Raw genomic sequence first — 55,491 nt, 5'->3', positions numbered from 1 at the left:
ATGCCCGTCCTGCCCGGCTCGCCGCCAGTCGACATCACGCTGCGCCGCTCGGCGCAGGCCCGCCGCTTTTCCCTGCGGGTGTCGCGGCTTGACGGGCGGGTGACGCTGACGGTGCCCCTCAGAGCCCGCGAGGCCGAGGCCCTCGCCTTCGTCCGCGACCAGGAGGGATGGATCCGACGGGCCCTGTCCGATGTGCCGGTCACGGCGAGCGTGGGGCTGGGGACGCTGCTGCCGGTCGAGGGCCGGTTGCTGCTGGTGCGCGAAGGCAAGGGGCGTTCCGTCCGGATCGAGGGCGATTCGATCCTCGTCCCCGGCGAGGCAGCGTCCGTTCCGGTGCGGCTCGCCACCTTCCTGAAGGCGCTCGCGCGCGAGCGGCTCGCGGCCGCGTCCGACCGGCATGCGCACATGCTCGGCCGACCTTACGCGCGCCTGACCCTGCGCGACACTCGGTCGCGCTGGGGATCCTGCACCCACGACGGCTGCCTCATGTTCTCGTGGCGGCTCGTCCTCGCCCCGCCGCCCGTGCTCGACTACGTCGCCGCGCACGAGGTGGCGCATCTTGCGCAGATGAACCATTCTCCCGCCTTCTGGGCAGAGGTGGCCCGGCTCATGCCCGACTATGCCCCGCACCGGACCTGGCTGCGCCGACATGGGCAAGCCCTGCACGGTTTCCGCTTCGGGGATTGACCGGCGCGCGGCGACGGTGCTTGCTCGCGCTCATGCCGAGCCAGACGCGTCCCTCCGACCTGACCGCCGCCGCACATGAGCGGCTCTATCGCAGCCTGCGGACGCAGGTCATGCATGGCGAGGTCGCGCCGGGGCAGGCGCTGACGCTGCGCGGCCTTGCCCGGAGTTTCGAGGTCTCGATGACCCCCGCGCGCGAGGCGGTGCGGCGCCTCGTGGCGGAGGGGGCGCTGTCTCTTTCCTCCTCGGGCAGGGTGGCGACGCCGGAACTGAGCCCAGAGCGGATCGAGGAACTGGCGGCGATCCGCGCGCTTCTCGAACCGGAGCTCGCCGCACGCGCGCTGCCGAGGGCCCACTTCGCGCTTCTGGACCGCCTGACGGCGATCAACGCCGCCAATGCCGAGGCGGTCGTGAAGGGGGATGCCGTGGCCTACATCCGCACGAACCTCGAATTTCATCGGACGCTCTACCTGCGGGCTCAGGCGCCGGCAATGCTGGCCATGGCCGAAACCGTGTGGCTCCAGCTCGGGCCGACCATGCGTGCGCTTTACGGCAGGCTCAGGCGAAACGAGCCGCCGCAGCACCATCGGAGCATCCTCGCCGCGCTGAGGGCCGGGGACGAACCGGGTCTGCGGCTTGCCGTCCGGACGGACGTGACGCAGGGGCTGCGACATCTGATCGGGTGAAGTGGTCAGATTACTTGACCGGGATCATGTTTCTCGATTCGAGAAAAGGATACCAACGGGTGGATGAAAAGGATCTGACCTAAGGGGAATAGCCATGCTGAACCGAGTTCGCGCCCTCTTCGACCGTTGGCACCGGCTACAGGAAGTGCACGCGCTGACTGATCGTGATCTGGAGGATCTCGGCATCACGCGTTGGCAGATGGAACAGTTCGCACGCATGCCCGAGAATGTGGGCGAGCGCCTCTTGCAAATGGCGCAGGTGTTCGGCCTCGATCCGATCGACGTCCAGCACGCCTATGCCGATTATCTGGAACTCCTGGACGTGTGCCAGCACTGCGGCAGCACCCGGGTGTGCCAATGCGCCCTTGCCGATGCGGCGAGGCTGGAGCCGGCCGACTGCGGCTTCTGCCCGAACGCGCCGACCTATGAACTGATGGCACGCCACACGCTGCACTAGCGCCCGCTGCTGACCCGAAGCGCTGCCTGACGCCTCCGCCTCCTCCCGGCGGAGGCGTCATCGTTTCATTGCCTGCTCTGCCGGCCTCGCGGAATGGCGCAGGATGCTCCGGCCGGATTGCGCCGTGCATGGGGTCTCGGGAGCCGGAAGCCGGCTCACCGCTCGCCAGCTGCGTCCGCGCATGGAGGGTGCATCCGACCCGCAGCGACGCAACCTCAGTCGAGGCGCGTCCGGATGTGTGGCAGACCGAGGACACGCTCTCACCCCGGACCGTTGCCCGGGGCGCCCCGACGCCTGCGTCAGATGACGCGCTCGACCATCATCTTCTTGATCTCGGCAATGGCCTTCGCCGGGTTCAGACCCTTGGGGCAGGTCTTCGCGCAGTTCATGATCGTGTGGCAGCGGTAGAGCTTGAACGGGTCTTCCAGCATGTCGAGCCGCTCCGGCGTCGCCTCGTCGCGGCTGTCCACGATCCAGCGGTAGGCATGCAGCAGCGCCGCCGGCCCGAGGTAGCGGTCGCCGTTCCACCAGTAGCTCGGGCAGGAGGTCGAGCAGCAGGCGCACATGACGCATTCATAGAGGCCGTCGAGTTTCGCCCGGTCCTCGACCGACTGACGCCATTCCTTGGCAGGCTGGACGGTCTTCGTCTCGAGCCACGGCATGATCGAGGCGTGCTGGGCGTAGAAGAGCGACAGGTCCGGGATCAGGTCCTTGATCACCGGCATGTGCGGCAGCGGGTAGATCTTCACGTCGCCCTTGATCTCGTCGAGGCCATAGATGCAGGCCAGCGTGTTGATCCCGTCGATGTTCATCGCGCAGGACCCGCAGATCCCCTCACGGCAGGACCGGCGGAAGGTCAGCGTCGGATCGACCTCGTTCTTGATCTTGATGAGCGCGTCGAGAACCATGGGACCGCAGCGGTCCATGTCGAGGAAGTAGGTGTCGACGCGCGGATTCTCGCCCGTGTCGGGATCCCAGCGGTAGATCTGGAACTTGCGGACGTTCTTGCCCTCGGGCTTCGGCCAGGTCTTGCCGGTCCGGACCTTGGAGTTCTTGGGGAGCGTGAGCTGGACCATGGTTCATCCCTTCCGGTCTTAGCGGGAGTAGAGCGGCCGCGTCGGGGGCTGGCCGGATTTCTGGTAGACGCAGGCATCGTAGAGGGCCGAGGGGTCCCGGCCCATGAGATAGTCCGACGTCACCGTCAGTTCGACGTCGCTGATCATTCCGCCACTGCCGGCGCCCACTCCGATGGTGCCGCGTGGCGCTTCGGCCAGGCGCGCACGGTCGAGGCAAACCTCCTCGGCCCGCTGCACCGACATCGGGCCGCATCCGGCGAGGAAGAACAGGAGCAGGAGCCGGGCGCGCATCGGATCAGAACGCCGGCAGAAGCGGCAGGCCGCTCGTCCGCAGGCACTGGATCGTGGCGGGACGGGTGGCGATGGCCAGCACGTTCTGGACCGTCGTCGTGCCCGCACGCACGCCCACATCCCGCGCGAGCGCGTTGATCTCCTGCGCCGAAGCGTTGTCGATGATGCAGGTGGTGACGCCCTGCGCCGCGGGGCCGGGCATGTACTGCTCGACCACCGGCAGCACGACGGTGCGCGCGGTCCGCCGGGCAACGCTGTCGGCCACCGACTGCGGGCTGCAGGCGCCGAGCACGAGCGCGCCGGAGAGGAGGACCGCGCCGCGCATCAGTAGACCCGCGCCTTCGGCGCGATCTTCTTCAGGTCGATGCCGCCCTCGGTCTGCTTCGTCAGCGGATCGAGATGGACGGGCCGCGACGAGAGGGTGACCTCGTTGCCCTTCACGACCGCAAGGCTGTGCACGCGCCAGTTCTCGTCGTCGCGGTTCGGCCAGTCCTCGTGGGCATGCGCCCCGCGGCTTTCCTTGCGCGCCTCGGCCGCCACGATCGTGGCAAGCGCATTCGGCATCAGGTTCGTGAGTTCCAGCGTCTCCATGAGGTCGGAGTTCCAGATCAGCGAGCGATCGGTGACCTTGAGGTCCCCGAGCTTGGCGGCGATGCCCTTCATCTTCTCGACGCCCTCGGCGAGCGTCTTGTCGGTGCGGAACACCGCGGCGTCGGCCTGCATCGTGCGCTGCATCTCGAGCCGGAGTTCCGCGGTCGGAACCGCGCCGTTGGCATGGCGCAGGTCGTCGAAGCGGCCGAGGATCTGATCGATCTGGGCCGCCGGCACGTCGGGATGGAACTCGTGCGGCTTGACGGTCTGTCCCGCGCGGATGGCCGCAGCGCGTCCGAAGACCACGAGGTCGATCAGCGAGTTCGAGCCGAGGCGGTTCGCCCCATGGACCGAGGCGCAGCCGGCCTCGCCCACCGCCATCAGGCCCGGGAACACGCGGTCCGGATCGTCGGCGGTCGGAGCCAGAACCTCGCCCCAGTAGTTGGTGGGGATGCCGCCCATGTTGTAGTGCACGGTCGGCAGCACCGGGATCGGCTCCTTGTGGACATCGACGCCGGCAAAGATCTTCGCCGATTCCGAGATGCCGGGCAGACGCAGCGCCAGCGTCTCGGGGGGCAGGTGGTTCAGGTGCAGGTGGATGTGGTCGCCCTGCTCGCCCACGCCGCGGCCCTCGCGGATCTCCAGCGTCATGCAGCGCGAGACCACGTCACGCGAGGCCAGGTCCTTGTAGGTCGGAGCGTAGCGCTCCATGAACCGTTCGCCGTTCGAGTTGGTCAGATAGCCGCCCTCGCCGCGGGCGCCCTCGGTGATGAGGCAGCCCGAGCCGTAGATGCCGGTCGGGTGGAACTGCACGAATTCCATGTCCTGAAGCGGCAGTCCGGCACGCGCCACCATCCCGCCGCCGTCGCCGGTGCAGGTATGGGCCGAGGTGGCCGAGAAATAGGCGCGGCCGTAGCCGCCGGTCGCCAGCACGGTAAGCTTGGCGTTGAAGACATGGATCGTGCCGTCTTCCAGACGCCAGGCCACGACGCCGGTGCAGCGCCCGTCCTGGATGATCAGGTCGAGCGCGAAGTATTCGATGAAGAACTCGGCGTTGTTCTTGACCGACTGGCCGTAGAGCGTGTGCAGGATCGCGTGGCCGGTGCGGTCGGCCGCGGCGCAGGTGCGCTGCACCGGCGGGCCTTCGCCGAACTGGGTGGTGTGGCCGCCGAACGGGCGCTGGTAGATCTTGCCTTCCTCGGTGCGCGAGAAGGGCACGCCGTAATGCTCGAGCTCGTAGACCGCCTTGGGGGCCTCACGGGCGAGGTATTCCATCGCGTCGGTATCGCCCAGCCAGTCCGACCCCTTCACGGTGTCGTACATGTGCCACTGCCAGTTGTCCGGCCCCATGTTCGCCAGCGAGGCGGCGATGCCGCCCTGAGCGGCCACGGTGTGGCTGCGGGTGGGGAAAACCTTGGTGACGCAGGCGGTGCGCAGGCCCTGCTCGGCCATGCCCAGCGTGGCGCGCAGGCCGGCGCCGCCGGCGCCCACAACCACCACGTCGTAGTCATGCGTCTCGTAAGTGTAAGCAGCCATCGGTCAGGTCCTCAGAGGGCGATCTTGGCGAGGGCGAACAGCCCGATCGCCGAAACGCCATAGGCGAAGGATTGCGCGCAGATCACCAGCAGGCGCCGCGGCACGCCCTGCCAGTAGTCCTCGATCATCATGGTCGAGCCTTCGGCGAAGTGGCGCATGCCGAAGAACAGCACGAGGCCCGAAAGGATCGCGTTGAACGGGTGCGAGAAGATCTCGAGCACACGCTCCCGGCCTTCGCCGATGGCGTTGCCGACGATGTAGACGAAGATCGGGATCAGCACGGCGAGGCCCACCGCGCTGACGATCATGTACCAGTGCCGGTCGGTGCCGTGATGGGCGGCGCCCATGCCCTCGGCGCGCTTGCGGGCGGTGATGAAACGCATGGGGCGCCCTTTCAGATGATGATGACAGTCAGGATGGTCAGGATCAGCGAACCGGCGATGCAGGCCATGCCGAGCTTCTCGGCGGTCTTGATCTCGAGCCCCTTGCCGGTGTCCCAGTAGAGGTGCCGGAGCCCGGCGAGGTAGTGATACCAGAGCGCCCAGACCGACAGCAGCAGCACGATGTCCCCGAACCAGGAGGTAAGGACCGCATCGGCGGTCTCGAACTGTTCGGGGCTCAGTGCCGCGGCGAGCAGCCACCAGGTCACCAGCATCGTGCCGACGATCAGACCGTTCCCCGTGATGCGGGTGAAGATCGAACTCGTGGAGGTCAGCTGCACCCGGTAGATCTGGAGATGGGGGGAAAGGGGCCGCTCGACCCGCTTTGTCTCAGCCATGTCGTTGCCTTTCGCTGGCCGGCCCCGGCGGGCGGGGCGGCTGTCTCGCTGGTGTCACTCAATAGCGGTTTTTTTGCCCGAGTCACGGGGGTCCGCGCCGGACCGCCGCTTCAAAACCGGGCGCGACCGCAAAAAAATCGTGCTTGTGATCACAACGTGAGAGGGCGTGATCACATGTTTGCGCAATCATCCGGCCGAGCTTCCGACCTTCCACGCCTCAGCGCGGCACGACGGCCCAGTAGTCCAGATCGAGAAGCACGCCGGGGAGGTACTTGCCGTCCTCACCCTTCAGCCTGAAGGGCTCGGTCCCGTGCTTCACCGCGACGAGCCGGAGCCTGAGCGCACCGACGCCCGGAGCGGAAGTCTCTGCCTTGTCGAGGACTTCGGACCACGCCCGCACCGTGTCGCCAGCGAAGCACGGATTGGCATGGGCCCCTGCATTCAGCGCCACGATCATCTGCGCGTTCGCGAGACCGTTGAAGCTGAGCGCACGCGCCATCGAGATCACATGGCCGCCGTAGATCAGGCGCTTGCCGTCGGGGCGGTTGGTCGCGTCGAAATGCACCTTGGCGGTGTTCTGCCAGAGCCGGGTTGCGAGCATGTGCTCGCTCTCCTCGATGGTCACGCCGTCGACGTGGTCGATCTGTTCTCCGACCGCGTAGTCGTCCCAGCGATGCGGTTCTCCGGCAAGGGTGAAGTCGTAGCCGGTGAAGTCGAGCCCTGCCGGTATCGCAAGGTCGGAGGCTGCCACCGATTTCGCGAAGGGCGGCACCACCGCCTCGGGCGCGGGCGCCGCCTCGTCGCGCTTCCGGACCATCACCCAGCGGACATACTCCAGCACCGCCTCGTCCCGCTGGTTCAGGCCGCGGGTGCGGACATAGACCACGCCCGACTTGCCGTTGGAGTTCTCCTTCAAGCCGATCACGGTGCTCTCCGACCGCAGCGTGTCGCCCGGAAAGACCGGCTTCAGCCAGCGCCCCTCGGCATAGCCGAGGTTGGCGACGGCATTCAGGCTGATGTCCGGCACGGTCTTGCCGAACACCAGATGGAAGGCCACTAGGTCATCGACCGGAGCGGCGGGGAGACCGCAGGCGCGGGCGAATTCATCCGAGGAGTAGAGCGCATGACGCGCCGGGTAGAGCGTGTGGTAGAGCGCCCGCTCGCCGCCCGAAACGGTGCGCGGCACGGCATGGGCGATGGTCTCGCCCAGCCGGTAATCCTCGAAGAAACGGCCCGCGTTGGTCTTCATTCAGTGGTCTCCCAGCTTGGTCTCGGGCGTGTAGGTGCCCGGCACGTCCTTCACCACCGCCTGACCGCAGCGCATGACTCCCTTCGCCGCGTCGAAGGCATAGGAAGGATCGCCGTGCAGGTGCCAGCCCTTGTTCAGGGCAGCGGTCACCTTGTGGCAGAAGGCCTGCGTGTCGTCTTCGGTCAGGTAGCGGTAGAGTTTCATGCGTAGGTCCCGAGGAAGGGGTTGTGACCTGTCCACACATGGACAAGGGCGATCAGCGCATACATCACGAGAACCACGCCGACGAGCGCCAGATCGCGCTTCGGCCCGCCCGAGACCGGCGGCGTCCAGCTGTCCTGACGGTTGATCAGCACGATCTCCGCCACGGCCCAGAGGCCGAGGCCGCCGAACAGGATGATCGAGGCCAGGTCACCGTTCACCAGCAGGTGCGCCGCGGCCCAGAGCGTGAAGCCGTAAAGCTGCGGGTGGCGGATCTTCGTCCAGAGCCAGCCCTTGGCCATCCCTGCGCCGAAGACGATCAGCGCGATCAGCATGAGAAGGTTGTTCAGGTGCCCGATGCCCGCGAACGGCGAATAGACGGGGATGACCTCGGCCGACCGGTAGCCGATCACCATGAGCACCACCGAGGCGATCAGAAGCAGCGCCGCGATCCCCTTGCCCGCATTCCCCAGCGGTCGGCGCAGGTCAGGCGCAACACGTTTGAACAGATGGGCCCCGCACCAGATGGCGACCCCGAGAATGAGAAGAAGCATATCGTGTCCTCAACCAGCCCTGAACGCGGCAATCGCCTCGGCCTTGGCCAGAGTCTGCCGCGCGGTCACGATATGCAGGTTCTCGACGATCTTGCCATCCACTACGGCCACGCCGAGCCCGTGGCGTTCTGCCTCCTCGAAGGCTTCGATCTGACGATTGGCCAGGGTGATCTCGGCCTCGGACGGCGAGAACACCTCGTTCGCGATGTCGAGCTGCGCCGGGTGGATCAGCGTCTTGCCGTCAAAGCCCATGTCGCGGCCCTGGGTGCATTCGTCGCGCAGGCCGTCCTCGTCCTTGAAGGCGTTGTAGACGCCGTCGACGATGGTCAGCCCATGGGCACGGGCGGCGAGCAGGCAGAGGCCGAGGCCCGCCTGCATCGGCAGCCGGTCAGGCCGATAGCGGCTGCCGAGTTCCTTGGCGAGGTCATTGGTGCCCATCACCATGCCGGTCAGCCGCGGATGCGCCGAGATCTCGCTGGCGTTAAGCATGCCGAGCGCGGTTTCCATCATGGCCCAGAGCGGCACGCCGGGGATCAGGTCGGCCACCGCCTGCACATCCGCCGCCTTCGAAACCTTGGGGATCAGGATGACGTCGGCCTTCGAACCGACGAAGGCCGCCACGTCGTCGCGTCCCCATTCGGTGTCCATCCCGTTCACCCGCACGATGCGGATGCGCCGGCCGTAATCGGCGGTCTCGAGCGTCCGTTTCAGCAGGTCGCGGGCGTGCAGCTTCTCGTCATGCGCCACGGCATCCTCGAGGTCAAAGATGATCGCATCGGCGGCGAGGCCCTGCGCCTTCTCCAGCGCCCGTTCCTTGGAGCCCGGGATGTAGAGGACCGACCGGAAGGGGTGAGCCTGATGCGCCATGACGATTCTCCTTCGCGTAACAATCTTGCGCTTGGGAACATACATTCGGCACTTTCGGCAAGGGCAGATTTGCCGCGATGCAGAAAAACGGCGTCGAACTGCCGTTCCGGGATGACAGGCAGACCCTATGTCAGGCCAGCGCCTGCCAGATCAGGCGCAGCGAGACGGCAAGCAGCGCCCAGGTGACCGCCTTGAAGAACAGGGCCTGCGACACGACCCTGACCAGCCAGTAGCCTCCGAACACCGCCAGAGCTGCGGGAAGCGCCAGCCAGGCTGCCACCTCGAGGTTCTGCAGCGACAATTGGCCGAGCGCGGCGTAGGGGATCAGCTTCATCGCGTTGACCGCGGCGAAGAGGATGGTGGAGGTGCCGGCAAAGACTGTCTTCGGCATCTTCAGCGGCAGGACGTAGACCTGATAGGGCGGCGCGCCTGCATGGCTGACGAAGCTGGTGAAACCGGTCGCTAATCCCCAGAACACCCCCGGCGTGACCTTCGCGACCTTGGCGGGCGGGTCCGTGCGGCGCAGGAGCAGGTTGGCGGCGAAGCTCGCGCCGATCAGACCCACCAGTCCCTCGACCACCCATTCGGGCACCACGCTCGCGGTCAGCCACCCAAGGAACACGCCCGCCGCGGCGCCGGGGATCAGGATCTTCAGCACCCGACCGTCATAATCCCTGCGATAGGCGTAGAGCCCGAACATGTCCGAGAGGACGTAGATCGGCAGGAGAAGCCCCGCCGCCGTGACCGGCGAGATCACCAGCGACAAGAGCGGCACGCTCATCATGCCGACGACCGGCAGGCCGCCCTTGCTCATGCCGACGAGGACCGAGGCGGTCACCGCCAGCGCCCAGAAGCCGAAGCCGTCCATCCTTCCCCCGAATCAGTCGACGTGCGCGGTATGCGATTGGATACCATGCGGCCGCAGGCGGGCCGTCGCGACCCGGCCTTTAGCGCAAACATCTGCCGGGAAACAGTCGAAGGCCGATCTGTTGCCCCGGACGAGGCTTGCGCGCAAGAAAACGAAGGTCTACCCATCGCCGCGACAATTCCTCACGGGAGATCCACTCATGGCCAGACCCAAGATTGCGCTGATCGGTGCGGGGCAGATCGGCGGCACGCTCGCCCATCTCGCCGCCATCAAGGAACTCGGCGATGTCGTCCTGTTCGACATCGCGGAAGGCACCCCTCAGGGCAAGGCTCTGGACATCGCGCAGTCCGGCCCGTCGGAAGGCTTCGACGCCGTGATGAAGGGCGCCAACAGCTACGAGGACATCGCGGGCGCCGACGTCTGCATCGTGACCGCGGGCGTTCCGCGCAAGCCGGGCATGAGCCGCGACGACCTGATCGGCATCAACCTGAAGGTGATGAAGTCGGTCGGCGAGGGCATCAAGGCGCACGCGCCGAACGCCTTCGTGATCTGCATCACCAACCCGCTCGACGCGATGGTCTGGGCGCTGCAGCAATTCTCGGGCCTGCCGGCCGAGAAGGTCGTGGGAATGGCCGGCGTGCTGGACTCGGCGCGCTTCCGGCATTTCCTGTCGGTGGAGTTCAACGTCTCGATGCGCGACGTGACCGCCTTCGTGCTCGGCGGCCACGGCGACACGATGGTGCCGCTCGCCCGCTACTCGACGGTTGCCGGCATCCCGCTGCCCGACCTCGTGCAGATGGGCTGGACCACGCAGGAGAAGCTCGACCAGATCATCCAGCGCACCCGTGACGGCGGCGCCGAGATCGTGGGCCTGCTGAAGACCGGCTCGGCTTTCTACGCGCCGGCCACCTCGGCGATCGAGATGGCCGAGGCCTACCTCAAGGACCAGAAGCGCCTGCTGCCCTGCGCGGCCTATGTGGACGGCGCCTTCGGCCTGAACGGCATGTATGTGGGCGTGCCGACGATCATCGGCGCCGGCGGTATCGAGCGGATCGTCGACATCAAGCTGAACGCCGACGAGCAGGCGATGTTCGACAAGTCGGTCGCCGCGGTGAAGGGCCTCGTGGAAGCCTGCAAGAGCATCGAGCCGTCGCTCGCCTGAGTCGTTCCGACGCATTGACAGGGGCGCGCCGGGCAACCGGCGCGCCCCTTTCCTTAACGGCCGGGCTTGCTGCGGAGCGGCGTCGATCATGCATGTGATCACGCCTTTCCGAAGTGTGATCACAAAACTTTCTTTTTGCGCGGAAAAGCACTTGGTAGCGCAAAACCCGTTTTGATCGCGCCCGTTTCTGTGGCATCACGCCGCAAATCATCAGCGATGGGACAGTTCAATGAACATCCACGAATACCAGGCCAAGGCGCTCCTGCGCAGCTACGGTGCGCCGGTGTCCGACGGCCGGGTCGTCCTGAAAGCCGACGAGGCCAAGTCCGCCGCGGGCGAGCTCGGCGGGCCGCTCTGGGTGGTGAAGGCCCAGATCCATGCCGGCGGCCGCGGCAAGGGCAAGTTCAAGGAGCCGGAGGCGGGCGAGAAGGGTGGCGTGCGCCTGGCGAAGTCGGTGGGCGAGGCGGCCGAGCTGGCCCGGCAGATGCTGGGCCGCACGCTGGTCACTCACCAGACCGGCCCCGCGGGCAAGCAGGTGAACCGCATCTACATCGAGGAAGGCTCGGACATCGCGCGCGAGCTCTATCTCGCGCTGCTCGTTGACCGCGGCACCTCGCGCATCTCCTTCGTCGTCTCGACCGAAGGCGGGATGGACATCGAGGAAGTGGCGGCCTCGACGCCCGAGAAGATCGTTTCCTTCTCGGTCGATCCGGCCTCGGGCCTGTCGGACTTCCACGGCCGCCGCGTGGCCTTCGCCCTCGGGCTGGAAGGCGCGCAGGTCAAGCAATGCGTGCAGCTGGTCAAGAACCTCTATCGTGCCTTCGTCGAGAAGGACATGGAGATGCTCGAGATCAACCCGCTGATCGTCATGACCGACGGCAACCTCAAGGTGCTCGACGCCAAGGTGGGCTTCGACAACAACGCGCTCTACCGCCAGTCCGACGTGATGGCGCTGCGCGACGAGACCGAAGAGGATCCGAAGGAACTCGCGGCCTCGAAGTTCGACCTGAACTACATCGCGCTCGACGGCGAGATCGGCTGCATGGTGAACGGCGCGGGCCTCGCCATGGCCACGATGGACATCATCAAGCTCTACGGCGCGGAACCTGCCAACTTCCTGGACGTGGGCGGCGGCGCCACCAAGGAGAAGGTGACCGAGGCGTTCAAGATCATCACCTCGGACCCGAACGTGAAGGGCATCCTCGTCAACATCTTCGGCGGCATCATGCGCTGCGACATCATTGCGGAGGGCATCATCGCCGCGGTGAAGGAGGTGGGGCTTCAGGTTCCGCTGGTCGTGCGCCTCGAGGGCACGAACGTCGAGAAGGGCAAGGAGATCATCGCGAACTCCGGCCTGAATGTCATCGCGGGCGACAATCTGTCGGACGCAGCGCAGAAGATCGTCAAAGCGGTGAAGGGGTAATCCGATGGCCGTTCTCGTCAACGAAAATACCAAGGTCATCTGTCAGGGCATCACCGGCTCGCAGGGGACTTTCCACACCGAACAGGCGATCGCCTACGGCACGCAGATGGTCGGCGGCGTGACCCCGGGCAAGGGCGGCACCGAGCATCTCGGCCTGCCGGTCTTCAACTCGGTCTACGAGGCCCGCGAAGTCACCGGCGCCAATGCCTCCGTGATCTACGTGCCGCCGCCCTTCGCGGCCGACTCGATCCTCGAGGCCATCGACGCCGAGATGGAACTGATCGTCTGCATCACCGAGGGCATCCCGGTGCTCGACATGATGAAGGTGAAGCGCGCGCTGCAGGGCTCGTCCTCGCGGCTGATCGGGCCGAACTGCCCGGGCGTCATCACCCCCGGCGCCTGCAAGATCGGCATCATGCCGGGCCACATCCACAAGCGCGGCTCCTGCGGCGTTGTCTCGCGCTCGGGCACGCTTACCTATGAGGCCGTGAAACAGACCTCTGACCTCGGGCTCGGCCAGTCTTCGGCCGTCGGCATCGGCGGTGACCCGATCAAGGGCACCGAGCACATCGACGTGCTCGAGATGTTCCTCGCCGACCCGGAAACCCAGTCGATCATCATGATCGGCGAGATCGGCGGCTCGGCAGAAGAGGAAGCGGCGCAGTTCCTCGCCGACGAGAAGAAGCGCGGCCGCTGGAAGCCCACCGCGGGCTTCATCGCCGGCCGCACCGCGCCTCCGGGCCGCCGGATGGGCCACGCGGGCGCCATCGTCTCGGGCGGCAAGGGCGATGCGGAATCCAAGATCGAAGCGATGAAGAGCGCGGGCATCGTCGTGGCCGACAGCCCGGCCCATCTGGGCGAAGCGGTGATGCAGGCGCTCGGCAAATAAACCTTCGGGTCCGCGCCGACCTGGCGCGGACCCAATCAGATGTCAGGTGCAGCCATGACGGAACAGTCTCCGAACGCGCAGTTCCATGCCTCCTCGTTCCTCCAGGGGCAGAACGCCGAGTACATTGACCAGTTGCAGGCACGTTATGCCGAAGATCCCGCCTCCGTCGATGCGGGCTGGGCGGAGTTGTTCCGTTCGATGGGCGACAGCGAACTTGACGCGAAGCGTCAGGCACATGGACCGTCCTGGGCGCGCGCCGACTGGCCGCCGATGCCCTCCGACGATCTGACGGCCGCGCTGACCGGCCAGTGGCCCGCGGCACCCGCGCCAAAGGAGGCCAAGGGCGTCGCCGAGAAGATCCAGGCCAAGGCCGCCGAGAAGGGCGTGAGCCTCACCGACGCCCAGGTGCAGCGGGCGGTGCTCGACTCCATCCGGGCGCTGATGATCATCCGGGCCTACCGGATCCGCGGCCATCTGGCCGCCGACCTCGATCCGCTCGGCATGCGCAACACCTCGAACCACCCCGAACTCGACCCCAGGTCCTACGGCTTCACCGAAGCGGACATGGACCGGCCGATTTTCATCGACAACGTGCTCGGTCTTCAGGTCGCCTCGATGCGACAGATCGTGGACATGGTCAAGCGCACCTACTGCGGCACTTTCGCACTGCAGTACATGCACATCTCGGATCCCGAGCAAGCGGCCTGGCTCAAGGAGCGGATCGAGGGTTACGGCAAGGAGATCCACTTCACCCGCGAGGGCCGGCGCGCGATCCTGAACAAGCTGGTCGAGGCCGAGGGCTTCGAGAAGTTCCTCCACGTCAAATACATGGGCACGAAGCGCTTCGGTCTCGACGGGGGCGAGGCGCTGATCCCGGCGATGGAACAGATCATCAAGCGGGGCGGCGCCCTTGGCGTGCAGGAAGTCGTCGTGGGTATGCCGCACCGCGGCCGCCTCTCGGTGCTCGCCAATGTGATGGCCAAGCCCTATCGCGCGATCTTCAACGAGTTCCAGGGCGGCAGCTTCAAGCCCGAGGAAGTCGATGGATCGGGCGACGTGAAATATCACCTCGGCGCCTCGTCCGACCGCGAGTTCGACGGCAATATCGTCCACCTGTCCCTGACGGCCAACCCCTCGCACCTCGAGGCGGTGAACCCCGTCGTTCTGGGCAAGGTCCGCGCCAAGCAGGAGCAGGCGGGCGACAAGACCCGCCATACGGTGCTGCCGATCCTGCTGCACGGCGATGCGGCCTTCGCGGGGCAGGGCGTCGTTGCGGAGTGCTTTGGCCTGTCAGGTCTTGTCGGCCACCGCACCGGCGGCACGATCCACATCGTCGTGAACAACCAGATCGGCTTCACCACCGCGCCATCCTTCTCGCGCTCGTCCCCCTATCCGACCGATATCGCGCTGATGGTGGAGGCGCCGATCTTCCACGTGAATGGCGACGATCCCGAGGCGGTGGTCCACGCGGCCAAGGTGGCGACCGAGTTCCGGCAGAAGTTCCACAAGGACGTCGTGATCGACATCTTCTGCTACCGCCGCTTCGGCCACAACGAGGGGGATGAACCGATGTTCACCAACCCCTCGATGTATACCTCGATCAAGAAGCACAAGACGACGCTCCAGCTCTACACCGAGCGTCTGGTGCAGGACGGCCTGATCCCCGAGGGCGAGATCGAGGACATGAAGGCTGCCTTCCAGGCGAGGCTCAACGAGGAGTTCGAGGCCGGGAAGGACTTCAAGCCGAACAAGGCCGACTGGCTGGACGGCCGCTGGAAGCACATCGACCGCCATGGCGAGGAATACCAGCCCGGCCGCACCTCGATCTCGCACGAGACGCTCGCGGAGATCGGACAGGCGCTGACGCGTGTGCCCGATGGGTTTGACCTGCACAAGACGGTCGGCCGCCAGCTCGAGGCCAAGAAGCAGATGTTCGAGTCCGGGCAGGGCTTCGACTGGGCGACGGGCGAGGCGCTGGCCTTCGGCTCGTTCGTGGTCGAGGGATATCCCGTGCGGCTCTCGGGGCAGGACTGCACCCGCGGCACCTTCAGCCAGCGGCACTCGGCCTTCATCGACCAGTCGACCGAGGAACGCTACTATCCGCTGAACAACATCCGCAGCGGACAGGCGCGTTACGAGGTCATCGACTCGATGCTGTCGGAATACGCCGTGCTCGGCTTCGAGTATGGCTATTCGCTGGCCGAACCCAACGCGCTGGTGATGTGGGAGGCGCAGTTCGGCGACTTCGCCAACGGCGCGCAGATCATGTTCGACCAGTTCATCAATTCGGGCGAGTCGAAGTGGCTGCGCATGTCGGGCCTCGTCGTCCTGCTGCCGCACGGCTTCGAGGGGCAGGGACCCGAGCACTCCTCGGCGCGCCTCGAACGGTTCCTCCAGATGTCGGCAAACGACAACTGGATCGTGGCCAATTGCTCGACGCCGGCGAACTACTTCCACATCCTGCGGCGGCAGATCCACCGGAACTTCCGCAAGCCGCTGATCCTGATGACGCCGAAGTCGCTGCTGCGCCACCCGCTCTGCGTCTCGAACGCCGATGACTTCACCACCGGCTCGGGCTTCCACCGGGTGCTGTGGGACGACGCGCAGAAGGGTCACTCGGAAACCGTGCTGAAACCCGACGAGCAGATCCGCCGCGTCGTGATGTGCTCGGGCAAGGTCTACTACGACCTGCTGGCCGAGCGCGACAAGCGGGGCATCGACGACGTCTACCTGATGCGCCTCGAGCAGTTCTATCCCTTCCCGGCCTTGAGCCTCGTGAAGGAGCTGGGCCGCTTCAAGGACGCCGAGATCGTCTGGTGCCAGGAAGAGCCCAAGAACCAGGGCGGCTGGACCTTCGTCGAGCCGAACCTCGAATGGGTGCTGACGCGGATCGGCGCCAGACACACCCGCGCGGTCTATGCCGGCCGCTCTGCCTCGGCCTCGCCTGCCACGGGCCTTGCCAGCCGCCACAAGGCGGAACAGGAGGCGCTGGTGAACGACGCGCTGACGATCGGGAGCTGATGATGGGAACGGAAGTTAGGGTTCCGACGCTGGGAGAGAGCGTCTCCGAGGCGACGGTCGCCACCTGGTTCAAGAAGCCGGGAGACCGGGTCGCCGCCGACGAGATGCTCTGCGAGCTTGAGACCGACAAGGTGACGGTCGAGGTCCATGCGCCGGTCGCGGGCCGGCTGACCGAGATCGTGGCGCCTGAGGGCACGACCGTTGCGGTTGCGGCCCTGCTGGCACAGATCGGTGCGGCGGAGGCCGGCGACCCGCCGGCCGCGGACAGGAAAGATGGGGGCGCCGAGGCGAAGGCCGGCGCGGGAGAGAGCAAGATGATCGACGTGATGGTGCCGGCCCTTGGCGAATCGGTGTCCGAAGCCACGGTCTCGACCTGGTTCAAGAAGCCGGGCGATACGGTGGCGCAGGACGAGATGCTCTGCGAACTCGAGACCGACAAGGTCTCGGTCGAAGTCCCGGCGCCCGCTGCGGGCGTGCTGGCCGAGATCCTCGTGACCGAAGGGACCACGGTCGCCGCAGGCGCGAAACTCGCGCTGATCTCTTCGGATGGGAAAGGCGTCGCCGCCGCTCCGAAGGCCGAGGCTCCGAAGGCGCAGGCACCGAAAGCCGAGGCTGCTCCGGCACCGGCGCAGAAGAAGGACGTCGAGGATGCGCCCTCCGCGAAGAAGGCGATGGCCGAGGCCGGTCTCTCGTCCGACGCGGTGCAGGGCACCGGTCGCGACGGCCGGGTGATGAAGGAGGACGTGGCCCGGGCGGTCGCCGCCGCCGGCGCCTCCGCCTCTTCGGCCCCTGCCGCGCCTGCCGCACAGCCCGCACTGCCGCGCCAACCTGTCCCGGCGGACGACGCCGCCCGCGAGGAGCGGGTCAAGATGACCCGCCTGCGCCAGACCATCGCGCGTCGGCTGAAGGAGGCGCAGAACACGGCCGCGATGCTGACCACCTACAACGAGGTGGACATGTCGGGCGTGATGGCGCTGCGCAACGAATACAAGGACGCGTTCGAGAAGAAGCACGGCGTCAAGATGGGCTTCATGTCCTTCTTCGTGAAGGCCTGCTGTCACGCGCTGAAGGAAGTGCCCGAGGTCAATGCCGAGATCGACGGCACGGACATCGTCTACAAGAACTACGTCCACATGGGCGTGGCGGTGGGCACGCCCTCGGGCCTCGTGGTGCCGGTCGTCCGTGACGCCGACCTGATGGGTTTTGCCCAGATCGAGAAGAAGATCGCCGAACTCGGGCTGCGCGCCCGCGACGGCAAGCTGTCGATGGCCGAGATGCAGGGCGGCAGCTTCACCATCTCGAACGGTGGCGTCTACGGCTCGCTGATGTCCTCGCCGATCCTCAACCCGCCGCAGTCGGGCATCCTCGGCATGCACAAGATCCAGGACCGGCCTGTGGTCGAGAAGGGCCAGATCGTGATCCGTCCGATGATGTATCTCGCGCTCAGCTACGACCACCGCATCGTCGACGGCAAGGGCGCGGTGACCTTCCTCGTCCGGGTGAAGGAGGCGCTGGAAGACCCGCGCCGCCTGCTGCTCGACCTCTGATCCAAGCCCGGGCCCCGGCATCTCCGGGGCCCTCCGCGTCCGGGGAGCACGATGACCGCCGAACTCACCGCCCTCTGCCTTGCAGGTCTCCTGCAGGTGCTGACCTTCCTGCCCTTCGCGCTCCTGGCCAACATGGAGCTCGGCTACAAGTGGACGACCGGCCCGCGCGACGAGCCGCCGAACCAGCCGCTCTCGACGATCCCGGGCCGGCTGCAACGCGCGCTGGCGAATCACTTCGAGGGACTGATCCTCTTCACGATTGCCGTCCTGGTGGTGACCCTGGGCAGCCAGTCCACCGGCTTCACCGCAACCATGGCCTGGATCTACCTCCTCGCCCGCATCCTCTACATTCCGGCCTATGTCCTCGGCTGGCGACCCTGGCGCTCGGTGATCTGGGCCGCCGGCTTCTTTGCAACCGCGGCGATGCTCGTCGCCGCGCTCTTCTGACCGTTTCCCGCGCGCCTTCACTCTGTCCAAGTATCCTCGGGGGGCGCGGGGGGCAGACAGCCCCCCGCCTCTCCGCCCGCGGACCCGCAGGGCGCCTCGCAACCCGGAGGCCATCATGGCAAGTTTCGACGTCATCATCATCGGTGCGGGGCCGGGCGGCTATGTCTCCGCCATCCGCTGCGCGCAGCTCGGGCTGAAGACCGCCGTGGTCGAGGGCCGCGACAGGCTGGGCGGCACCTGCCTCAACGTGGGCTGCATCCCGTCGAAGGCGCTGCTGCACGCGACACACAACCTGCATGAAGTCCACGAGAACTTCGAGAAGATGGGCCTGATGGGCGCCCATCCGACCGTCGACTGGTCGAAGATGCAGGGCTACAAGCAGGAGGTCGTCGACGGCAACACCAAGGGCATCGAGTTCCTCTTCAAGAAGAACAAGATCACCTGGCTCAAGGGCTGGGGCTCGATCCCCGAGCCGGGCAAGGTGAAGGTGGGCGAGGAGGTGCACGAGGCGAAGTCCATCGTGATCGCCACCGGCTCCGAGCCCGCGAGCCTGCCCGGCGTCGAGACCGACGAGACGGTGATCGTGACCTCGACCGGCGCCCTCAGCCTCGGGAAGATCCCCGAGACCATGGTGGTGATCGGCGCGGGCGTCATCGGGCTCGAGCTCGGCTCGGTCTATGCCCGGCTCGGGACCAAGGTGACGGTCGTCGAATATATGGAGGCGATCCTGCCCGGCATGGATGCCGAGGTGGTCAAGACCACCCAGCGCATCCTCGCCAAGCAGGGGCTGAGCTTCGTCCTGGGCGCAGCCGTGAAAGGCGCGACCGTGGCCGACGGAAAGGCAACCGTCACCTGGGCCGCGAAGAAGGACGGCAAGGAGACGAGCCTCACCGTCGACACGGTGCTGGTGGCGACGGGCCGCAAGCCCTTCACCGAAGGACTCGGGCTCGAGGCTCTGGGCGTAGAGATGCTGCCGCGGGGCGTCGTGAAGATCGACGACCATTTCCGCACCAGCGTGCCGGGGATCTATGCCATCGGCGACTGCGTGCCGGGCATGATGCTCGCCCACAAGGCCGAGGACGAGGGCGTGGCGCTGGCCGAGATCCTCGCCGGCAAGCATGGCCATGTGAATTACGGCGTGATCCCGGGCGTGATCTACACCACGCCCGAGGTGGCGAGCGTCGGGCGCACCGAGGAGTCGCTGAAGGAAGAGGGCCGCGCCTACAAGGTCGGCAAGTTCCCCTTCATGGGCAATGCCCGCGCCAAGGCGGTCTTTCAGGCCGAAGGTTTCGTGAAGCTGCTGGCCGACAAGGAGACCGACCGTATCCTCGGCTGCCACATCATCGGCCCGGCGGCGGGAGACCTGATCCACGAGGTCTGCGTGGCGATGGAATTCGGCGCCTCGGCGCAGGACCTCGCCATGACCTGCCACGCCCACCCGACCTGGTCCGAGGCGGTGCGCGAGGCGGCACTGGCCTGCGGCGACGGTGCAATCCACGCCTGACGGATGGTGGCAATCCGGGGGGCGGCTATGCGGCCGGTCCCTCGCCTGACCCCGGCACCGGCGACGGCGAGCATTCTTTCCGCGGCGGTCTGCCATGCCGATCACCAAACGGAGACGCCCGGCCCGATGGGCCGGGCGTCACGCCCTTTGCCTCGCTCCGCGCCCTCCGGGCGCGGCGCTCAGGTGGTCCCGGCCGATCGGCCAAGAGAGCCGGGACGCGGGGGATCCTATTCCGCGGCGAGCGCGGTCCGGTCCACCAGACCCACGATGTCCATCATGATCCGGTTCAGTTCGAAATCCTTGGGCGTGTAGACGGCCGCGACGCCCATCGCGCGAAGTTGCTCGGCGTCCTCCTCGGGGATGATGCCGCCGACGACCAGCGGCACGTCAAGCGCACGGCGCCGCATCTCGGCCAGAACCTCGGTCACCAGCGGCATGTGCGAGCCCGAGAGGATCGAGAGGCCGATGACATGGGCCTGATCCTCGACGGCCTTGGCCACGATCTCCGACGGCGTGAGCCGTATGCCGTCGTAGGTGATGTCCATGCCGCAGTCGCGGGCGCGTGCCGCGATCTGCTCGGCGCCGTTCGAGTGGCCGTCGAGGCCCGGCTTGCCGACGACGAACTTGAGCGGCCTCCCGAGGCGGGCCGAGACCGCCTGCACCGCCTCGCGGATCGGGTCGAGCCCATCCGTCAGGTTCGAGGGTGCGCGGGAGACACCCGTGGGGCCGCGGAACTCGCCGAAGGCCCGGCGGAGTTCGGCCGCCCATTCGCCCGTGGTGGCGCCGGCCTTGGCGGCGGAAATCGAGGCGGGCATGACGTTCTCGCCCGACGTGGCGGCGCGGCGCAGTTCGGAGAGGGCCTCCTGGACCTTGCCCTCGTCGCGCGCCGCGCGCCAGGCCACGAGCCGCTCGACCTGATCGCGCTCGGCCTGCGCGTCGGCGACCATGATCGCGCCCTCCCCGGTCGTGAGCGGCGAGGGCGCCCCGCTGGTCCAGCGGTTCACGCCGACGACCACGGTCTCGCCCGATTCGACGCGGCCGATGCGCTCGGCGTTCGACTCCACGAGGCGAGCCTTCATGTAGTCGATGGCCTCGATCGCCCCGCCCATCGCGTCGATATGGGCAAGCTCTTCCCGGGCCCCGGCCTTCAGCGCCTCGACCTTGCGGTCCACGGCAGGGTTGCCGTCGAAGAGATCCTCGTATTCCAGCAGGTCCGACTCGTAGGCCAGGATCTGCTGCATCCGGAGCGACCACTGCTGATCCCAGGGCCGGGGCAGCCCCAGCGCCTCGTTCCAGGCCGGCAACTGCACTGCGCGCGCGCGGGCCTTCTTCGAGAGCGTCACGGCCAGCATCTCGATCAGGATGCGGTAGACGTTGTTTTCGGGCTGCTGCTCGGTCAGGCCCAGCGAGTTCACCTGCACCCCGTAGCGGAAGCGGCGGTATTTCTCTTCCTCGATGCCGTAGCGGTCACGGCAGATCTCGTCCCAGAGATCGACGAAGGCGCGCATCTTGCACATCTCGGTCACGAAGCGGATGCCGGCGTTCACGAAGAACGAGATCCGGCCCACCATCGCAGGAAAATGCTCGGCCGGCACCTTGGTCCGCAGGTCGTCGAGAACGGCAATGCCGGTGGCCAGCGCAAAGGCCAGCTCCTGCTCGGGCGTCGCGCCCGCCTCCTGCAGGTGATAGGAGCAGACGTTCATCGGGTTCCACTTCGGCAGGTGGACCCGCGTGTAGGCCGCGACATCGGTGATCATCCGGAGGCTCGGCTTCGGCGGGCAGATGTAGGTGCCGCGGCTGAGGTATTCCTTCATCAGGTCGTTCTGCACCGTGCCCTGCAGCTTCGACACATCGGCGCCCTGCTCCTCGGCCACCGCGATATAGAGCGCGAGCAGCCAGGGTGCCGTCGCGTTGATCGTCATCGAGGTGTTCATCTGCTCGAGCGGGATCTGGTCGAACAGCATGCGCATGTCGCCGAGGTGGCAGATCGGCACGCCCACCTTTCCGACCTCTCCGCTGGCCAGCTCATGGTCGCTGTCGTAGCCGGTCTGCGTCGGCAGGTCGAAAGCGACCGACAGGCCCGTCTGCCCTTTGGCGAGATTGGTCCGATAGAGCGCGTTCGAGGCCTTCGCCGTCGAATGTCCAGCGTAGGTGCGGAACAGCCAGGGGCTATCCTTCTGGGTCATGGCGAGAAACCTCCACGAGGCGGGCAAGGAAGTTGCGGTTGGATGTGGATACGCGAAAGATAATGTCCCTGTCAATTCGCCGCAACGCGGCGCGGTTCCCGATTTCCCAGCTTCACGCGCCGTCTCCAGAGGATGCCATGCGGTCCGCATGGTCCCACCTCCGGGGTCAAGTCGACGGGATGCCGTCCAACGCCTACAGTGAAATTCCGGCAACACCTGCTATACTTGCACATCATCTCGGTCGCATCAGACGAAAGAAGGAGCGGTCTGTCGAAATCCTGCGAGATCAGGATCTTCGAGCAGCCATTACGCTGCGTCGCGGCGGACATAATATTACAAAATACGGCCTACAGCTATTGCATTCTTGCTCTGTCGACCGTATCTGATCCCCTTAACGCCGCCGATTCTGCGATGCGGCGCCCCTTTCGGCCCTACAGGAGGCAAGCATGGCCCTCGACGTGCAGAGCGACATCGTCGCCTACGACGCTCCCAAGAAGGACCTCTACGAGATCGGCGAAATGCCGCCCCTCGGCCATGTGCCGAAGCAGATGTACGCCTGGGCGATCCGGCGCGAGCGGCATGGCGAGCCCGATACGGCGATGCAGGTCGAGGTGGTCGAGACGCCGACCATCGACAGCCACGAGGTTCTGGTGCTCGTCATGGCGGCAGGCGTGAACTACAACGGGATCTGGGCGGGGCTCGGCATTCCCGTCTCGCCCTTCGACGGGCACAAGCAGCCCTATCACATCGCGGGTTCCGACGCCTCGGGCATCGTCTGGGCGGTGGGCGACAAGGTGAAGCGCTGGAAGGTCGGCGACGAGGTCGTGATCCACTGCAACCAGGACGACGGCGACGACGAGGAATGCAACGGCGGCGACCCCATGTTCTCGCCCACCCAGCGGATCTGGGGCTACGAGACGCCGGACGGCTCCTTCGCGCAATTCACCCGCGTGCAGGCGCAGCAGCTGATGAAGCGTCCGAAGCACCTGACCTGGGAAGAGGCCGCGTGCTACACGCTGACGCTCGCCACCGCCTACCGGATGCTCTTCGGTCACAAGCCGCATGACCTGAAGCCGGGGCAGAACGTGCTGGTCTGGGGCGCCTCGGGCGGGCTTGGCTCCTATGCGATCCAGCTCATCAACACGGCGGGCGCCAACGCCATTGGCGTCATCTCCGAGGAAGACAAGCGCGACTTCGTCATGGGGCTGGGCGCCAAGGGCGTCATCAACCGCAAGGACTTCAAGTGCTGGGGGCAGCTGCCCAAGGTCAACTCGCCGGAATACAACGAGTGGCTGAAAGAGGCGCGCAAGTTCGGCAAGGCGATCTGGGACATCACCGGCAAGGGCGTGAATGTCGACATGGTGTTCGAGCATCCGGGCGAGGCGACCTTCCCGGTCTCGTCGCTGGTGGTGAAGAAGGGCGGCATGGTCGTGATCTGCGCGGGGACCACCGGCTTCAACTGCACCTTCGACGTCCGCTACATGTGGATGCACCAGAAGCGTCTGCAGGGCAGCCATTTCGCCAATCTCAAGCAGGCCTCGGCCGCAAACCAGCTGATGATCGAGCGCCGCCTTGATCCCTGCATGTCGGAGGTCTTCCCCTGGGCCGAGATCCCCTCGGCGCACATGAAGATGTACAAGAACCAGCACAAGCCGGGGAACATGGCCGTGCTGGTGCAGGCGCCGCGCACCGGCCTTCGGACCTTCGCCGACGTTCTGGATGCAGGCAAGACGGCCTGACGCCAGCAGATCTGACTGTGTCCCGCCGCCGCAGCAACAAGCCTGCGGCGGCTTTTTCGTCGCCTTCTAGGAAAAGCGCGGTTGACAGCACGCGCCTTGCGCGCTCGCCTTGCGGTGGAACGACATGGTCCGAAGGGCGATTCCGGCGCCGATGCCGCAATGAAACACGACTGGATACTGGACGTGCTGACCGACCTGCGCACCTACGCAGAAAGGAACGCGCTCGTCTCGCTTGCGGCCGCGCTGGACGAGACGATCCGGCTGGCCCGCGCCGAGATTGGTGGGCAGCCATCCGGACCCGAGAAGGACGAACCGCCGTCGCGGCCGAACTGAGCCTCGGTGCTGGCCTTGGCCCGAGGCTGCGGCTATGGTCGCGCCATGCAGGCCCTCTCCTTCTCCGACGATCAGGCGGAAGCCTACGACCGAGTGGCGGACCAGCTGCGCGGGATGGGAGTCGACCTCGCCAACAATGCGCTTTCGGTTCCGGTGGAAGGCAAGTCCTCGGTGCTTGCAGTGGTGGGGAAGGCGGGGTCCGGCAAGACCATGCTGCTCGCCTCGCTGACGAAGGCTCTGGTCGAGGCGGGGCTCGAGGTGGTGTCGGGCGATTGGGAAGGCCGGAAGCGCAAGGAACGGCGGACGCTTGCCGTTCTCGCGCCGACGAACAAGGCCGCAAGCGTGCTTCGCCTGCGCGGCGTACCGGCCACCACGATCCACCGCATCCTCTATTCGCCGGTCTACGATCCGCAGTATGAGCGGATTGCCGAATGGCTGGCCGGAAACGGCAAGCGACCCGAGGTGGAGGGCCTGTCCGAACTGGCGCTCGACCGGGCGAAGGCCTTCTACGAGCAGGTGGCCTCGATCCCTGGTGCGCTGGCCGCGGCGGGACTCCGCGGCTCTGACTTCATCAAGGGTTGGAAAAGGCGGGACGAACCGCTCGACGTGGGCTTCGTGGACGAGGCCTCGATGCTGGACGAACGGCAGTTCGACGACCTGCGCGAGATCTTCCCGACGCTTGTGCTCTTCGGGGATCCGGCCCAGCTGGCCCCCGTGGGGCAGTCCGGCAAGATGGTCTTCGACACGCTCGGCGATGCCCGGAAGCTGATGCTGAGCCGCATCCACCGGCAGGCCGAGGACAATCCGATCCTCGATCTCGCCCATGCGCTCGCTGACCCGGACCTGACTTTCGAGGCCTTCGAGGATCTGGTCGAGCGCGCGGCCCGTCAGGACGAGCGGGTGCAGGTGGCGCAACGGGTGGATGCCGATCTCATGGCCCGGTCGCCGGTCCTGGTCTGGCGCAACCAGACGCGGATCCGGCTCATCACCGCCTTCCGGGCCGCCCAGGGCGCACCCGAGACCGAGCTTCTTCCGGGCGAGCCACTGATCTGCGACGGCATCGAGCTGCCTCTGAAACACCGCAAGAAGCGCATCGACCTCGAGGCGCGCGGGTTGATCAAGGGCGCACAGGTGATCTATCTGGGCGCCGGCAACCGCGAGGGTTTTGCACGTCTGCATGTCGTGGGAGCCGAGGATCCGCAGGTCTCGGCAGCGTCGATCATCAAGATCGAGCGGCCGGGCGAGGAAGAGCCTTTCATCCCTTCCGCGGCGCGTATGGGCGCGGCTTTCCTGCACGGCGCGGCCGTCACGATCCACAAGGCGCAGGGCTCGCAATGGGAGGTCGTGCAGGTCTTCGCGCCGGACCTCTGGGCCGCAGCGCAGGCGGGACGGAACGAGGCCGGAGTGCCGCTGTGGAAGCGGCTGGCCTATGTCGCGATCACCCGTGCCGAGAAGCGCCTGATCTGGGTCGTGCGCAACCGGCTCGCCCTGCCGCAGAAGCCGCTCTCGGTCGAGGATCTGCCGCGCGCTGCTCCGCGCCTGAACCTCAGGCCGGAGGCATGACTCACCGCGGCTCGTGCCGGTGCGTCATGCCTCCGGGGCGCAATGGCGGCGGCCTCCGGTGTTGCGACAGGCCGCACCGCGGATCCGGCCTCGCCTGAGCGTGACTTTGTCCTTCCGCGCGGCTACAGTCCGGAAAAAGTGCAAGGGAGCAAGCACATGCGTTGCGTCTTCGTCCAGTTTCGCTGCGTGCCCGGAAAGACCTACGAGGTGGCAGACACGATCTACGACCGCGAGGTGGTCTCGGAACTCTACTCGACATCGGGCGACTTCGACCTGATCGCCAAAGTCTATGTTCCGGCGGATCAGGACACCGGCCGGTTCCTCTCGGAAAATCTTTTCGATATTCCCGGCATCCAGCGGACGCTGACGACGATGACCTTCAAGGCCTTCTGAAAACGTCGATCGAGTGCCACCCGGCGGAGCTCGTGTGCTCTTTCGATGCTCAACCCGGCTCCTGCAGGGATCTGCTGGAATCGTGTAGGCGCAGAGCGGATGAATGCTTTTTTCGGAGACAGATCCGCTACCTCGGCAGCCACTCGGCGCGGCCCGATCCGATAGCCTCGGCCACATTGGCGAATCCGTCGCGCGCGAGGAGGTCGTCGAGCCCTCTGGCGATCCGGGCGGCAAGCCCGATGCCCTGATAGACCATCGCAGTGTAGAGCTGCACCGCCGAGGCGCCGGCGCGGATCTTGGCATAAGCCTGCTCGGCGCTCGAGATCCCGCCGACGCCGATCAGCGGCAGGCGTCCCTCGGTAAGCTGCGAAAGGCGGGCCAGCACACGGGTCGAGCGCTCGAAGAGCGGTGCACCGGACAGGCCACCGGTTTCGTGGGCGTGGATGCTGCGCAGCCCCTCGCGCGAAAGGGTTGTGTTCGTAGCCACGATGCCCGCGATCCCCGAGGCCAGAGCCACTTCGGCAATATCGCCCAGATCGGTGTCCGACAGGTCCGGCGCGATCTTGAGGAAGACCGGCACGGGCCTGCCCAGCGTCGCCTGCACCTGCATTACGCCCTCCAGCAGTGCAGCCAGCGCCTGACCGCCCTGCAGGTCCCGCAACCTCTCGGTATTCGGCGATGACACGTTCACCGTCGCGAAATCCGCATGAGGTCCGCAGGCGGCCAGCACAGCGCCGAAATCGGCGGCTCGGTCGCTGCTGTCCTTGTTGGCCCCGAGGTTGAGACCGACAGGCACCGGCCCACGGGGACGCATCGCCAGGCGGGCGCAGATCGTCGCCGCGCCGTCGTTGTTGAAGCCGAACCGATTGATGGCGGCCCGGTCCTCGGTCAGCCGGAACAGCCTCGGCTGCGGGTTGCCGGGCTGGGGCCGCGGGGTCGCCGCGCCGACTTCAATGAAGCCGAAGCCTGCCCGCATCAGGGCCGGCAGCGCGACCGCGTTCTTGTCGTATCCCGCCGCCAGCCCGATCGGGTTCGGCAGCGGCAGACCGGCCACGACCGTCGCCAGACGCGAGGTGCTGACCGGCCCCGGAAGGGGCACCAGACCCGATCGAAGTGCCGAAAGAGACAGGGAGTGCGCCTTCTCCGGATCCATCCGGTGAAGGGCTGTCAGAGCCGCGCGTTCCAGGATGTTCACCAGAGGCCCTCGGGGAAGATGTGGCCGGTGGCGCCCAGCGGGAGCGACTTGTCCCACACCACGTCGTCGAGGGTCATTCTGCGGTAGAGATGCGGGAAGAGCTGGCCGCCGCGCGACGGCTCCCACTTCAGGGCCGGTCCCGCGCGATCGGGGTCCACGGCGACGAGCACGAGGTCGCTCTCGCTGCCGAAATGCCTTTCCGCCGTTTCGGCGATCTGCGCTGCCGTCGACAGATGGATGTAGCCGTCTGCAAGATCGACGGGCGCTCCGGCGGTCGCGCCGGCGTGGCGGAAGTCATCCCATTCGGTGCGGCGGAAAATCTTGAAGATCAGCATGCAAGCCTCATGCACCCGGACCGGGCGGCGGTCAATACGGCCGATGGCGGGTGGGCTTCGCCGAAGGGCCTGCCCCAGCGTCAGCTTTCCCTTCTGCCTTTGACAGCAGAGGCCCGTCCCCGCACTCTGGCCGCACCTGTCCAGACCGGGAGCATAGACATGAAATCCACCCTTTTCGCCTCGGCCGCGGTGCTGACGCTGGCGGCGGGCGCGGCGCGGGCCGACTTTGAGCTCACCATCCTGCACACGAACGATTTCCACGACCGGTTCGAGCCGATCTCGAAATACGACTCGACCTGCCCGCCCGAGGACAACGCGGCAGGAGAGTGCTTCGGCGGGATCGCCCGGCTGGTCACGGCCATCGCCGAGGCGCGCGGGCAGGGCGGGACGCGGCTGCTGCTGGATGCGGGGGACCAGTTCCAGGGCTCGCTCTTCTACACGCGCTACAAGGGAGATCTTGCAGCCGAGTTCATGAACAAGCTCGACTACGACGCGATGGCGGTGGGCAACCACGAGTTCGACGACGGCCCCCAGGTCCTGACCGAGTTCGCACGGAAGCTCGAGACGCCGCTCCTCATGGCGAATGCCGACCTGACGGGCGAGGCGGAGTTGCGCGAGCAGGTTCAGAAGTCGGTGGTGATCGAGAAGGGTGGCGAGAAGATCGGAATCGTCGGGCTGACGCCGCTCGACACCGCCGAGCTCGCCAGCCCGGGTCCGAATGTGATCTTCACCGATCCGGCGCAGGCGGCGCAGGCCGAGGTCGACCGGCTGACGGCAGAGGGCGTGAACAAGATCATCCTGCTCTCGCATCTCGGATACGAGGCCGACAAGCAGATCGCCTCGCAGCTCACGGACGTCGATGTGATCGTGGGGGGGCATTCGCACACACTTCTGTCGAACGAGGACGAGGCGGCGGCCGGGCCCTATCCGACGATGGTGAACGACGTGGCCATCGTCACCGCCTATTCCTACGGCAAGTATCTGGGTGAGCTGAACGTCACCTTCGACGATGCGGGGGCGCTTGTCTCGGCCGAGGGCGCGCCCAAGCTGATCGACGCCTCCGTGGCCGAGGATGCGGCGACGGTCGAGCGCGTGAAGGAACTTGCCGCCCCGCTCGAGGAGATCCGCAGCAAGGTCGTGGCCGAGGTGCCGGAAGCCATCGACGGCTCGCGCGAGAGTTGCCGCAGCCAGGAGTGCGAGATGGGCAACCTCGTCGCCGACGCGATGCTCGAGAGGGTGCGCGATCAGGGCATCCGGATCGCCATCGCGAACGGCGGCGGGCTTCGTGCCTCGATCGAAGCGGGCACGGTCACCATGGGCGATGTGCTGACCGTGCTGCCCTTCCAGAACACGCTCTCGACCTTTCAGGTGACCGGCGAGACCGTGGTGGCCGCATTGGAGAACGGGGTGAGCGAGTTCGAGGAGGAAGCCGGGCGGTTCGCACAGGTGGCCGGGCTCAAATACACGTTCGATCCGGCCGCGCCGGCGGGCTCGCGCGTGTCTGAGGTCATGGTCATGGAAGAGGGCGACTGGCAGCCCATCGACCCGACGAAGACCTACGGTGTCGTGTCGAACAACTATGTCCGGCAGGGCGGGGATGGCTATGCGATGTTTGTCGATGCCAGCGATGCCTATGACTTCGGGCCGGACCTGGCTGATGTCACGGCGGAGTATCTGGCCGCGCACGCGCCCTATACTGCGGTGACGGAGGGTCGGATCACCCGCAAGTAAAGACGGAGCCTTCCCGCTTCATCGGCCGCGGCGTCTCGACGTCCGCGGTCGTAAATTTCTCGTGGCGGTGATCTGTCGCCGGGCCGGCTTGGGGCGGAACGCCTTGCTCTGCAGTTGATGCCGCACACGCATAGCGGGAGTAAGCGGATTTTTGCCGGAGTCCGGATAATTATCAGCGAAATCTACATCGATTACGGTCGAATTCAAAAATCTGCGCTAACTTGCGGTCGAGGCAGAATTAAGGCGAGCAAGAGGCCCGCGGGGTGAGCAGTATGCGGCTTCTGGTGATCGATAACGACCCGGCCTTCGTGCTGGTGCTGCGCCAGATGCTCGACGGCATCGGTTTGCCGGAACCCGACTGCGCGGCCACTGCGGGCGAGGCTCTGCGCCTTCTCGGGGGTGGGGCGCGGTTCGATTGCATCATCCTCGATCTCGATCTGCCGGGCGGTGCGGCCGTGCTCTGCCGCCGCCTGCGGCTCTTGCCCGAGTATGCGTCGACGCCCATCCTTCTGATCGCAGGGTCGGATCGCTCGGATGTTCTGGCCGAAGCGCTGGCGGCGGGCGCGTCCGATTATGTCTCGCGCCAGATCGATCCGCTCGAGCTTCGGGCGCGTCTGGGCATGGCCGCACGCCTGACGGACGAGCGGCGGAGGTCGAGCACCCTTGCGCATCGGCTGCGCGGGCTCGCAGCCGCGGGCTTCGGCGATCCGCAGCCCGTTCTGGGCGTTGAGGGCATGGTGGACCTGCCGACCTTTCAGGACCGAATGCGCGATGGACGCGGCAGCCAGACGGCGCTCGCGTTCCGTATCGGCAACGCGGGCGCCATCGCGGCCGGTGCGTCGGCCGTGCAGTATCACGAGATGCTGACCCATGTGGCGGCCGTGATCCTCGACCGGCTGGGACCGCAGGGGTTGGTGCTGGCCCATGCCGGGCAGGGCGAGTTCATGGGCCTCATGCCCGATCCGCTGACGGAGAAGCCCCATCTGCTGGCCAGCGACCTGGGCCTGAGGCTTGCTGATCGGGCACCGGTCTACGACAGGATGGGCCTGCCGCGCCCGGTGCTGCAGGTGGGCAAGCCGATGCGGCCCGGCCTCTTCTTCCGCTCGACGCCCGAGCGTCTGATCCGGCGCGCGCGCGAGACGCTGCGCCGACCGCAACTGGTGCCGCCGGTCCTCGTCTGACTCTCTACCCCGGCGAAGTCGCTGCCTAACCTTTGGGCATGCGCGGCTCCCTCGCCGAAGTTTTCGCCGCGGGCGGGCGATCAGCCATTGGCAGGCCACCGCTATCCGTGGAACCGTCGGCCTCCCCGGACAACGGACAAGCGACATGTCGATCAAGGCCAGCATCCACCATCTGACCCACTACCGCTACGACCGGCCGGTCACGCTCGGGCCGCAGGTGATCCGCCTGCGCCCCGCGCCGCACTCCCGCACGCGGGTCATCTCGCATTCGCTGAAGGTCTCGCCGGGCGGCCATTTCGAGAACCACCAACAGGATCCCTACGGCAACTGGCTGACACGCATCGTCTTTCCCGAGCCGGTGACCGAGTTCCGGATCGAGGTCGACCTCGTCGCCGACATGACCGTCTACAACCCGTTCGACTTCTTCGTCGAGGACAGCGCCGAGCACTGGCCCTTCGACTATCCCGAGGAGATCCTCGAGGACCTTTCGATCTACCGCACGCCCGAGCCGGCGGGGCCGCATCTGCAGGCCTTCCTCGACACGATCCCGCGCGAGCGCTGCCGGACGGTGGACATGGTGGTCGGACTCAACGCCCGGTTGGCGAGCGAGATCGCCTATGTGATCCGCATGGAGCCGGGCGTGTTCACGCCCGAGGAGACGCTCGTCCACAGGCGCGGCTCGTGCCGCGACAGCGCCTGGCTGCAGGTGCAGATCCTGCGGCACCTCGGCCTCGCCGCCCGCTTCGTCTCGGGCTACCTGATCCAGCTGAAGCCGGACCTCGAGGCGCTCGACGGGCCTTCGGGCACCGACCACGACTTCACCGACCTGCATGCCTGGACCGAGGTCTACCTGCCCGGCGCGGGCTGGATCGGCCTCGACGCGACCTCGGGCCTGTTGACGGGCGAAAGCCACATCCCGCTCGCGGCCACGCCGCATTTCCGCAACGCGGCCCCCATCGCCGGGATGGCGAGCTATGCAGAGGTGGACTTCGCCTTCGACATGAAGGTGGCACGCGTGGCCGAGCATCCGCGCATCACCAGGCCCTTCTCGGAGGAGAGCTGGGAGCGGCTGGACGCCCTCGGGCACAAGGTCGATGCGGCGCTGAAGGCGGGTGACGTGCGGCTGACGATGGGGGGCGAGCCCACCTTCGTGTCCATCGACGACTTCGAGGCGGGCGAGTGGAACACCGATGCCGTGGGGCCAACGAAGCGCACCTTCGCGGACCGGCTGATCCGCAGGCTCCGCGACCGCTTCGCGCCCGGCGGCTTCCTGCATTACGGGCAGGGCAAGTGGTATCCGGGCGAGACGCTGCCGCGCTGGACCTTCTCGCTCTACTGGCGCGAGGATGGCGAGCCGATCTGGCGCGATCCGGACCTTGTGGCGGGCGAGGCGCCGCGCGCGGATGTGGGAAAGACAGAGGCCGAGCGGCTGATGCAGGGCATCGCCGAGGAACTGGGCCTCGAGCCCGATCTCGTGGTGCCGGCCTACGAGGATCCCGGCGAATGGCTCCTTAAGGAGGCGAACCTTCCCGACAACGTGACGCCCGAGAATTCCGAACTGAAGGACCCCGAGGAGCGTCTGCGCATGGCACGCGTCTTCGAGCGCGGGCTGACCGAGCCCTCGGGCTTCGTCCTGCCGGTGCAGCGCTGGCAGTCGCGCCCCACAAACCGCCCCCGCTGGCGGTCGGAGCGCTGGAAGCTGCGCCGCAAGCGCCTCTTCCTCGTGCCGGGCGACAGCCCGGTGGGCTACCGGCTGCCACTCGGCGCGCTGTCCTACGTGCCGCCTTCGCGCTATCCCTACATCAACCCCACCGATCCCACGGTCGAGCGCGGGCCCCTGCCGCCCGCCGGCGGTCCGCAGATCGTGCCCCTGCAGAACCCCGATCCCTCGGTGGCGAGCTTCACGCCCTCGACCCCGGGTCAGGCGATGGTCGAGCAGATCCTCGGCGACGAGGGGTCGGTGCGCACCGCGCTTGCGGTCGAGGTGCGCGACGGGCGGCTCTGCATCTTCATGCCTCCGGTCGAGGCGGTCGAGGATTACCTCGACCTCGTTGCCGCCGCCGAGGAAGCGGCGCGGAAGATGGGCCTGCCGGTCCATATCGAGGGCTATGCGCCGCCGCACGATCCCCGGCTGAACGTGATCCGCGTGGCGCCAGATCCGGGCGTGATCGAGGTGAACATCCACCCCGCCGCCAGCTGGGACGACTGCGTCGCGATCACCACCGCGGTCTACGAGGAGGCCCGCCAGAGCCGGCTCGGCGCCGACAAGTTCATGATCGACGGCAAGCACTGCGGCACCGGCGGCGGCAACCATGTCGTGGTGGGCGGCCGCACGCCGATGGATTCGCCCTTCCTGCGCCGGCCGGACCTGCTGCGCAGCCTGGTCCTGCACTGGAACCGGCACCCGTCGCTTTCGTACCTCTTCTCGGGGCTCTTCATCGGCCCGACGAGCCAGGCCCCCCGCATCGACGAGGCGCGGCACGACAGCCTCTACGAGCTCGAGATCGCGCTGGCGCAGATCCCGGGACCGCAGGATCCCCGCGGCCCGCTCTGGGTGCCGGACCGCCTGCTCCGGAACATCCTGACCGATGTCACCGGCAATACCCACCGGGCCGAGATCTGCATCGACAAGATGTTCTCGCCCGACGGGCCGACCGGGCGCCTCGGTCTCGTCGAGTTCCGCGGCTTCGAGATGCCGCCCGATCCCCGGATGAGCCTCGCCCAGCAGCTTCTCCTGCGGGCGCTGATCGCGCGCTTCTGGCAGAGCCCGGCGACGGGGCCGCTCACCCGCTGGGGCACGGCGCTGCACGACCGCTTCATGCTCCAGCACTACGTCTGGGAAGACTTCCTCGACGTGCTGGCCGATCTGCGGGCGCATGGCTTCGAGCTCGAACCCGAGTGGTTCAAGGCGCAGGCCGAGTTCCGCTTCCCCTTCTGCGGCGAGGTGACCTACGAGGGCGCGCATCTCGAGATCCGGCAGGCGCTCGAACCTTGGCACGTGCTGGGCGAGACCGGCGCCATCGGGGGAACGGTGCGCTACACCGACAGTTCGACCGAGCGGCTTCAGGTGAAGCTCTCGGGCGCCGATCCCGCGCGCTATCGCGTGGCCTGCAACGGGCGCGAGGTGCCGCTGCGGCCGGTGGGCAACGGCGAGGCGGTGGCGGGCGTGCGCTTCAAGGCCTGGCAGCCGGCGGCGGCCCTGCATCCGAACTTGCCCGTCGATGCGCCGCTGACCTTCGACATCCACGACAGCTGGTCGGGACGGTCGCTCGGGGGGTGCGTCTACCACGTCGCCCACCCCGGCGGGCGCAACTACGAGACCTTCCCGGTCAACGGCAACGAGGCCGAGGCGCGTCGGCTTGCGCGCTTCATGCCGCACGGGCACAGTGCGGGCCACTGGCCGCTCAAGCCCGAGCAGCCGCATCCGGAGTTCCCGATGACGCTCGACCTCCGCCGGCCCTCGGGCCTCTGATGGACCGGAAGATGCGTCCCGCGCCGGGCCTGCCCGGGCTGACCGGCTGCTACCGGCCCCAGCCCGGCGTGCCCGACGAGATGATGGACCCGGCCGGCGAGATCCGTCCCGTCTGGCACGGCTTCATCCGGCACCTCGCAGGTCTCTCGCCCGACGACCTCACCCGCCGCTTCGGGCGCGGCGACCAGTATCTGCGCGACGCGGGCGTCTTCTTCCGCCAGTATTCGGCCGAGGGTTCTACCGAGCGTGCCTGGCCCCTGAGCCATGTGCCGGTGCTGATCGAGGAGGCCGAGTGGCAGCGGCTGGGTGACGGGCTGATCCAGCGCGCGGACCTGCTCGAGGCCCTGATGGCGGACCTGTACGGCCCGAACCGTCTGGTGGCCGAAGGCGTGCTGCCGCCGTCGCTGGTCGCCGGAAATCCGGAATGGCTGCGCCCCATGGTGGGGATCTCTCCGCGGGGCGGCTACCATCTGCATTTCCTTGCGTTCGAGGTGGGCCGCGGCCCGGACGGTGAGTGGTGGGTGCTGGGGGATCGCGCGCAGGCGCCCTCCGGCGCAGGCTTCGCGCTCGAGAACCGGGTCGCCACCTCGCGCGTCTTCTCGGACTTCTACGCCGAAGCCCATGTCCACCGCCTCTCGGGCTTCTTCCGCACCTTCCGCGACGCGCTGCAGGAGTTGCAGGCCGATCCGCAGAGCAGGGTGGGGATCCTCACCCCCGGACCCCTGAACGAGACCTACTACGAGCACGCCTGGATCGCGCGCTACCTCGGCTTCATGCTGCTTCAGGGCGAGGATCTGACCGTCGACAACGGTCAGTTGAAGGTGCGGACCGTGTCAGGGCCGCAGCCGGTCTCGGTGCTCTGGCGGCGGCTCGACGGCGCCTATGCCGATCCGCTCGAACTCGAGGGCGGCTCGCAACTCGGCACGCCCGGCCTCGTCTCGGCGTTGCGCCACGGCTCGACGACGCTGGTGAACAACCTCGGCTCGGGCGTGCTCGAGACCCGCGCCTTCCTCGCCTTCATGCCGCGCATCGCGCGGGCCCTGCGCGGCGAGGAACTGGCCCTGCCCAACATCGCCACATGGTGGTGCGGGCAGGCGGCCGAGCGGGCCCATGTCGCGGCCAATGCCAACCGGATGCTGATCTCGCCCGCGCTCTCGACCCGGCAACCCATCGAGGACGAACTCGCGGCGCTGGCGGAAAGCCGGATCGTCCCACGCGACCCCGCATCCTGGCTCGAGCGCGAGGGAGCGGGTCTTGTCGGACAGGAATCCGTCGTGCTCTCCACCACGCCGGCCCATATTGGCGGCCAGCTCGTGCCCCGGCCGATGAGCCTGCGCGTGTTCCTCGCCCGGACGCCAACAGGCTGGCAGGTCATGCCCGGCGGTTTCGCCCGGATCGGCCGCACCTCCGAGCCGCGCGCCATCGCCATGCAGCACGGTGGCGCTGCGGCCGATGTCTGGATCGTGAGCGCGAACCCCGTCGAGACAGCCAGCATGATTCCCGCCCAGCGGGCACAGCTGAGGTCGCAAGAGGGCGCGCTGCCGGCGCGGGCGGCCGACAACCTCTTCTGGCTCGGCCGCTACGTCGAGCGGACCGAGGGCATCATGCGGCTTCTGCGCGCCCGCCACGTCCGGCTGGCCGAGACAGGCGATGCCAATGCGCCGCTCATCGCGGCGCTCGTCCCCCTGTTCCGCGGGCAGGGCGTCGATCCCGAGGAGGGGATTCCGAAGGGGCTGATCCAGACCCTGCGCTCGGCCATTGCCAGCGCCGGGCAGGTGCGCGACCGTTTCTCGCCGGATGGCTGGTCGTCGCTTGCGGATCTCGACAAGACGATGCGGCGTCTGGCCGACCGGGTCGAGCCCGGCGATGACGCCGCCCGCGCCCTCTCGGTGCTGTTGCGCAAGATCACCGGCTTCTCCGGCCTCGTGCACGAGAACATGTATCGCGTGACCGGCTGGCGGTTCCTCGAACTCGGCCGCCATGTCGAGCGCGGGGCGACGATGGCCGCGCTGCTCGCGACGCTGGCAGATCCCTATGCGCCGGACGGAGGTCTCGATCTTGCAGTCGAGGTGGGAGATTCGGTCATGACCCACCGGCGCCGCTTCGCCGTGACCACGACCCGCGAGACCGTGGTGGACCTGCTGGCGCTGGACGGACTCAATCCGCGCTCGATCCTGTTCCAGCTCGACGGCATCCACGAGCAGGTGCGGCTCCTGCCCGGCGCGACCTCGACCCCGATGCCGGATTTCCTCCGCCTCGTCCTGCGCACGCGCACCAACCTTGCAACGGAACGCGCCGAACAGCTCGATACGCAGTCCCTCTGGGCGTTACGGGCCGCGATCTGGGACATCTCCGACCTCATCACCGAAACCTGGCTGTGCTGAATGCTCTATCAGGTCCGCCTCTCCGTCACCTACCACTACGCCCGCCCGGCTTCGGGCGGTCGGCACCTGCTGCGCCTGCTGCCCGCTGCCATTCCCGGCGTGCAGGACATCTCTCACGACCTGATCGCGATCAGCCCCCGTCCTGCGGAGCGGTCGGAATTCATCGACTTCTTCGGCAACCGCACATCCGAGGTGACGATCGCCTGCGACCATTCCGAGATCGTCTTCACCGCCACCTGCAAGGTCGACCGGCTGTTCGAGGGCCCGGCCGAGGACCGCTCGGTCTCGCTCGCGCGCCTGCCTGCCGAGATCGTGGCCGTGTCCGACCTCGGTCCCGCATCTCCGCATCACTTCCTGCCGGCTTCGCCGCGCATCCGGCCGGTCCTCGCCATCACCGACTACGCCCGCGAGGCCCTCGCCACGGCGCCCACCGCTCGGGCGGCGGTCGAGGCCTTCGGTCTCGCGCTCAACAGGGACATGCGCTTCGACGGCGGGGCGACTTCGGTGGATACGCCGCCCGAGGAGGCCTTCGCCCACCGCCACGGTGTCTGCCAGGACTTCGCCCAGATCATGATTGCGGGCCTGCGCGGCGCGGGCGTGCCCGCCGCCTATGTCTCGGGCTTCCTGCGCACCGTGCCGCCGCCCGGCCAGCCGCGGCTCGAGGGCGCGGATGCGATGCATGCCTGGGTGCGCGCCTGGTGCGGCACGGCCGAGGGCTGGGTGGATTACGATCCGACCAACGGCTGCTTCGCGGGCGCTGACCACATCGTGGCCGCGGTCGGCCGCGATTACGGCGACGTGGCGCCGGTTTCTGGCATCCTGCGCATCGCCGGCGGCCAGAAGACGAGCCACGCGGTGGACGTGATCCCGTTGCCTGCTGGCTGACGCCAGCCGTCCGGGCGCGCCCCTGTGCCCTTTAACTGCGTCCAACGATCCTCGGGGGCAGCCGGGAGGGAGGGAGCAAGACGGCTCCCTCTGCGCCGCCTTCCGTTGCGCGAAGGCAGGGGTCAGTAGCCGGTCATCTCCAGATAACCCCGCCCCTCGTGGCTTCCCGAGATGGTGATCGGCCCCTCCCAGTAGGGCACGGAGGTCGCCATCCAGGCCGCATCGTTCAGCGCCTCGACCTGCACGTCGAGCCTCTTCGCGGGCAGTTCCACCCGCCAGTCGACCGGGACGCCGCGCCCGGCCACCTGCGCCTCGCGGAGCGGCGTCACGCGGAGCGCGCCCGGAGGCATCGGCTCGGGGCGGCCGTCGGCCGAGATCCAGGTCGCGCTGGTGTAGCCCTCTCCTCCGTCGCGGAGCCGGAACCCCATCAGCCGCGCGCCGTCGCGGAACATCAGCGAGAACCAGTCCCAGCCGGTCTGGTCCGCGGCGAGCGGCTGCGAGGACCATTCGCGGTCCAGCCAGGCCCGGCCCGTCACCTCCACGGCCTGTCCCTCGACCTCGATGCTTCCCGTCACTTCGTAGAAGGGTTGCGAGTAATACCAGCTCGCCTGACCGGCTGCGGACTTCACCGAATATCCGCTCTCGCCCTGCGGCACGAGCGGGCCCTCCGCCGTCAGCCGCAGCGCATAGCCGAAGTCCGCACCAGAGGCCGCGAGATCCACCGCCGAAAGCGGATCCGCGCCCGGCGCGGCGGTTCCCGTCATGTGCCAGTCGTCGATCCAGGCCTCGAAGGGGCTCGCCGTGACGCCGGCCTGCCCGATCCCGCCGCGCCCGAACCTCTCGGCCACGAAATGCCGCTCGGGCGTCGTCAGCGCGGCATGGCCAAGCCAGAGCTGCGGGCTCTGCCACCCCTCGCCCTCGCCGGGCGCGAGCGCAGAGCGGAAAAGCGTCCACTGGATCCCGTACTCGCGCCCGTCCTCGCCCGTCAGGACCGAGGTCAGGTACCACCATTCGATCCGGTAGTCGGGATGCGGGCCGTGATCGCGCGGGAACTGCAGCTCTTCGCCACGCCGGGGGACCGCGAAGCCCTCGGCGGTGGCGCCGAGCCCTGCGAAGCCCTGCGGCAGCGCGGGCGTAGCAAGGGCGCAGGCCGCGAGCAGGCAGGCCAGGAGACGGTGCCGGAAGTCCGGTGCCACGGCCCGCCACAGGTGCGCCACGGGGACCCGCAGTGCGGCAGGCAGGGGGAAGCGGCTAGCGTTCATTGGCGAAGACCCTGAGCAGATCGGCGGGACGCAGCCGGGCGAGACGCCGGACCGGCACCATCGCCGCCAGCGCCGCCGCAACGAGCGCCAGCCCGCCCAGCGTGAGCCAGTCGAGAGGGAAGACATGCATCGGCAGCCGCCAGCCGAAGGCCTGCACATTGACCACGGCGAGCAGCACCCAGGCCAGCGCCAAGCCCAGCGGCAGCGCCGCCGCCATCGTGCCCGCCGCGAGGATGAGCGTGCGCAGCATCTCGAGCCGGGCAAGCCGCGCCTTGGTGAGCCCCATCGCCCAGACCGGCGCGAGCTGCGGCAGCCGCATTCCCGAGAGCACCATGAGGCTCGCGAACATGGCGAGGCCAGCGACGCCCAGCGTGAGCACGTTGAGCGCGGCGGTGACGGCGAAGGTGCGCTCGAAGACCTGCAGCGAAAAGCCCTTGAGGCTCGCCTGATCGATCAGCGCCTCGTCGGAGAGGTCGAAGGCCGCGCGCATCTCCTCGGCCAGCGCCGCCGCGCGGTCGGGGGCTACGCGGATGCCGTAGCGCCGCCGTTCGGCCTCGGGGTGGAGCGCGAAGAATCGATCCGTTCCCAGGATCACCTGCGCGGACGGATTGCCGTAGTCGCTGTAGACGCCGGCAATGCGGCCCTCCCAGCCGGGCAGGCGGATCGCGTCGCCCGGCACAAGCCCCTCGCGGCGCGCGAGCTGCTCGTTCACCAGAGCCCAGTCTCCGCTTGCCAGCCGGTCCCAGACCTCGGGCGCCTGCGCCAGCAGTGGCCAGTTGTCGCGATAGGTCCGGTGGTCCGCCATCCCGTAGAGCTGCGCGGGCCGGCCCAGAACCTCGGTCTCGGCCCGCACGATGGGAAGGGCTGCCTCGGCGCGGGGTTCGAGCCAGCGGACGATGCGGTCGGCCGTCTCCTCGTCGGGCGCGCTGAGGTAGAGTTCGAAGGCGAGGCGCTGGTCGAGCCATCCGGTGAAGGTCAGCCGGAAGCTCGAGACCATGGTGCCCACGCCGATGTTGGCGGCCAGCGCAAGCAGCAGCGCCATCAGCGCGAGCGAGAGGCCGGGAAGCTGCTGGCGCGTGTCGGCCCAGAACCACTGCGCGATCGGACCTCGCGCGAGGCGCTGGGCCATGCGCAGCAGGAGCGCGAGCAGCACGGGCAGCAGGAGCGCCGCCCCGAGCAGGAGCGCCGCGAGCAGCACGAAAGCCGCGACGATCCCCTGCCCCCAGAGGAGGAGCCCGCCTGCGAGGACCAGCAGCCCGACCGCCGCCATGGCCTGCCGCCAGAGCGCGTGCTCGGAGGCGACGGCCCAGGCGCGGGGCTGGGCGGGGGCGAGAAGCGGCAGATGCGCCACGCGCCAGAGGCTCTGGCTGGCCGAGGCCAGCGTGCCGAGCAGCGCGATGCCGAGTCCCGCCGCCGCCCAGCCGGGCCGGAAGGCGAGCGTGCCCGGCACTTCGGCGCCGTAGAGCCCGCGAAGCGTTGCCGCAACGTCGGGCAAGAGCAGTGCCGCGACGAGGTAGCCGAGCGCGAGGCCCACGGCCCCTGCCACCAGCGCGAAGAGCAGGAGCTCGGCGAAAAGCAGCCCGATCAGCGTCCGCGCCGTCACCCCCAGCGCGCGCAGCGTGCGGAACATCGGGCGGCGCTGCTCAAAGGCGAGGCCGATGGCGGAATGGACGATGAAGAGCCCCACGGCGAAGGAGAGGAGGCCGAAGGCCGTCAGGTTCAGGTGGAAGCTGTCGGTCAGCCGCGCCACGTCGTTCTCCGTATCGGGCGCGGCGAGGCGGAGGCCCTCGGGCAGGGAAGCCGGCTGCGGCGCCTCGGGGTCGAGGAGGAGGTGCGAGATCTGCCCCTCCATCCGCAGAAGCCGCTGCGCCTGCCCGATGTCGATGAGGCCGGTGCCGGGCGGAACTCCCTCGGCCGCGCGCAGTGGTGGCAGGTCCGCGCCTTCCATCCGGGCGACGGTGTCAGGGTCGGCGAAGATGAGGCCGGGGGTGCTGAGGAACGGCAGCAGCGCGTCGCCCTCGCCGAACTCGACCTGTTGCGCGGGGGCGGGAAGGGTCATGGGGTCGATCCCGATCAGCCGCAGGCTGCGCCGCTCGTCGATCCGCAGCCGCCCCTCCACCACCGGCGAGACCAGCCAGCCGGCGCGGCGCAGCGCGACATAGGCTTCCTGAGCAATTGGGCCTTCGGCCACCACGCGGCTCAGCCGGTCCTGCCCGAGCGTTGCCGCCGCTTCGTCATAGCTCGCCCGCGCCTCGGCGTTGATCGCCTGCACCCCCGACCAGAGCGCGGTCGCCAGCGCGAGCCCGAGGAGCAGCATGGCGAGCTGCAGCGGGCTCCGCCGCCAATGCGAGAGCAGCGCCGAAAGCACGACCCTCATGCGACCCGGCCCGCCGAGAGCTGCAGCCGGCCGTGGAGCCGGCCGGCGAGGCGTGTCGAGTGCGTGACCATCAGGAGGCCCGCTCCTGTCTGGCTCACCAGCCGCAGGAAGAGCGCCATCACCGCGTCGCCCGTTGCCTCATCGAGGTTGCCGGTCGGCTCGTCCGCCAGCACGAGGCGGGGGCGCGCCGCCAGCGTCCGGCCGATGGCCACGCGCTGCTGCTGGCCGCCCGACAGCTGTTCCGGATAGCGGTGCAGGCAGGCCGCAAGCCCCAGCGCCTCGGCGAGCTCCTCCTGCCATGCAGGATCGTGCCGGCCCGCCAGCCGCGCCTGAAAGGCGAGGTTGGCCGCCACGTCGAGCGAGGGGATCAGGTTGAACTGCTGGAAGACGAGCCCCACCGTCCCGCGCCGCAGATGCGCGCGCTCGGCATCGCCTGCCCGCGAGATGTCGTGGCCGGCGACGACGATCCTCCCCTCGTCGGCCGCGTCCAGCCCGGCCACGAGATGAAGAAGCGTGCTCTTGCCGCTGCCGGATTCCCCTGTCAGCGCGAGGCTCTCGCCCGGAGCAAGCGTCAGGTCCACGCCCGCCAGCACCTGCACCGGACCCTCGCCCGTCGCGTAGCATTTCCGCACGCCCTCAAGCGAAAGCAGCTTGTCCGAATGATCGTTCACCAGAACCGTCCGCACCTTCCTGTCCGGCAGGCCGCGCCGGATGGCCCAGAGCTAGCACGGACCGGGCCCCGCGCCAGAGGCCTCGGCCTCACGAGATGGTGGAGCGGGAGGTTCTCGAATGCGCACAAGGGGGCGCAGCGAGTTTGAGTCGGATGCGCTCGGGAAGATGCGCGACGCAGCGGCTGTGCTCGAGCAGGCGGCGGTTTGAGCCGCATGCGCGCGGGAAGGCGGAGCCGCGCGGTCTCAGATGCGCACGAGGTGGTTGTCCCAGGCGGCATCCGCACGGTCGAGCGGCCGGAAGCCGTCGCGCGTCAGGCGGGTGATCGCGCCGCCGCCGTCGGTGACGACGAAGCCGCCCTCGACCGGCGCCACGCCGCAGGCGTCGGGACGGGCATGGGTGGCGAGCGCCGTCCCGTCCTCGGCATGGAGCTGGACCACGCCCCCGCGCGGCGAGGTGAGCGCGATCAATCCGGCCGAACGCGCGATCGAGCCTGCGTAGCCCTGCATCGCAAAGAGATCCTGCTCGCGCGCGGGGCAGAGCCGCAGCGCCTCTCCGCGCCGGTGCAGGCCGAGGAGAGGCACCGGCTCGGCCGGGTCGCCCTCCCATTGCATCGCGAAGGCAACCGTGCCGTCCTCGCCAAGGGCCAGGTGACGGATCGAGTTCTGCCGCAGATCCTCGGGCAGCTCGGCCTGCTCCAGCAGCGCACCATCAGGGCCGAGATAGCTGAGGTTCGGCCGCATCGTTTCGACATTCAGCTTGGTGCGGTCCTGCGGATCGGTCCGGATGCCGCCATTGGCGACCACCAGCACGTCCGAGCCGGGCAGGCGGCGCAGCTCGTGCGGGCCGATGCCGCCCGAGGGGAATTCGTCCACCCGGTGCCAGCCGGCCGTGTCCCAGACGCCGATCACGCCCTCGGAGGTCTCGGCCACCACCTCGGAGGTGTAGAGGAGCGTGCCGTCGACCGAATAGGCGCCGTGGCCGTTGAACTGCCGGCCCTCGGGCGGGGTCAGGCGGGCGCGCAGACCGCCGCTCGCGCAGGCGATCACGAGGGCGTAGGTGCCGGGGCGGCGGGCAAAGGCCACGGCCTCGGCGCGGGTCGGATGGGCGGCGGCGGCATGGCCGCGCGCAGGCAGCGGGATCGCGAAAAGCCGGGCGCCGGTCTCGGTGAGGCCATGGAGTGCGAAGCTTCCGTCAGGCGCACGCGCGGCGGCGAGGAAGGCGGGACTGCCTGCGTCGGCCCAGGAAAGGCGGGGCATGGCCGAGGCGATGAGCCCGGCGAGGATGTGGCGGCGGGTGGCCATGTCAGTCTCCGTCGGCGGCGTTGAAGCCCACGCTCACCCCCAGCGCGCCTCCGACCTCGGCCTGCAACACGTCGCGGAGCGCGTGCAGGCGCTGCTGGAGGATCTCGACCCGCAGGCGCCCCGGGGGATCCGACACGCCTTCGAAGCGCGGGTCATCAAGGGCCGCGGCCCGCTCGCGGACGCGCTCGAAGCCGTCGCGCGTGCGCGGGCTCTGGGGGGCGAGGGCCAGCGCGAGCCTCTCCAGCGCGGCGAGCGACAGCTCGACGTTGCGCAGGCCCCGGCCCGAGAGCCGCGCCTCGGCACGTTCCGGCCGAGGGCGGTCGAACGTGCCGAGCGGGCGGCCGAGCCGCTGATCGGCGGTGAACTCGAGCCCCGACATGAGCTGCGTGAACAGCGCCTGCCGCGCCTCGGCCGGGGTCAGGAAGCGGTCGTTGCCCGGCTCTCCCGCCGTGAGGACGAGCGGCGCGAATGTCTCGCGCCAGTCGGTCTCGAGCTCCGCGGCCATGCGGGCAAGGTCGGCGGCGGTGGCCCGCGTCAGCGCGCAGGCGTAATCGCCCGACAGGGCCGGGTCGTAGAGCAGCCGCTCGAGCGCGAAGAGGCCGCGGGCCGCGACCGAGACCTCGGCGAAGCGTTCGGGATCGAGCAGGGCGGGATCGGCCGCTGAGAGGATGCGGGCCTGGGTGCGTGCGCCGCTGCCCTTCGGGTCGGGCCAGAAGGCGATGGCCAAGGCGCGGCCGTCGGTCTCGGAAGGTCCGAGCCGGAGATGCGAGATCCCCATCCAGGCGTCGAAGGCCGCGTTCCAGGGCGTGCGCAGGGCATCGGGTCGGCAGTCAGCCTCGGCCGCCGCGTCGAGCGCCTCCGTCGCGGCGGTGAAGGCCTCGTAGCCGGGCAGGATCACGTCCGAGATGGCCTCGGGCACGCCCGCCTGCACCGGGGCGGCGAGCAGCAGGCCCAGGGCGAGGGTCCCGCGGAAGACGGTGCGCAGCATCACAGATCCTCCAGAAAGGCGATGAGGGCCGCGCGGTCGGGCGCGGGCATGGCCATGACGCGGGCCTTCGCCGCCTCGGCCTCGCCGCCGTGCCAGAGCACCGCCTCGAGGATCGTGCGCGCGCGGCCGTCGTGCAGGAAGGTGGAATGCCCGCTCACCTGTTCCGTGAGCCCGATCCCCCAGAGCGGCGGCGTGCGCCACTCCCGCCCCGTGGCGCGACCCTCGGGCCGGCCGTCCGCCAGACCCTCGCCCATGTCGTGGAGGAGGAGGTCGGTGTAGGGCCAGATCAGCTGGAAGCTCTGCTCGGGCTGGTCCTTCAGGCGGTGAGTCACGAATTTCGGCACGTGGCAGGCGGGGCAGCCCGCCTCGTGGAAGAGTTGTTTGCCGCGCAGCACCTGCGGGTCGTCGACCCGACGCCGTTCGGGCACGGCGAGGTTGCGGGCGTAGAAGGCCGTCAGCTCCAGCCCCTGCCGGTCGATCTCAAGATCGTCGCGCTTGCCGGGTTCGATCCCGTGCGAGGCGGCGCGGCAGTCAGCCTGCGCCTCGGTGCATTCGCCCCACGGGTCGGGGAAGAGCGCGTTGGCGATCCCCATGTCGCCCGCGAAGGCCGAGGCGGACTGTTGCAGCACGGTCGGCGTGCCGGCCTTCAGGCCGAAGCGGCCCAGCATCGGCGCATCGGCCTCGGCGGACCAGGTGATGCTCGCGCGGCCCGAGATGCCGTCGCCGTCCGCGTCGTTCGGGTCCGCGTGGGCCAGGATGTCCGCCGCCGGGATCGCCTCGAGCAGACCGAGGCCGATCATCTGCGGCGTGACGCGGGGCGAGAGCATGACGTCGTCTGCCATCGGCCCGTGGCCGAGGTCGGCGATCGAGTAGGAGGGCTTGCGGAGCGTCACTGTGCTGCCGTCGCCGAGGGTCACGGGCACGTCCTCCCAGTCGATCCGCATCCGCCCCTCCGGCGCGAGGCCCGGGGCGGCAAAGTCCTGCAACTGGCCGCCGTAGGTGGGCTCGGCGCTGGTCGCGATCCACTCCTCGATCCCTTCCGGCGAGGGGCCGCCCGGCACGGAGAGGCGCAGGAACATCGAGACGGCATCGTCCTTGGGCCCCGCAGGGACATGCCCGCGGCCGTCCTTGAGGTGGCAGTTCTGGCAACCTCGGGCGTTGTAGAGCGGGCCGAGCCCGTCGGAAGCCTGGGTCGAGGAGGGCGAGGCCACCCAGAGCTTGCGGAAGAGCCCGTTGCCGAGCTTGAAATCCATTTCGCGCTCGAAGGGCATGTTGCCCGAGGATTGCGAGAAGGCATCCGCGGTGTCGCGGGCCCGGACGCTTGCCGCTCCGCCCGGAAGCGCCTCGAAGGGTTCCGGCCTGAGGAAATCGGCCGGCGGAGCCAGAACGGCCTCGATCCGCGCCGCTTCGGCCGGTGTGCGCGGCAGGATCGCGAGATTGGGAGGGTCCAGAGGCTCGGCTGCGGCGGGGGTGGCAAGAAGGCACAACAGGACGATCAAACGGGACATGTGGCGGAATCCTTTCTCCGCCTGTCTCGCCTTATTTTCCGAGTCTTTCAATCGGAAACAGGGATTCCCGCGGCGGGAGGACCTTGCCGGCGTCCTCTGGCCTGCTTTTGCTCCGTTTTCCGGGCGAGGAGCGCATTCCGACCTTGCGTCCCGGCGACCGGCAGCGGGACCGTCGCAAGAGCCTGACCCATGAGAAACCCCGGGATCCCGCGGACCCGGGGCGTCATGACCAGATGCCTGTCGGGCCTCGTCTCAATCGGCCTTGTCGGCCGGCCTTGCGTTCAACAGGCCGTAGTTCTGCTCGCCGATGGTGCCCATGAGATCGATCTGCGTCTCGAGATAGTCGATATGGCCCTCTTCATCGGCCAGCAGTTCCTCGAAGAGGTTCTTGCTGACGTAGTCGCCGACCTTCTCGCAGTGGTCGCGCGCCTCGATGTAGAGGTTGCGGGCATCGTGCTCGGCGGCAAGGTCTGCGTCGAGCGTCTCACGCAGGTTCTGCCCGATCCTGAGCGGGTCGAGGCGCTGCAGGTTCGGATGACCCTCAAGGAAGATGATCCGCTCGATCAGCTTGTCGGCGTGGTGCATCTCCTCGATGCTTTCCTCGCGCGACTTGGCCGCGATGTTGCCGAAGCCCCAGTCCTCCTGCAGCCGGTAGTGCAACCAATACTGGCTGACGGCCGTCAGTTCCGAGCGGAGCCCTGCGTTCAGATAGTCAATGACTTTCGCGTCACCCTGCATTCCCGTTCATTCCCGCGGTTGTTGCGCGACGGAGGCCGCGCAGGTTCACTGGCACCTCAAAACTGTCGCACTTCCGCATCGTGTCAAGGAAATGGGGCATGCAGCCGCCGCAGTCCGCCCGCTTGCCGAGCGCCCGGTAGATCTTGCCGGGCGTGACGATGGTCTCGGGATCGGAGGCCCGCATCCAGTCGATGGCCGACCGGATGTCCTTGTCGGTGATACCCATGCAGTGGCACACGATCATCGTTCACTCCCCGGCAATCTGTCCTGCCCGTTCTTGCCGGAGCGCCCGCAACGGGACGTTGCGCTCCGGCAAGGTCATCGTCACTGGAACACGGCGTTCGGGTTGTCGAGGCTGTCGGAGCCTTCGAACGCGATCCCGGAGAGGCCGAGCGCCGTCGTTGCCCGCTCGATGGAGGCCGTCTGCGTCACCAGCGCATCGACCGCCCCCATGATCAGCTTCTCGCCCTTCTCGTTGCCCGCCGCGAGCATCTGGTCATAGGCCATGCCCTCGGCCACTGCCGTCCGCAGCGCGTCGAGTTGCCGGACGGTCGCATCGAGCTGGCTGGTCAGCACCTTGTCTAGCTCCGGATCGGCCGCTTCGACCAGATTAGACAGCGAGGGACCTTCGATCTTGCTGCCATCCGTCCGGGTGTAGCTTCCCAGATAGACATTCCGGATACCGAGTCCATCGTAGTAGTGGCTGTTGTGGGTATTGTCCGAGAAGCAGTCATGCTCTTCCTCGGGATCATTGAGCATCAGGCCAAGCTTCATCCGCTCGCCCGCCTGCTCGCCGTAGGACAGGCTGCCCATGCCGGTCAGCATCGCCTGGATGCCCGTGTCCGGTTCGGACGTCACCGCCTCGCGCGCTGCGCCCCCGTCGGCCCATTGCGCCACCATGTATTCCAGGTCACTCACCAGCAGGTCCGTCGCCGCCATGAGATAGGCGCCCCGACGGTCGCAGTTGCCACCCGTGCAGGCCTCGCCCGAGGCATAATCCGTGTAGGGCCGGTTGCCCGCGCCCGCTTCCGTCCCGTTCAGGTCCTGACCCCAGAGAAGGAACTCGATGGCGTGGTAGCCCGAGGCCACGTTGGCCTCGATGCCGTCCGCCTCGTGCAGCGTGCCGGAGATCAACTGCGGCGTGATCTCTGTGGCGTCCACCTCGGTTCCCGACAGGGTGAAGGTCGGCGTGGCGATCACGTTCAGCGCCGCGAGGTCATTCTCTTCGGACGCGCCGCCATAGCTCGCGTCCACATAGTCGATCAGCCCCTCGTCGAGCGGCCAGGCGTTCACCTTGCCCTCCCAGTCGTCGACGATCGCATTTCCGAAGCGGAAGGCCTCTGACTGCTGGTAGGGCGCACGCGAGGCGAGCCAGGCCTCGCGCGCCGCGGCGAGCGCATCCTCGGACGGCTGGGCCACCAGGGTCTTCACCGCCGATTGCAGCACCCGCGCCGTGGCGAGGCTGTCGGAATAGGTGGCCTCGGCGATGTCGGCATAGGTTTCCACGACCTCGGCCCGCTCTGCGGCGAAGGCAGGAAGCGGCAGCAGGGCGCAGGGTGCGGTGGCGGCGAGGGCGAGAAGGCGTGCTTTCATGTCTGCTCTCTGGCTGGAAGGGTGCGGGAGGCGATCACCGTCCCGCGCCCCTTGCTTCATTTCGTAAGGATCAGCTTGCCCGCGCGGGTGATGCGGAGGCAGTAGATCTGCCCATCGAGGAGGATCCGCGCCTGGGCGCCGCCGTCGGTCAGGGTCCGGGCGTCGTGGACCGGGATCCCGGCCTCGATCAGCTCGATCGGATCTGTCATCGCGTTCATGCCAGGCGCTCCATCCGGTCGAAGAGGGCGTCGATCGAGCCGGCGGGCAGGAAACCCTCCAGAGCCTGGCGAAGCAGTTCGTTGAAACCCGGTTCGGGCAGCGGTCGCATCATGGAACCTCCGTGTCTGGCTGAAGGACACCGGGCTGACCCGTGGGGGCTGGCTTGGATATGGGGGAAAGTTGACTGAATTAGTCTGGCTTGTAAAGGCTGATTCTTTCGGTCGGATTACGGCTCCTTGCGACAAACTGCAGCCTGTCGTTGTTCCTGCCACATGCCGGCGGAAGACGGATTGCGCCCCGACCATCGGTTTCCCATATCGCGGACAGGTGTCAGAAGTGGAGGCCGGAGATGAAGGATGCCGGGTTTCTGCAGAATGGAACGCGTGGGGTGCCGGTGGCGCGGGGACATCTGAGCGACGGCTCCGAGGCCGTACCGGACGGCTGCGGCGGACGCGGACGGCTCGCCGATCTCGTGGCTGGCTTCCTGCTCGGGGACCGGGCGCGCTGCTGCCTGGAAGGCGCCGCGGCGCGCAACGGAATCGTTGCCCTGTCATGTGTGGTGGCGGGGCGCGCCTGGGCCGACTGGACGGAGGGTCGCGACACCTGCGGGCCGCTCGGGGCCGAGGCGGGGCCGGAGGCGGCCGAGGAAGACGCCGGCTCGGCCGAAGGGCTGTGCGAGCGGCTTCTGCAGGCGATGGTGGCTGCGGCGAAGGCCGATGGGCGCGTCTGCCGCAATGAGCGGCGGTTCATCCACCGCCGGCTCCGGGAACTCGATCTGGATTGCGACGCGCAGGCGCTGATCGCGGCCGAACTCGAGGCGCCGCTGGATGCGGGGCGCATCGCGCGGCTTGCGCGCACGCCTCAGGAGGCCGCCGGCATCTATGCCGCCTCGCTTCTCGCCGCCGGGTCGGGGGGGCCTGCCGAGATCGGGTATTTCACGGATCTGGCGGGGCTGCTGCGGCTGGAGCCCGAACTCGTCGTCCACCTGCATCGGCGTGTGGCCAGTGTCGGCACATACGCGCTTCTCGATGCGCACACGCGATCAGCGTCCCCTAATCCGTGAACCGCACGCTCCGGTGAAATGCAGGCGCGATTAATGGCTGCCTGCTGCCGCTGGTGCACGCCCGGGCGGTTACCATCCCCGGCAGACCCGTGTCGCGTCGCGTGCCGCGGGATGATGAAAGGCCGGAACATGCAACGACCGATGGAAAAGGCGGGGCGTATCCCGTGCACCGGATCCGCGTCCCGCCTCTCCTGCCGCCTTCAGGGAGACACGCCCCCGGTGGCCGCCGTGATCTCTTCGGCGGCATCCTTGACCAGCGACCCGAAGCGGTTGCTGTCCGAGAGGCTGACGCGGAACGCGGGTCCGGCAAGCGTGATGGCCGCCACCGACTCGCCGAAGCTGTTGAACACTGGCGCCGCCACGGCGCGCATGCCCTCGGCCCCCTCCTGATCATCCACCGCATAGCCGCGGTCCCGCGTCCGCGAGAGGTCGCGCATCAGGGTCGAGACCGAGGTGATCGTGAGCGACGTGAACTTCTTCAGCCCCTCGCGCTCGAGGATCGCCTCGATCCGGTCCTCGGGATACCAGGCCAGCAGCGCCTTGCCGATGGCCGTGGCGTGCATCGGGCCGGAGGAACCCTCGGGGAAGAACGCGCGGATCATCTGCCGTGTCTCGACCTGCGAGAGATGCAGGACGCGCCCGTCGGCCTCGATGCCCAGAGCGGCAGTCTCGCCCGTTGCCCGCATCAGCCGATCCATCGGCAGCCGGGCCCTTTCGACGAACTTCGCGCGGCGAAGGAAGGCCGAGCCGATGCTGAAGGCGCCTCCGCCGATGTGCCAGACCTGGCCCTGCTCCTCCATCTCGATCATCTCGTGCGCCTGCAGCGTCACGAGGGCGCGGTAGACCGTGGCCGCCGCCTCTCCGCTTTCGGCCGCGAGTTCCGAGAGGGTCATCCCCTCGGACTGGCTCAGCAGCTTCAGCATTGCGAGTGCCCGGTCGAGCGACTGGACCGTGTTCTGCTCGGTCTTATCCTCGACCGCCTTGGGCCTGCCCCTGGCGCGGCGGGTGGTTGCTGGGCTCGTCTGATCCATGAAGGGCGCCTCCGGCTGGCGACACGCGGAAAAAGCGTTCCGGATCATGAAAAATGCTGCAGCTGCACTTGGCAAGTGCGAAAGCGACAGGAGGCCTCATTCGGTCTGTTCCGGCCCGCCGGAGGTGCGAGAGAGGCCAAACTGCGCGACATGCGGGCAACCGCAATATCCATGATGCGGATTGAGACGTTCGGGCGTACACTTTCTGCGCGACTCTCGGGAACCGGAACAGGAACCGGAAGTTGTGGCTGGCGAGTAATTGCATCTGGGGGGAGGCAAGATGATCGACCAATGTTCCTTGCATGTGACTGATCTCGAACGTTCGCGTTCTTTCTACGATGCCGCCTTGGGCCGGCTCGGAATCCCGACCGGACGCCCTGCGCGGACAGGTGTCCACTGGGCGGGCGATCGGGGAGAAGCCTTCTCGATCAACGAAATCCGTGCCGGCCGCAATACGCGGCAGGTGCGCGAGGCGCATCTGGCCTTCGTCGCGCGGTCACGTCCGGCGGTGGATGCCTTCCATGCGGCGGCCCTCCGGGCCGGCGGGCGGAATGACCGAGAGCCGGGTTTCCGCCCCGAATACCATCCGAACTACTACGCGGCTCTGGTTCTCGACCCTGACGGCCATCGGATCGAGGCCGTCTGCCATATCCCGGACTGAACCGGCGAAGATCTGCCGAGGCGCCCGCACTCCGGGCGCCTTTTGCATGTCCGGCCGCGCGATGTCGTCTGATCGGCAAGGGGGCCACGGTGCTGCAGCCGGACGGGCCTCTCTCACTCCTTCCGAGCAGGTTCCGCGATCACCCACGGCTCGTGGAACCAGTGCTCCTCAAGGTTCGTGCCCGGCCCGATGCGGTCCACGACGGCGAAGAGGCCCGGTTCGGCGAGCGGCGTCAGGACGCCGTGCCAGGTGTTGCGGTGAAGGTTCACGCCCTGGCCCGGGGCCGTCAGGAAAGCTCTCGGCGTGCCGGGACGACCATTCTCGTCCGGGGCCACCACGACGAGAAAGGGGTGCGCCGTCATCGGCAGGAAGGCTTGCGAGCCGTCGGGATGACGCTCGACCATCTCGAGACGGCAGGGCAGGCTGCGTGCCTCGGCCCGGAAGATCGAGAGGCCGGCCCGCCCGTCGGGGCCGAAGTCGAGCAGGGCGCGGTCGTGCCAGCGGCCGCAGAGCCCCTGGTTGATGATCCGGTCCGGCGCGCCTTCGGCAGAGAGCAGGTCGCCGAACGGGGCGAAGGCGGTGGCGGAGAGCGGCTCGGGGTGGATCGGCGGGCGGGACATGCGGCTTCCTTTCGGGCTTGGCGTCCGGCGGAGGCGGGGGGCTGTCTGCCCCCCGGCCCGGCTGCGCCGGGCTCCCCCCGAGGATACTTGGGCGAGAATGAAGGACGGGAACGTTTCGGGCGGCGCCCTTGCCCCTTGTGCGGCCTTCGTCCGATCCGGCCGGACCCGGCGGGGACCGCGGCGGGAAAGATCAGCGGCCGAAGGCGCCGGGGCCGCGCAGCCTCGCGTGGCGATTCACGTCCTTGTAGAGCAGGTAGCGGAACGGCCCCGGGCCTGCCGCATAGCAGGCCTGCGGGCAATAGGCGCGCAGCCACATGAAATCGCCCGCCTCGACCTCGACCCAGTCGCGGTTGAGCTTGTAGACCGCCTTCCCCTCGAGCACGTAGAGCCCGTGCTCCATCACATGCGTCTCCTCGAAGGGAATGAGGCCGCCCGGCTGGAAGGTCACGATGTTCACATGCATGTCATGGGAGAGATCGGCCGGATCCACGAAACGCGTCGTGGCCCAGCGGCCGCCGGTATCCGGCATGGCCTCGGGGGCGATCTCGCGCTCGTTGGTGACGAAGGCGGCGGGTGCGTCCACGCCCGGCGCGGGCTCGTAGAGCTTGCGCAGCCAGTGGAAGCGTGCAGGCTCGTGGCTGCCATTGTGCAGCCGCCAGCGGCAGCCGGCGGGGATATAGGCATAGCCGCCCGGCCCGAGTTCGTGCTCCTGCCCGTCAAGCGAGAGCCAGATCTCGCCGTGTGTGACGAAGAGCACCGACTGCGCCTCGACCTCGGGGTCGGGCGCATCCGAGCCGCCGCCGGGCGCGACCTCCATCACATATTGCGAGAAGGTCTCGGAGAAGCCGGTCATCGGGCGGGCGATCATCCAGAGCTTCGTCTGGCTCCAGCCGGGCAGCGCGCTCGTCACGATGTCCGAGAAGACGCCGCGCGGGATGAAGGCATAGGCCTCGGTGAAGACGGCCCGGCCGGTCATGAGCTGGGTCTGGGGCGGCAGGCCGCCTGTGGGAGCGTGGTAGGAGGTCATTTCAGCATGTCCTGAAGCCGGAGTTCGGCGATGCGTTCCACCTGCCTGCAGGCGGTGGCGAATTCGGTGGCACTGTCACTGGCGATGCGGGTCTCGAAGGCCGCGAGGATCCCTGCCCTGTCGTGGTCGCGCACGGCGATGATGAAGGGAAAGCCGTGGCGGGCGACATACTCCTCGTTGAGGGTGGTGAACCTTGAGCGCTCGGCGTCGGTCAGGGCGTCCAGGCCTGCGCTCGCCTGCTCGGCGGAAGAGGAAGCCGTGAGCCGTCGCGCCTGTGCGAGCTTGCCCCCGAGGTCGGGATGGGCCTTCAGCACGGCCAGCCGTTCGGCGGGCGTGGCGCTGCGGAATACGCGGGCGAGTGCGTTGGCCAGCCCCACGGGGCTGTCGTGGGCCGGGCCCAGCTCCAGCTCGAAGGCGCGCTCGGCGACCCAGGGGGAATGTTCGTAGATGCCGCCGAACTGGGCCACGAAGGTTTCGCGGTCCATGCGCGAAGGGCGCGGGCGGCGGCGGTGGGGGTGGGCCTCGCGCCAGTGGCGGGCGATGTCGCCCCGACGCGGGAACCAGACCCCTTCATGGGCGCGGGCGTAGTCGAGGAACCGTTTCAGACCCGCGATCTTGCCGGGCCGCCCGATCAGCCGGCAATGCAGGCCGATCGAGAACATCTTCGCTTGGCCCGCGCAGCCTTCGGCATAGAGCGTGTCGAAGCTGTCCCGCAGATAGGTGAAGAACTGCTCGCCCTCGATATAGCCGGGCGCCGTGGCGAAGCGCATGTCGTTGGCCTCGAGCGTGTAGGGAATTACCAGCTGGTCGTGCGTGTCGGTCTCGAGCCACCAGGGCAGGTCGTCGTCGTAGGTGTCCGAGATCCAGTCGAAGCCGCCCTCTTCGGCGGTGAGGCGCACGGTATTCACCGAGCAGCGCCCCGTATACCAGCCGCGCGGCCGTTCGCCCACGACTTCGGTATGAAGCCGGATCGCCTCGGCGATCTGGCGGCGCTCCTCCTCCTCGGGCATGTCGCGGTGCTCGACCCATTTCAACCCGTGCGACGCGATCTCCCAGCCGGCGGATTTCATCGCCGCCACCTGCTCGGGCGAGCGGGCGAGCGCGGTCGCCACGCCGTAAACCGTGACCGGGATGTCGAGGCCGGTGAAAAGCCGGTGCAGCCGCCAGAAGCCCGCACGGGCGCCGTAGTCGTAGATCGACTCCATGTTCCAGTGCCGCTGACCCGGCCAGGGCTGGGCGCCGGCAATGTCCGACAGGAAGGCCTCCGACTGCGCGTCGCCGTGAAGGAGGCAATTCTCGCCGCCCTCCTCGTAGTTCAGCACGATCGAGACGGCAATCCGGGCGCCGCCGGGCCAGGCCGCGTCCGGCGGATGGGGCCCGTGGCCGCGCATGTCCCGGGGATATCGATTCATCGGACACTCCTTGTTCCCGCACCGCGGGGCACCCGCAGAAAATCCGGAAGCGAAGGCGCCTGCAAGCCCTCGATGATCCGGATCTCCGCCCGTCGGGCGGATCCGCTCCGGCTGGCCATCGCCACGGCGGCATGTCCGCAACTGCCTGTCGCATCCCGCCGGGAAACCCGGCAATCTGGCTCTCCGTTGAAGGAGGACAAGATGGGACGACTGACGACGCATGTGCTCGACACCGCTACGGGGCGGCCCGCCGCCGGAGTGCGGATCCTGCTCTGCCGGCTGACCGGCGCAGCCACCCAGGAGATCGCGGAGACGGTCACCAACAGCGACGGACGCACCGACGCGCCCCTTCTGGAGGGTGAGGCGCTGACGGAGGGACGCTACGAGATCACCTTCGCGGCCGGCGACTACCTGAGGGCAAGCGGCCAGGCGGGTGCCGGGGTGCTCTTCCTCGACGAGATCCCGATCCGCTTCGGGATCTCGGACGTGTCGGCCCATTACCACGTGCCGCTGCTGCTCTCGCCCTTCGGCTATTCGACCTACCGGGGCAGCTGAGACTGGCAAAACCGCCCTGTTCCGGCGGGCGTCCGGCAATAAGTCGCACCTTCCAGAGCCGTGTCCGTTCAGGTTGACATTGCGAATGTCAGGGAATCGTTACAGGGTCGTGGTGTTGAGAATTCGGTAAGGGCACCGGGCGGCAAGTGGCGTACACCCAGGCCAGCGGGATCTGCCGTTTTCGAAAGCCAGCGTGCAGGCCCTACACGCATCGAGGAAGACACATTCGGGAGAGTACAAGTGACCGATGATCCGAAAAAAGTCTGGCCGAGCGGCCTGACGATCGCCGAAGCGGAAGAGGTGCATACGCAGCTCATCCTTGGCACGCGCGTGTTCGGCGGCATGGCGCTGATCGCGCATTTCCTGGCGGCGGCGGCGACGCCGTGGCTCGGCTGAGGGAGAGGTAAAGATGAACAACTCGAAGATCTGGCTCGCGGTTAACCCCAACCTGGGCATTCCGCTTCTGCTCGGCACGGTTGCCGTGGGTTCCGTGGCCGTGCACGCGGCCGTGCTGACCACGACCCCGTGGATCGCCGACTACTACCAAGGCTCGGCCCCGCGCCCGGTCGTGGCTGCGCCGGCTGAAGAAGTGGTCGTCGTCGAAGAAGCGGTCGTGGTCGAGGAAGCTGCTCCGGTCGAGGAAGCTGCGGCTCCGGCCGAAGAAGCGGCCCCGGTTGAAGCAGCCGCTCCGGTCGAAGAAGCTGCGGCTCCCGCCGCGGAAGCCGCTCCGGCTGAAGAAGCTGCCCCGGTCGAGGAAGCTGCCGCTCCCGCCGAGGAAGCTGCTCCGGTCGAGGAAGCTGCGGCTCCCGCCGAAGAAGCCGCTCCGGCTGAAGTAGCCGCCCCGGTCGAGGAAGCTGCCGCTCCCGCCGCGGAAGCCGCTCCGGTCGAGGAAGCCGCGGCTCCGGCTGAAGAAGCCGCCGCCCCGGCCGTCGAAGAAGCTGCCGCTCCGGCTGAAGCCGCGGCCGCTCCGGCTGCCATGTCGCTCGCCGACATCGCTGCCAAGCTGAACGGGCTGGGCTACTCGGTGCAGTCGGTCTCGAAGACCGAAGGCGGCTATGTCGTCAACATGACCGATGCCAACGGCATGCCGGTCGCGGCGACGCTGGATCCGGTGACCGGCCTGCCGGTCGTTCCGGCCGCGCAATAAGCGACGACGACGTTCGTGCAGGAAAGGCCGTCCTTCGGGGCGGCCTTTTCGCTGGGCGTCGGTGCATGACGCCCGCCCGGGTGGGCTCG

The 55,491-nt window shown here is 68.1% G+C and carries 52 protein-coding genes; 24 read left to right on the top strand and 28 right to left on the bottom strand.

Going from position 1 to position 55,491, the window contains the following annotated elements; translation table 11 throughout:
- The 3 genes from ACTVZP_RS13425 (at position 1) to ACTVZP_RS13415 (ending at position 1,827) form a co-directional block, all read left to right on the top strand.
- The gene (locus tag ACTVZP_RS13425) at positions 1–687 is read left to right on the top strand and encodes a M48 family metallopeptidase (RefSeq protein WP_443212656.1); all 687 of its coding nucleotides are present in this window, start codon (positions 1–3) and stop codon (positions 685–687) included.
- Positions 688–719: 32 nt separating this feature from the next.
- On the top strand, positions 720–1,370 hold the full coding sequence (agkR, locus tag ACTVZP_RS13420) for a GntR family transcriptional regulator AgkR (RefSeq protein WP_443212807.1): 651 nt from the start codon (positions 720–722) through the stop codon (positions 1,368–1,370).
- Between the two features lie 94 nt (positions 1,371–1,464).
- Complete coding sequence (locus tag ACTVZP_RS13415) at positions 1,465–1,827, top strand: hypothetical protein (RefSeq protein ID WP_443212655.1); 363 nt, start codon at positions 1,465–1,467, stop codon at positions 1,825–1,827.
- A 299-nt stretch (positions 1,828–2,126) separates the two neighbouring features.
- On the opposite strand, the gene ACTVZP_RS13410 is transcribed toward ACTVZP_RS13415, so the two are convergent.
- The 11 genes from ACTVZP_RS13410 to ACTVZP_RS13360 all read right to left on the bottom strand — a co-directional run bounded on the left by ACTVZP_RS13410 (position 2,127) and on the right by ACTVZP_RS13360 (position 9,838).
- Positions 2,127–2,903 (bottom strand): succinate dehydrogenase iron-sulfur subunit, encoded by a 777-nt coding sequence (locus ACTVZP_RS13410; protein WP_443212654.1) that lies wholly within the window; start codon positions 2,901–2,903, stop codon positions 2,127–2,129.
- Positions 2,904–2,921: 18 nt separating this feature from the next.
- A complete protein-coding gene (locus ACTVZP_RS13405; protein ID WP_443212653.1) occupies positions 2,922–3,194 on the bottom strand; it encodes a hypothetical protein in 273 nt (90 codons plus the stop codon).
- A 4-nt stretch (positions 3,195–3,198) separates the two neighbouring features.
- Positions 3,199–3,519, bottom strand: coding sequence for a hypothetical protein (locus ACTVZP_RS13400; protein WP_443212652.1), 321 nt, complete (start codon positions 3,517–3,519; stop codon positions 3,199–3,201).
- On the bottom strand, positions 3,519–5,321 hold the full coding sequence (gene sdhA / locus ACTVZP_RS13395) for a succinate dehydrogenase flavoprotein subunit (protein WP_443212651.1): 1,803 nt from the start codon (positions 5,319–5,321) through the stop codon (positions 3,519–3,521). The genes ACTVZP_RS13400 and sdhA overlap by 1 nt, the downstream gene beginning before the upstream one ends.
- Positions 5,322–5,332: 11 nt before the next feature.
- Entirely contained in the window at positions 5,333–5,704 is a 372-nt protein-coding gene (locus ACTVZP_RS13390; protein WP_443212650.1) for a succinate dehydrogenase, hydrophobic membrane anchor protein, read from the bottom strand.
- An 11-nt stretch (positions 5,705–5,715) separates the two neighbouring features.
- On the bottom strand, positions 5,716–6,099 hold the full coding sequence (gene sdhC / locus ACTVZP_RS13385; protein WP_443212649.1) for a succinate dehydrogenase, cytochrome b556 subunit: 384 nt from the start codon (positions 6,097–6,099) through the stop codon (positions 5,716–5,718).
- A 217-nt stretch (positions 6,100–6,316) separates the two neighbouring features.
- Positions 6,317–7,348 (bottom strand): MaoC family dehydratase, encoded by a 1,032-nt coding sequence (locus tag ACTVZP_RS13380; protein ID WP_443212648.1) that lies wholly within the window; start codon positions 7,346–7,348, stop codon positions 6,317–6,319.
- Positions 7,349–7,552, bottom strand: coding sequence for a DUF1737 domain-containing protein (locus ACTVZP_RS13375; protein WP_443212647.1), 204 nt, complete (start codon positions 7,550–7,552; stop codon positions 7,349–7,351).
- A complete protein-coding gene (locus ACTVZP_RS13370) occupies positions 7,549–8,103 on the bottom strand; it encodes an NnrU family protein (protein WP_443212646.1) in 555 nt (184 codons plus the stop codon). Before ACTVZP_RS13370 ends, ACTVZP_RS13375 begins: the two co-directional genes overlap by 4 nt.
- 9 nt (positions 8,104–8,112) lie before the next feature.
- Positions 8,113–8,970: a (3S)-malyl-CoA thioesterase gene (locus ACTVZP_RS13365; protein ID WP_443212645.1), complete on the bottom strand. Its 858-nt coding sequence runs from the start codon at positions 8,968–8,970 to the stop codon at positions 8,113–8,115.
- 130 nt (positions 8,971–9,100) lie between these two features.
- Positions 9,101–9,838: a sulfite exporter TauE/SafE family protein gene (locus ACTVZP_RS13360; RefSeq protein WP_443212644.1), complete on the bottom strand. Its 738-nt coding sequence runs from the start codon at positions 9,836–9,838 to the stop codon at positions 9,101–9,103.
- A gap of 199 nt (positions 9,839–10,037) precedes the next feature.
- On the opposite strand from ACTVZP_RS13360, the gene mdh reads away from it, so the two are divergent.
- The 7 genes from mdh (at position 10,038) to lpdA (ending at position 19,831) form a co-directional block, all read left to right on the top strand.
- Complete coding sequence (mdh, locus tag ACTVZP_RS13355) at positions 10,038–11,000, top strand: malate dehydrogenase (RefSeq protein ID WP_443212643.1); 963 nt, start codon at positions 10,038–10,040, stop codon at positions 10,998–11,000.
- Between the two features lie 229 nt (positions 11,001–11,229).
- Positions 11,230–12,423 (top strand): ADP-forming succinate--CoA ligase subunit beta, encoded by a 1,194-nt coding sequence (gene sucC, locus ACTVZP_RS13350; protein ID WP_443212642.1) that lies wholly within the window; start codon positions 11,230–11,232, stop codon positions 12,421–12,423.
- A 4-nt stretch (positions 12,424–12,427) separates the two neighbouring features.
- Entirely contained in the window at positions 12,428–13,312 is an 885-nt protein-coding gene (gene sucD, locus ACTVZP_RS13345; RefSeq protein WP_443212641.1) for a succinate--CoA ligase subunit alpha, read from the top strand.
- Between the two features lie 54 nt (positions 13,313–13,366).
- A complete protein-coding gene (locus ACTVZP_RS13340) occupies positions 13,367–16,333 on the top strand; it encodes a 2-oxoglutarate dehydrogenase E1 component (protein ID WP_443212640.1) in 2,967 nt (988 codons plus the stop codon).
- A gap of 2 nt (positions 16,334–16,335) precedes the next feature.
- Positions 16,336–17,880 carry a 2-oxoglutarate dehydrogenase complex dihydrolipoyllysine-residue succinyltransferase gene (odhB, locus tag ACTVZP_RS13335; protein ID WP_443212638.1) on the top strand — a complete coding sequence of 515 codons (1,545 nt, stop codon included), beginning with the start codon at positions 16,336–16,338 and terminating at the stop codon, positions 17,878–17,880.
- A gap of 51 nt (positions 17,881–17,931) precedes the next feature.
- The gene (locus ACTVZP_RS13330; protein WP_443212637.1) at positions 17,932–18,327 is read left to right on the top strand and encodes an MAPEG family protein; all 396 of its coding nucleotides are present in this window, start codon (positions 17,932–17,934) and stop codon (positions 18,325–18,327) included.
- 115 nt (positions 18,328–18,442) lie between these two features.
- The gene (lpdA, locus tag ACTVZP_RS13325) at positions 18,443–19,831 is read left to right on the top strand and encodes a dihydrolipoyl dehydrogenase (RefSeq protein ID WP_443212636.1); all 1,389 of its coding nucleotides are present in this window, start codon (positions 18,443–18,445) and stop codon (positions 19,829–19,831) included.
- Positions 19,832–20,058: 227 nt separating this feature from the next.
- Here the strand turns inward: lpdA and ACTVZP_RS13320 are convergent, their stop codons facing one another.
- Complete coding sequence (locus ACTVZP_RS13320) at positions 20,059–22,044, bottom strand: protein meaA (RefSeq protein ID WP_443212635.1); 1,986 nt, start codon at positions 22,042–22,044, stop codon at positions 20,059–20,061.
- A gap of 419 nt (positions 22,045–22,463) precedes the next feature.
- Here ACTVZP_RS13320 and ccrA point away from each other — a divergent pair, with 419 nt between their 5' ends.
- The 4 genes from ccrA (at position 22,464) to ACTVZP_RS13300 (ending at position 26,045) form a co-directional block, all read left to right on the top strand.
- A complete protein-coding gene (ccrA, locus tag ACTVZP_RS13315; protein WP_443212634.1) occupies positions 22,464–23,756 on the top strand; it encodes a crotonyl-CoA carboxylase/reductase in 1,293 nt (430 codons plus the stop codon).
- A 159-nt stretch (positions 23,757–23,915) separates the two neighbouring features.
- Positions 23,916–24,089, top strand: coding sequence for a hypothetical protein (locus tag ACTVZP_RS13310; RefSeq protein WP_443212633.1), 174 nt, complete (start codon positions 23,916–23,918; stop codon positions 24,087–24,089).
- Between the two features lie 45 nt (positions 24,090–24,134).
- Positions 24,135–25,652 (top strand): ATP-dependent DNA helicase, encoded by a 1,518-nt coding sequence (locus tag ACTVZP_RS13305; protein ID WP_443212806.1) that lies wholly within the window; start codon positions 24,135–24,137, stop codon positions 25,650–25,652.
- 156 nt (positions 25,653–25,808) lie between these two features.
- Positions 25,809–26,045, top strand: a complete 237-nt coding sequence (locus tag ACTVZP_RS13300) for an Lrp/AsnC ligand binding domain-containing protein (RefSeq protein WP_443212632.1) — start codon at positions 25,809–25,811, stop codon at positions 26,043–26,045.
- A 127-nt stretch (positions 26,046–26,172) separates the two neighbouring features.
- Here ACTVZP_RS13300 and ACTVZP_RS13295 read toward each other — a convergent pair whose 3' ends face one another.
- Positions 26,173–27,240: a quinone-dependent dihydroorotate dehydrogenase gene (locus ACTVZP_RS13295; protein ID WP_443212631.1), complete on the bottom strand. Its 1,068-nt coding sequence runs from the start codon at positions 27,238–27,240 to the stop codon at positions 26,173–26,175.
- Positions 27,237–27,575 (bottom strand): DUF952 domain-containing protein, encoded by a 339-nt coding sequence (locus ACTVZP_RS13290; protein ID WP_443212630.1) that lies wholly within the window; start codon positions 27,573–27,575, stop codon positions 27,237–27,239. The genes ACTVZP_RS13295 and ACTVZP_RS13290 overlap by 4 nt, the downstream gene beginning before the upstream one ends.
- Before the next feature lie 159 nt (positions 27,576–27,734).
- Between ACTVZP_RS13290 and ACTVZP_RS13285 the strand changes: the two genes are divergently transcribed.
- The 5 genes from ACTVZP_RS13285 (at position 27,735) to ACTVZP_RS13265 (ending at position 37,228) form a co-directional block, all read left to right on the top strand.
- Positions 27,735–29,306: a bifunctional metallophosphatase/5'-nucleotidase gene (locus ACTVZP_RS13285; RefSeq protein WP_443212629.1), complete on the top strand. Its 1,572-nt coding sequence runs from the start codon at positions 27,735–27,737 to the stop codon at positions 29,304–29,306.
- A gap of 272 nt (positions 29,307–29,578) precedes the next feature.
- Positions 29,579–30,487, top strand: a complete 909-nt coding sequence (locus tag ACTVZP_RS13280) for a response regulator (protein ID WP_443212805.1) — start codon at positions 29,579–29,581, stop codon at positions 30,485–30,487.
- Between the two features lie 145 nt (positions 30,488–30,632).
- Positions 30,633–33,959, top strand: a complete 3,327-nt coding sequence (locus ACTVZP_RS13275) for a transglutaminase family protein (RefSeq protein ID WP_443212628.1) — start codon at positions 30,633–30,635, stop codon at positions 33,957–33,959.
- The gene (locus ACTVZP_RS13270; protein WP_443212627.1) at positions 33,959–36,343 is read left to right on the top strand and encodes a circularly permuted type 2 ATP-grasp protein; all 2,385 of its coding nucleotides are present in this window, start codon (positions 33,959–33,961) and stop codon (positions 36,341–36,343) included. Before ACTVZP_RS13275 ends, ACTVZP_RS13270 begins: the two co-directional genes overlap by 1 nt.
- A complete protein-coding gene (locus ACTVZP_RS13265; protein ID WP_443212626.1) occupies positions 36,344–37,228 on the top strand; it encodes a transglutaminase family protein in 885 nt (294 codons plus the stop codon).
- 122 nt (positions 37,229–37,350) lie between these two features.
- Here ACTVZP_RS13265 and ACTVZP_RS13260 read toward each other — a convergent pair whose 3' ends face one another.
- The 10 genes from ACTVZP_RS13260 to hemP form a co-directional block, all read right to left on the bottom strand.
- Positions 37,351–38,490: a lipocalin-like domain-containing protein gene (locus ACTVZP_RS13260; RefSeq protein ID WP_443212625.1), complete on the bottom strand. Its 1,140-nt coding sequence runs from the start codon at positions 38,488–38,490 to the stop codon at positions 37,351–37,353.
- A complete protein-coding gene (locus ACTVZP_RS13255; RefSeq protein WP_443212624.1) occupies positions 38,480–40,867 on the bottom strand; it encodes an FtsX-like permease family protein in 2,388 nt (795 codons plus the stop codon). The genes ACTVZP_RS13260 and ACTVZP_RS13255 overlap by 11 nt, the downstream gene beginning before the upstream one ends.
- Positions 40,864–41,553: an ABC transporter ATP-binding protein gene (locus tag ACTVZP_RS13250; protein ID WP_443212623.1), complete on the bottom strand. Its 690-nt coding sequence runs from the start codon at positions 41,551–41,553 to the stop codon at positions 40,864–40,866. The genes ACTVZP_RS13255 and ACTVZP_RS13250 overlap by 4 nt, the downstream gene beginning before the upstream one ends.
- A gap of 228 nt (positions 41,554–41,781) precedes the next feature.
- Positions 41,782–42,840 (bottom strand): DUF1513 domain-containing protein, encoded by a 1,059-nt coding sequence (locus tag ACTVZP_RS13245; protein ID WP_443212622.1) that lies wholly within the window; start codon positions 42,838–42,840, stop codon positions 41,782–41,784.
- Position 42,841: 1 nt separating this feature from the next.
- A complete protein-coding gene (locus ACTVZP_RS13240; protein ID WP_443212621.1) occupies positions 42,842–43,828 on the bottom strand; it encodes an imelysin family protein in 987 nt (328 codons plus the stop codon).
- Positions 43,828–45,336: a di-heme oxidoreductase family protein gene (locus tag ACTVZP_RS13235; protein ID WP_443212620.1), complete on the bottom strand. Its 1,509-nt coding sequence runs from the start codon at positions 45,334–45,336 to the stop codon at positions 43,828–43,830. The genes ACTVZP_RS13240 and ACTVZP_RS13235 overlap by 1 nt, the downstream gene beginning before the upstream one ends.
- Positions 45,337–45,588: 252 nt before the next feature.
- The gene (bfr, locus tag ACTVZP_RS13230) at positions 45,589–46,074 is read right to left on the bottom strand and encodes a bacterioferritin (protein ID WP_443212619.1); all 486 of its coding nucleotides are present in this window, start codon (positions 46,072–46,074) and stop codon (positions 45,589–45,591) included.
- Positions 46,064–46,318, bottom strand: a complete 255-nt coding sequence (locus ACTVZP_RS13225) for a (2Fe-2S)-binding protein (RefSeq protein WP_002722276.1) — start codon at positions 46,316–46,318, stop codon at positions 46,064–46,066. Before ACTVZP_RS13225 ends, bfr begins: the two co-directional genes overlap by 11 nt.
- A gap of 80 nt (positions 46,319–46,398) precedes the next feature.
- On the bottom strand, positions 46,399–47,667 hold the full coding sequence (locus ACTVZP_RS13220) for an imelysin family protein (protein ID WP_443212618.1): 1,269 nt from the start codon (positions 47,665–47,667) through the stop codon (positions 46,399–46,401).
- A gap of 56 nt (positions 47,668–47,723) precedes the next feature.
- Complete coding sequence (hemP, locus tag ACTVZP_RS13215) at positions 47,724–47,885, bottom strand: hemin uptake protein HemP (RefSeq protein WP_443212617.1); 162 nt, start codon at positions 47,883–47,885, stop codon at positions 47,724–47,726.
- Between the two features lie 350 nt (positions 47,886–48,235).
- Here hemP and ACTVZP_RS13210 point away from each other — a divergent pair, with 350 nt between their 5' ends.
- A complete protein-coding gene (locus ACTVZP_RS13210) occupies positions 48,236–48,949 on the top strand; it encodes a tellurite resistance TerB family protein (RefSeq protein ID WP_443212616.1) in 714 nt (237 codons plus the stop codon).
- A 200-nt stretch (positions 48,950–49,149) separates the two neighbouring features.
- Here the strand turns inward: ACTVZP_RS13210 and bhcR are convergent, their stop codons facing one another.
- Entirely contained in the window at positions 49,150–49,980 is an 831-nt protein-coding gene (gene bhcR, locus ACTVZP_RS13205; protein ID WP_443212615.1) for an HTH-type transcriptional regulator BhcR, read from the bottom strand.
- A 280-nt stretch (positions 49,981–50,260) separates the two neighbouring features.
- On the opposite strand from bhcR, the gene ACTVZP_RS13200 reads away from it, so the two are divergent.
- Positions 50,261–50,641, top strand: a complete 381-nt coding sequence (locus tag ACTVZP_RS13200) for a VOC family protein (RefSeq protein ID WP_443212614.1) — start codon at positions 50,261–50,263, stop codon at positions 50,639–50,641.
- 113 nt (positions 50,642–50,754) lie between these two features.
- On the opposite strand, the gene ACTVZP_RS13195 is transcribed toward ACTVZP_RS13200, so the two are convergent.
- From ACTVZP_RS13195 to puuE, 3 genes are all read right to left on the bottom strand, one after another.
- Positions 50,755–51,261, bottom strand: coding sequence for an ureidoglycolate lyase (locus ACTVZP_RS13195; RefSeq protein WP_443212613.1), 507 nt, complete (start codon positions 51,259–51,261; stop codon positions 50,755–50,757).
- Positions 51,262–51,451: 190 nt separating this feature from the next.
- Complete coding sequence (locus ACTVZP_RS13190) at positions 51,452–52,288, bottom strand: bifunctional allantoicase/(S)-ureidoglycine aminohydrolase (RefSeq protein ID WP_443212612.1); 837 nt, start codon at positions 52,286–52,288, stop codon at positions 51,452–51,454.
- The gene (puuE, locus tag ACTVZP_RS13185; RefSeq protein WP_443212611.1) at positions 52,285–53,700 is read right to left on the bottom strand and encodes an allantoinase PuuE; all 1,416 of its coding nucleotides are present in this window, start codon (positions 53,698–53,700) and stop codon (positions 52,285–52,287) included. The genes ACTVZP_RS13190 and puuE overlap by 4 nt, the downstream gene beginning before the upstream one ends.
- A 201-nt stretch (positions 53,701–53,901) precedes the next feature.
- Here puuE and uraH point away from each other — a divergent pair, with 201 nt between their 5' ends.
- From uraH to ACTVZP_RS13170, 3 genes are all read left to right on the top strand, one after another.
- Complete coding sequence (gene uraH, locus ACTVZP_RS13180) at positions 53,902–54,255, top strand: hydroxyisourate hydrolase (protein ID WP_443212610.1); 354 nt, start codon at positions 53,902–53,904, stop codon at positions 54,253–54,255.
- Positions 54,256–54,495: 240 nt separating this feature from the next.
- Positions 54,496–54,651 carry a light-harvesting protein gene (locus ACTVZP_RS13175; protein WP_443212609.1) on the top strand — a complete coding sequence of 52 codons (156 nt, stop codon included), beginning with the start codon at positions 54,496–54,498 and terminating at the stop codon, positions 54,649–54,651.
- A 13-nt stretch (positions 54,652–54,664) separates the two neighbouring features.
- Positions 54,665–55,402 (top strand): light-harvesting protein, encoded by a 738-nt coding sequence (locus ACTVZP_RS13170; protein ID WP_443212608.1) that lies wholly within the window; start codon positions 54,665–54,667, stop codon positions 55,400–55,402.
- Positions 55,403–55,491: the final 89 nt, after the last annotated feature.

The sequence above is a fragment of the Rhodobacter sp. NSM genome, from assembly GCF_052244495.1.
Classification (GTDB): Bacteria; Pseudomonadota; Alphaproteobacteria; order Rhodobacterales; family Rhodobacteraceae; genus Cereibacter_A.
Note: the sequence above shows the minus strand (reverse complement) of the source record. Positions and strands in the feature narration are given on the sequence as shown.

Excerpts from the sequence above, each read along its gene's own strand:
- ACTVZP_RS13265 (WP_443212626.1), top strand. The coding sequence starts at position 36,344 with ATGCTCTATCAGGTCCGCCTCTCCGTCACCTACCACTACGCCCGCCCG.
- ACTVZP_RS13240 (WP_443212621.1), bottom strand. The coding sequence starts at position 43,828 with ATGCTGCGCACCGTCTTCCGCGGGACCCTCGCCCTGGGCCTGCTGCTC.
- sdhA (WP_443212651.1), bottom strand. The coding sequence starts at position 5,321 with ATGGCTGCTTACACTTACGAGACGCATGACTACGACGTGGTGGTTGTG.
- bhcR (WP_443212615.1), bottom strand. The coding sequence starts at position 49,980 with ATGGATCAGACGAGCCCAGCAACCACCCGCCGCGCCAGGGGCAGGCCC.
- sdhC (WP_443212649.1), bottom strand. The coding sequence starts at position 6,099 with ATGGCTGAGACAAAGCGGGTCGAGCGGCCCCTTTCCCCCCATCTCCAG.
- ACTVZP_RS13275 (WP_443212628.1), top strand. The coding sequence starts at position 30,633 with ATGTCGATCAAGGCCAGCATCCACCATCTGACCCACTACCGCTACGAC.
- ACTVZP_RS13390 (WP_443212650.1), bottom strand. The coding sequence starts at position 5,704 with ATGCGTTTCATCACCGCCCGCAAGCGCGCCGAGGGCATGGGCGCCGCC.
- ACTVZP_RS13370 (WP_443212646.1), bottom strand. The coding sequence starts at position 8,103 with ATGCTTCTTCTCATTCTCGGGGTCGCCATCTGGTGCGGGGCCCATCTG.
- ACTVZP_RS13260 (WP_443212625.1), bottom strand. The coding sequence starts at position 38,490 with ATGAACGCTAGCCGCTTCCCCCTGCCTGCCGCACTGCGGGTCCCCGTG.
- agkR (WP_443212807.1), top strand. The coding sequence starts at position 720 with ATGCCGAGCCAGACGCGTCCCTCCGACCTGACCGCCGCCGCACATGAG.
- bfr (WP_443212619.1), bottom strand. The coding sequence starts at position 46,074 with ATGCAGGGTGACGCGAAAGTCATTGACTATCTGAACGCAGGGCTCCGC.
- ACTVZP_RS13200 (WP_443212614.1), top strand. The coding sequence starts at position 50,261 with ATGATCGACCAATGTTCCTTGCATGTGACTGATCTCGAACGTTCGCGT.
- ACTVZP_RS13415 (WP_443212655.1), top strand. The coding sequence starts at position 1,465 with ATGCTGAACCGAGTTCGCGCCCTCTTCGACCGTTGGCACCGGCTACAG.
- uraH (WP_443212610.1), top strand. The coding sequence starts at position 53,902 with ATGGGACGACTGACGACGCATGTGCTCGACACCGCTACGGGGCGGCCC.
- ACTVZP_RS13380 (WP_443212648.1), bottom strand. The coding sequence starts at position 7,348 with ATGAAGACCAACGCGGGCCGTTTCTTCGAGGATTACCGGCTGGGCGAG.
- ACTVZP_RS13410 (WP_443212654.1), bottom strand. The coding sequence starts at position 2,903 with ATGGTCCAGCTCACGCTCCCCAAGAACTCCAAGGTCCGGACCGGCAAG.
- ACTVZP_RS13170 (WP_443212608.1), top strand. The coding sequence starts at position 54,665 with ATGAACAACTCGAAGATCTGGCTCGCGGTTAACCCCAACCTGGGCATT.
- ccrA (WP_443212634.1), top strand. The coding sequence starts at position 22,464 with ATGGCCCTCGACGTGCAGAGCGACATCGTCGCCTACGACGCTCCCAAG.
- ACTVZP_RS13220 (WP_443212618.1), bottom strand. The coding sequence starts at position 47,667 with ATGAAAGCACGCCTTCTCGCCCTCGCCGCCACCGCACCCTGCGCCCTG.
- ACTVZP_RS13405 (WP_443212653.1), bottom strand. The coding sequence starts at position 3,194 with ATGCGCGCCCGGCTCCTGCTCCTGTTCTTCCTCGCCGGATGCGGCCCG.
- ACTVZP_RS13195 (WP_443212613.1), bottom strand. The coding sequence starts at position 51,261 with ATGTCCCGCCCGCCGATCCACCCCGAGCCGCTCTCCGCCACCGCCTTC.
- sucD (WP_443212641.1), top strand. The coding sequence starts at position 12,428 with ATGGCCGTTCTCGTCAACGAAAATACCAAGGTCATCTGTCAGGGCATC.
- ACTVZP_RS13280 (WP_443212805.1), top strand. The coding sequence starts at position 29,579 with ATGCGGCTTCTGGTGATCGATAACGACCCGGCCTTCGTGCTGGTGCTG.
- ACTVZP_RS13290 (WP_443212630.1), bottom strand. The coding sequence starts at position 27,575 with ATGCTGATCTTCAAGATTTTCCGCCGCACCGAATGGGATGACTTCCGC.
- ACTVZP_RS13375 (WP_443212647.1), bottom strand. The coding sequence starts at position 7,552 with ATGAAACTCTACCGCTACCTGACCGAAGACGACACGCAGGCCTTCTGC.
- mdh (WP_443212643.1), top strand. The coding sequence starts at position 10,038 with ATGGCCAGACCCAAGATTGCGCTGATCGGTGCGGGGCAGATCGGCGGC.
- ACTVZP_RS13425 (WP_443212656.1), top strand. The coding sequence starts at position 1 with ATGCCCGTCCTGCCCGGCTCGCCGCCAGTCGACATCACGCTGCGCCGC.
- lpdA (WP_443212636.1), top strand. The coding sequence starts at position 18,443 with ATGGCAAGTTTCGACGTCATCATCATCGGTGCGGGGCCGGGCGGCTAT.
- ACTVZP_RS13285 (WP_443212629.1), top strand. The coding sequence starts at position 27,735 with ATGAAATCCACCCTTTTCGCCTCGGCCGCGGTGCTGACGCTGGCGGCG.
- ACTVZP_RS13255 (WP_443212624.1), bottom strand. The coding sequence starts at position 40,867 with ATGAGGGTCGTGCTTTCGGCGCTGCTCTCGCATTGGCGGCGGAGCCCG.
- ACTVZP_RS13270 (WP_443212627.1), top strand. The coding sequence starts at position 33,959 with ATGGACCGGAAGATGCGTCCCGCGCCGGGCCTGCCCGGGCTGACCGGC.
- ACTVZP_RS13300 (WP_443212632.1), top strand. The coding sequence starts at position 25,809 with ATGCGTTGCGTCTTCGTCCAGTTTCGCTGCGTGCCCGGAAAGACCTAC.
- sucC (WP_443212642.1), top strand. The coding sequence starts at position 11,230 with ATGAACATCCACGAATACCAGGCCAAGGCGCTCCTGCGCAGCTACGGT.
- ACTVZP_RS13190 (WP_443212612.1), bottom strand. The coding sequence starts at position 52,288 with ATGACCTCCTACCACGCTCCCACAGGCGGCCTGCCGCCCCAGACCCAG.
- ACTVZP_RS13330 (WP_443212637.1), top strand. The coding sequence starts at position 17,932 with ATGACCGCCGAACTCACCGCCCTCTGCCTTGCAGGTCTCCTGCAGGTG.
- ACTVZP_RS13305 (WP_443212806.1), top strand. The coding sequence starts at position 24,135 with ATGCAGGCCCTCTCCTTCTCCGACGATCAGGCGGAAGCCTACGACCGA.
- ACTVZP_RS13310 (WP_443212633.1), top strand. The coding sequence starts at position 23,916 with ATGAAACACGACTGGATACTGGACGTGCTGACCGACCTGCGCACCTAC.
- ACTVZP_RS13245 (WP_443212622.1), bottom strand. The coding sequence starts at position 42,840 with ATGGCCACCCGCCGCCACATCCTCGCCGGGCTCATCGCCTCGGCCATG.
- ACTVZP_RS13225 (WP_002722276.1), bottom strand. The coding sequence starts at position 46,318 with ATGATCGTGTGCCACTGCATGGGTATCACCGACAAGGACATCCGGTCG.
- ACTVZP_RS13400 (WP_443212652.1), bottom strand. The coding sequence starts at position 3,519 with ATGCGCGGCGCGGTCCTCCTCTCCGGCGCGCTCGTGCTCGGCGCCTGC.
- puuE (WP_443212611.1), bottom strand. The coding sequence starts at position 53,700 with ATGAATCGATATCCCCGGGACATGCGCGGCCACGGGCCCCATCCGCCG.
- odhB (WP_443212638.1), top strand. The coding sequence starts at position 16,336 with ATGGGAACGGAAGTTAGGGTTCCGACGCTGGGAGAGAGCGTCTCCGAG.
- ACTVZP_RS13210 (WP_443212616.1), top strand. The coding sequence starts at position 48,236 with ATGAAGGATGCCGGGTTTCTGCAGAATGGAACGCGTGGGGTGCCGGTG.
- ACTVZP_RS13340 (WP_443212640.1), top strand. The coding sequence starts at position 13,367 with ATGACGGAACAGTCTCCGAACGCGCAGTTCCATGCCTCCTCGTTCCTC.
- ACTVZP_RS13365 (WP_443212645.1), bottom strand. The coding sequence starts at position 8,970 with ATGGCGCATCAGGCTCACCCCTTCCGGTCGGTCCTCTACATCCCGGGC.
- hemP (WP_443212617.1), bottom strand. The coding sequence starts at position 47,885 with ATGAACGCGATGACAGATCCGATCGAGCTGATCGAGGCCGGGATCCCG.
- ACTVZP_RS13360 (WP_443212644.1), bottom strand. The coding sequence starts at position 9,838 with ATGGACGGCTTCGGCTTCTGGGCGCTGGCGGTGACCGCCTCGGTCCTC.
- ACTVZP_RS13235 (WP_443212620.1), bottom strand. The coding sequence starts at position 45,336 with ATGTCCCGTTTGATCGTCCTGTTGTGCCTTCTTGCCACCCCCGCCGCA.